47 protein-coding genes and 1 pseudogene (1 of these 48 cut by a window edge) are annotated in these 57,671 nt (G+C 65.2%); 31 read left to right on the forward strand and 17 right to left on the reverse strand.

The features are described from left to right. Positions 1–133: 133 nt before the first annotated feature. Positions 134–1,390, reverse strand: a complete 1,257-nt coding sequence (locus tag H582_RS0121480) for an MFS transporter (protein ID WP_028600185.1) — start codon at positions 1,388–1,390, stop codon at positions 134–136. A 478-nt stretch (positions 1,391–1,868) separates the two neighbouring features. Here H582_RS0121480 and H582_RS0121485 point away from each other — a divergent pair, with 478 nt between their 5' ends. Next, complete coding sequence (locus H582_RS0121485) at positions 1,869–5,777, forward strand: S-layer homology domain-containing protein (RefSeq protein WP_127464531.1); 3,909 nt, start codon at positions 1,869–1,871, stop codon at positions 5,775–5,777. Between the two features lie 69 nt (positions 5,778–5,846). On the opposite strand, the gene H582_RS0121490 is transcribed toward H582_RS0121485, so the two are convergent. Then, positions 5,847–7,133, reverse strand: coding sequence for a sensor histidine kinase (locus H582_RS0121490; protein ID WP_307719989.1), 1,287 nt, complete (start codon positions 7,131–7,133; stop codon positions 5,847–5,849). Continuing rightward, positions 7,130–7,807, reverse strand: coding sequence for a response regulator transcription factor (locus H582_RS0121495; RefSeq protein ID WP_028600188.1), 678 nt, complete (start codon positions 7,805–7,807; stop codon positions 7,130–7,132). Before H582_RS0121495 ends, H582_RS0121490 begins: the two co-directional genes overlap by 4 nt. A 235-nt stretch (positions 7,808–8,042) precedes the next feature. Here H582_RS0121495 and H582_RS0121500 point away from each other — a divergent pair, with 235 nt between their 5' ends. The 5 genes from H582_RS0121500 (at position 8,043) to H582_RS0121520 (ending at position 12,803) form a co-directional block, all read left to right on the forward strand. Continuing rightward, positions 8,043–8,792, forward strand: a complete 750-nt coding sequence (locus H582_RS0121500) for a polyphosphate polymerase domain-containing protein (protein WP_028600189.1) — start codon at positions 8,043–8,045, stop codon at positions 8,790–8,792. Then, complete coding sequence (locus tag H582_RS0121505; protein ID WP_028600190.1) at positions 8,789–9,472, forward strand: DUF4956 domain-containing protein; 684 nt, start codon at positions 8,789–8,791, stop codon at positions 9,470–9,472. The genes H582_RS0121500 and H582_RS0121505 overlap by 4 nt, the downstream gene beginning before the upstream one ends. Positions 9,473–9,494: 22 nt before the next feature. Next, on the forward strand, positions 9,495–11,843 hold the full coding sequence (locus tag H582_RS28890; RefSeq protein WP_084137519.1) for a carbohydrate-binding domain-containing protein: 2,349 nt from the start codon (positions 9,495–9,497) through the stop codon (positions 11,841–11,843). Between the two features lie 285 nt (positions 11,844–12,128). Next, on the forward strand, positions 12,129–12,509 hold the full coding sequence (locus H582_RS28895; RefSeq protein ID WP_043111725.1) for an AbrB/MazE/SpoVT family DNA-binding domain-containing protein: 381 nt from the start codon (positions 12,129–12,131) through the stop codon (positions 12,507–12,509). Then, positions 12,510–12,803, forward strand: coding sequence for a type II toxin-antitoxin system RelE/ParE family toxin (locus H582_RS0121520; protein ID WP_028600191.1), 294 nt, complete (start codon positions 12,510–12,512; stop codon positions 12,801–12,803). 565 nt (positions 12,804–13,368) lie between these two features. On the opposite strand, the gene H582_RS0121525 is transcribed toward H582_RS0121520, so the two are convergent. From H582_RS0121525 to H582_RS0121550, 6 genes are read right to left on the reverse strand one after another with little or no spacing between them, the layout of a single operon-like run. After that, positions 13,369–13,611: an HPr family phosphocarrier protein gene (locus H582_RS0121525; protein WP_028600192.1), complete on the reverse strand. Its 243-nt coding sequence runs from the start codon at positions 13,609–13,611 to the stop codon at positions 13,369–13,371. Positions 13,612–13,671: 60 nt separating this feature from the next. Next, positions 13,672–14,598, reverse strand: coding sequence for an AEC family transporter (locus H582_RS0121530; RefSeq protein WP_028600193.1), 927 nt, complete (start codon positions 14,596–14,598; stop codon positions 13,672–13,674). A 9-nt stretch (positions 14,599–14,607) separates the two neighbouring features. Then, complete coding sequence (locus tag H582_RS0121535) at positions 14,608–16,014, reverse strand: NAD-dependent malic enzyme (protein WP_028600194.1); 1,407 nt, start codon at positions 16,012–16,014, stop codon at positions 14,608–14,610. A gap of 60 nt (positions 16,015–16,074) precedes the next feature. Beyond that, positions 16,075–17,601 carry a tripartite tricarboxylate transporter permease gene (locus H582_RS0121540; protein ID WP_028600195.1) on the reverse strand — a complete coding sequence of 509 codons (1,527 nt, stop codon included), beginning with the start codon at positions 17,599–17,601 and terminating at the stop codon, positions 16,075–16,077. 15 nt (positions 17,602–17,616) lie between these two features. Then, on the reverse strand, positions 17,617–18,087 hold the full coding sequence (locus H582_RS0121545) for a tripartite tricarboxylate transporter TctB family protein (RefSeq protein ID WP_028600196.1): 471 nt from the start codon (positions 18,085–18,087) through the stop codon (positions 17,617–17,619). A 51-nt stretch (positions 18,088–18,138) separates the two neighbouring features. Beyond that, positions 18,139–19,164, reverse strand: a complete 1,026-nt coding sequence (locus H582_RS0121550; protein WP_028600197.1) for a tripartite tricarboxylate transporter substrate binding protein — start codon at positions 19,162–19,164, stop codon at positions 18,139–18,141. Positions 19,165–19,345: 181 nt separating this feature from the next. On the opposite strand from H582_RS0121550, the gene H582_RS0121555 reads away from it, so the two are divergent. Then, positions 19,346–20,932 (forward strand): ATP-binding protein, encoded by a 1,587-nt coding sequence (locus tag H582_RS0121555; RefSeq protein WP_028600198.1) that lies wholly within the window; start codon positions 19,346–19,348, stop codon positions 20,930–20,932. Beyond that, positions 20,929–21,627: a response regulator gene (locus H582_RS0121560; RefSeq protein WP_028600199.1), complete on the forward strand. Its 699-nt coding sequence runs from the start codon at positions 20,929–20,931 to the stop codon at positions 21,625–21,627. Before H582_RS0121555 ends, H582_RS0121560 begins: the two co-directional genes overlap by 4 nt. A gap of 171 nt (positions 21,628–21,798) precedes the next feature. Here H582_RS0121560 and H582_RS0121565 read toward each other — a convergent pair whose 3' ends face one another. Both H582_RS0121565 and H582_RS0121570 read right to left on the reverse strand, forming a co-directional pair. Beyond that, positions 21,799–22,716 (reverse strand): aldo/keto reductase, encoded by a 918-nt coding sequence (locus H582_RS0121565; RefSeq protein WP_028600200.1) that lies wholly within the window; start codon positions 22,714–22,716, stop codon positions 21,799–21,801. A gap of 206 nt (positions 22,717–22,922) precedes the next feature. Continuing rightward, positions 22,923–23,861 (reverse strand): diacylglycerol/lipid kinase family protein, encoded by a 939-nt coding sequence (locus tag H582_RS0121570; RefSeq protein ID WP_052333531.1) that lies wholly within the window; start codon positions 23,859–23,861, stop codon positions 22,923–22,925. Positions 23,862–24,079: 218 nt separating this feature from the next. On the opposite strand from H582_RS0121570, the gene H582_RS0121575 reads away from it, so the two are divergent. The 4 genes from H582_RS0121575 to H582_RS28900 all read left to right on the forward strand — a co-directional run bounded on the left by H582_RS0121575 (position 24,080) and on the right by H582_RS28900 (position 28,595). Continuing rightward, complete coding sequence (locus H582_RS0121575; protein ID WP_028600202.1) at positions 24,080–25,006, forward strand: iron-hydroxamate ABC transporter substrate-binding protein; 927 nt, start codon at positions 24,080–24,082, stop codon at positions 25,004–25,006. Positions 25,007–25,187: 181 nt separating this feature from the next. Beyond that, a complete protein-coding gene (locus H582_RS0121580; protein ID WP_043111726.1) occupies positions 25,188–25,610 on the forward strand; it encodes a MerR family transcriptional regulator in 423 nt (140 codons plus the stop codon). A 7-nt stretch (positions 25,611–25,617) separates the two neighbouring features. Then, positions 25,618–26,859, forward strand: a complete 1,242-nt coding sequence (locus H582_RS0121585) for an MFS transporter (RefSeq protein WP_127464529.1) — start codon at positions 25,618–25,620, stop codon at positions 26,857–26,859. A 221-nt stretch (positions 26,860–27,080) separates the two neighbouring features. Further along, the gene (locus H582_RS28900; RefSeq protein ID WP_043111727.1) at positions 27,081–28,595 is read left to right on the forward strand and encodes a DEAD/DEAH box helicase; all 1,515 of its coding nucleotides are present in this window, start codon (positions 27,081–27,083) and stop codon (positions 28,593–28,595) included. A 227-nt stretch (positions 28,596–28,822) separates the two neighbouring features. On the opposite strand, the gene H582_RS31380 is transcribed toward H582_RS28900, so the two are convergent. Then, positions 28,823–28,975 (reverse strand): DUF1540 domain-containing protein, encoded by a 153-nt coding sequence (locus tag H582_RS31380; RefSeq protein WP_084137510.1) that lies wholly within the window; start codon positions 28,973–28,975, stop codon positions 28,823–28,825. 261 nt (positions 28,976–29,236) lie between these two features. Here H582_RS31380 and H582_RS0121600 point away from each other — a divergent pair, with 261 nt between their 5' ends. The 3 genes from H582_RS0121600 to ypfJ all read left to right on the forward strand — a co-directional run bounded on the left by H582_RS0121600 (position 29,237) and on the right by ypfJ (position 33,491). Then, a complete protein-coding gene (locus H582_RS0121600; protein WP_028600205.1) occupies positions 29,237–30,928 on the forward strand; it encodes a methyl-accepting chemotaxis protein in 1,692 nt (563 codons plus the stop codon). Between the two features lie 166 nt (positions 30,929–31,094). Then, the gene (locus tag H582_RS28905; protein WP_052333521.1) at positions 31,095–32,504 is read left to right on the forward strand and encodes a DUF3500 domain-containing protein; all 1,410 of its coding nucleotides are present in this window, start codon (positions 31,095–31,097) and stop codon (positions 32,502–32,504) included. A gap of 135 nt (positions 32,505–32,639) precedes the next feature. Continuing rightward, positions 32,640–33,491, forward strand: a complete 852-nt coding sequence (gene ypfJ / locus H582_RS0121610; protein ID WP_028600206.1) for a KPN_02809 family neutral zinc metallopeptidase — start codon at positions 32,640–32,642, stop codon at positions 33,489–33,491. Between the two features lie 182 nt (positions 33,492–33,673). On the opposite strand, the gene H582_RS0121615 is transcribed toward ypfJ, so the two are convergent. Then, on the reverse strand, positions 33,674–34,399 hold the full coding sequence (locus H582_RS0121615; protein ID WP_127464528.1) for an HD domain-containing protein: 726 nt from the start codon (positions 34,397–34,399) through the stop codon (positions 33,674–33,676). 305 nt (positions 34,400–34,704) lie between these two features. Here H582_RS0121615 and H582_RS28910 point away from each other — a divergent pair, with 305 nt between their 5' ends. The 10 genes and pseudogenes from H582_RS28910 to H582_RS33270 all read left to right on the forward strand — a co-directional run bounded on the left by H582_RS28910 (position 34,705) and on the right by H582_RS33270 (position 47,236). Next, positions 34,705–35,895, forward strand: a complete 1,191-nt coding sequence (locus H582_RS28910; protein ID WP_084137513.1) for an AAA family ATPase — start codon at positions 34,705–34,707, stop codon at positions 35,893–35,895. Beyond that, positions 35,895–37,022, forward strand: a complete 1,128-nt coding sequence (locus H582_RS0121625; protein ID WP_028600208.1) for a DUF58 domain-containing protein — start codon at positions 35,895–35,897, stop codon at positions 37,020–37,022. Before H582_RS28910 ends, H582_RS0121625 begins: the two co-directional genes overlap by 1 nt. Continuing rightward, positions 37,019–39,118, forward strand: coding sequence for a hypothetical protein (locus tag H582_RS33190; protein ID WP_028600209.1), 2,100 nt, complete (start codon positions 37,019–37,021; stop codon positions 39,116–39,118). Before H582_RS0121625 ends, H582_RS33190 begins: the two co-directional genes overlap by 4 nt. 590 nt (positions 39,119–39,708) lie before the next feature. Next, entirely contained in the window at positions 39,709–41,475 is a 1,767-nt protein-coding gene (locus tag H582_RS28925; RefSeq protein ID WP_127464587.1) for a phospholipase D-like domain-containing protein, read from the forward strand. A gap of 321 nt (positions 41,476–41,796) precedes the next feature. Further along, positions 41,797–42,567: an HAD family hydrolase gene (locus H582_RS0121640; protein ID WP_028600210.1), complete on the forward strand. Its 771-nt coding sequence runs from the start codon at positions 41,797–41,799 to the stop codon at positions 42,565–42,567. A 190-nt stretch (positions 42,568–42,757) separates the two neighbouring features. Beyond that, positions 42,758–44,116: an MFS transporter gene (locus tag H582_RS28930; protein WP_052333523.1), complete on the forward strand. Its 1,359-nt coding sequence runs from the start codon at positions 42,758–42,760 to the stop codon at positions 44,114–44,116. 94 nt (positions 44,117–44,210) lie between these two features. After that, positions 44,211–45,353 carry a DUF3221 domain-containing protein gene (locus H582_RS30460; protein ID WP_127464586.1) on the forward strand — a complete coding sequence of 381 codons (1,143 nt, stop codon included), beginning with the start codon at positions 44,211–44,213 and terminating at the stop codon, positions 45,351–45,353. Between the two features lie 110 nt (positions 45,354–45,463). Continuing rightward, positions 45,464–46,264 (forward strand): tyrosine-protein phosphatase, encoded by an 801-nt coding sequence (locus H582_RS28940; protein ID WP_052333525.1) that lies wholly within the window; start codon positions 45,464–45,466, stop codon positions 46,262–46,264. Between the two features lie 57 nt (positions 46,265–46,321). Further along, positions 46,322–46,687 (forward strand): annotated as a pseudogene (locus tag H582_RS28945) (VOC family protein); the annotation flags it as partial. Next, positions 46,682–47,236 (forward strand): SMI1/KNR4 family protein, encoded by a 555-nt coding sequence (locus H582_RS33270; RefSeq protein WP_338047408.1) that lies wholly within the window; start codon positions 46,682–46,684, stop codon positions 47,234–47,236. The pseudogene H582_RS28945 and the gene H582_RS33270, both read left to right, overlap by 6 nt. A gap of 612 nt (positions 47,237–47,848) precedes the next feature. Here H582_RS33270 and H582_RS0121670 read toward each other — a convergent pair. Next, positions 47,849–48,799 (reverse strand): aldo/keto reductase family protein, encoded by a 951-nt coding sequence (locus H582_RS0121670; RefSeq protein ID WP_028600211.1) that lies wholly within the window; start codon positions 48,797–48,799, stop codon positions 47,849–47,851. Positions 48,800–48,959: 160 nt separating this feature from the next. Here H582_RS0121670 and H582_RS0121675 point away from each other — a divergent pair, with 160 nt between their 5' ends. Continuing rightward, complete coding sequence (locus H582_RS0121675; RefSeq protein ID WP_028600212.1) at positions 48,960–49,292, forward strand: winged helix-turn-helix transcriptional regulator; 333 nt, start codon at positions 48,960–48,962, stop codon at positions 49,290–49,292. Positions 49,293–49,329: 37 nt separating this feature from the next. Here the strand turns inward: H582_RS0121675 and H582_RS0121680 are convergent, their stop codons facing one another. Next, entirely contained in the window at positions 49,330–50,289 is a 960-nt protein-coding gene (locus H582_RS0121680) for a cation diffusion facilitator family transporter (protein WP_028600213.1), read from the reverse strand. 165 nt (positions 50,290–50,454) lie between these two features. On the opposite strand from H582_RS0121680, the gene rlmN reads away from it, so the two are divergent. The 3 genes from rlmN to greA all read left to right on the forward strand — a co-directional run bounded on the left by rlmN (position 50,455) and on the right by greA (position 53,362). Beyond that, the gene (gene rlmN / locus H582_RS28950; protein ID WP_043111729.1) at positions 50,455–51,552 is read left to right on the forward strand and encodes a dual-specificity RNA methyltransferase RlmN; all 1,098 of its coding nucleotides are present in this window, start codon (positions 50,455–50,457) and stop codon (positions 51,550–51,552) included. Between the two features lie 176 nt (positions 51,553–51,728). Then, complete coding sequence (locus H582_RS28955) at positions 51,729–52,784, forward strand: GNAT family N-acetyltransferase (protein WP_052333527.1); 1,056 nt, start codon at positions 51,729–51,731, stop codon at positions 52,782–52,784. Between the two features lie 104 nt (positions 52,785–52,888). After that, the gene (gene greA / locus H582_RS0121695) at positions 52,889–53,362 is read left to right on the forward strand and encodes a transcription elongation factor GreA (RefSeq protein WP_028600214.1); all 474 of its coding nucleotides are present in this window, start codon (positions 52,889–52,891) and stop codon (positions 53,360–53,362) included. Positions 53,363–53,988: 626 nt separating this feature from the next. Here greA and H582_RS0121700 read toward each other — a convergent pair. Together H582_RS0121700 and thrC are read right to left on the reverse strand one after the other, a co-directional pair. After that, positions 53,989–54,567 (reverse strand): DUF421 domain-containing protein, encoded by a 579-nt coding sequence (locus H582_RS0121700; RefSeq protein WP_028600215.1) that lies wholly within the window; start codon positions 54,565–54,567, stop codon positions 53,989–53,991. A 135-nt stretch (positions 54,568–54,702) separates the two neighbouring features. Beyond that, positions 54,703–56,091 (reverse strand): threonine synthase, encoded by a 1,389-nt coding sequence (gene thrC / locus H582_RS0121705; RefSeq protein WP_028600216.1) that lies wholly within the window; start codon positions 56,089–56,091, stop codon positions 54,703–54,705. A 119-nt stretch (positions 56,092–56,210) separates the two neighbouring features. On the opposite strand from thrC, the gene H582_RS0121710 reads away from it, so the two are divergent. Together H582_RS0121710 and H582_RS32490 are read left to right on the forward strand one after the other, a co-directional pair. Beyond that, positions 56,211–56,804, forward strand: a complete 594-nt coding sequence (locus H582_RS0121710; protein ID WP_028600217.1) for a DNA-3-methyladenine glycosylase — start codon at positions 56,211–56,213, stop codon at positions 56,802–56,804. A 145-nt stretch (positions 56,805–56,949) separates the two neighbouring features. Further along, positions 56,950–57,671: the 5' portion of a tail fiber protein gene (locus tag H582_RS32490; RefSeq protein WP_127464585.1), read on the forward strand. The gene runs 127 nt beyond the window's last position; 722 of the gene's 849 nt are visible here — the first part of the coding sequence; it begins with the start codon at positions 56,950–56,952; its stop codon lies off the right edge, out of view.

Here is a 57,671-nt window from a genome sequence, read left to right on the forward strand (position 1 = left end):
GCCCTACGCGCGGAAAAACCGCGTGTAGCGCACGCCGCCCGCGATGCCAATACAAAAAGCTGCCCGAACGATCCGGGCAGCATGGCCGTCCCCGGCGAGGGGGCGGCTTTTTTCTTTTGCCTGCGTCAAAAATCTACGCCTGCGCCGGCACCTGCGCCGGCTGCTCCGGAGCCTTGTGCCTGGCGATCGGCAGCATCGCCAGCGCGCCGAGCAGGAACAGCAGGCCCGAGCCGCTGTAGATGGCGACGAGCGGGAACGCGCTCTTCAGCACGCCGGCCAGCGACATCGACACGACCATCATGCCGATGAACAGCGGGTTGAGCACGCCGTTCACCCGCCCGACGATCGACGGCTGCGACCAGGTCAGGATCATCGTGCTGATGCCGATGTGGATGCACGGGAAGGCGAGGCCGTTGATGAACTGGGTGACGAGCGTCACCGGCACGCTCGTCGAGAAGCCGACGATGACCGTGCACACCGCGCTGAACAGCATGCCGGTGGCCAGCAGCAGCTGCGGAGGGATGCGCTTCGCGAACGCGGCGACGACGCCTCCGCCGATCAGCATCGCGACGCCGCTGACGACGAGCAGGTACTGGAGGAACTCTTTGTCCTGGCCGAGCCGCTCCGTCACGATGAACAGGTTGAGCGCCTGCGCCAGGCCGACGGCCAGGCCGGCGAGCAGGAAGGCGATGCCGAGCGTCCGCAGCACCGTGCTGCGCCAGACGTAGCGGAAGCCCTCGGCGAGCTCGCTCCAGAACTGTCCGCTCGCTCCGGCCTCGCGCGGCTGCACGAGATCCTTGGGCAGGCGGACGAGCACGAGCGCCGACAGCAGGAACGCCGTGCCCATGACGGCGATCGACGTCTCCAGGCCGAAGCGGCTGTAGACGAACGTGCCGAGCATCGGGCCGAGCACCATGAACGTCGCTTGCAGCGACTGGAACAGCGCCATGCCTTGCTGCATCTGGCTTTCCGGGACATGCTGCTTGAACAGACGCATGCCGGACGGCTGGGAAAACTGGGACAGGATGGCGGAGATGAAGGCGACCAGATAGATCGATTCCCAGCTGCCGTAATGGACGGCCAGCAGCACGACGAAGACGGATACGGCCGAGAGCAGGTCGCACCAGACCATCGTCCGCTTGGGCCGCCAGCGGTCGGCGAACGTGCCTCCGATGAACGAGAAGATGAAGATCGGGGCGAACTCGGCTACGCTGATGAGCGAGATGGCGATCGGATCGTCGTTGGTCTTTTCGGCGACGTAGAGCAGGATGGCGAAGTTGCGCACCCAGATGCCGATTTGCAGCGTCATGCTCGAGAGCAGGATCGTCTGCAGGAACCGGTTGCGGAAAAGGCTCGGCGAAGATGGTAGGTTCGTGGATGGAGCATCCATGGAATCAGCCCCTTTATGGATAGGAATGGGAAGAGGACGGCATGCGCCGGAGTCGATGCGAACCTCCGTTTCCCAGTATAACCTTATCGGGACTTCGCCTTTCAGGGGTAAAACATTTTTACCCAAACTATACCAGAAATGAAAAAAGGCGAGCTCATGGCGGGCTCGCCCGGCTGCATGCCGGAGCGCATCCTTGCGTCTGGTTCAGGTGCTCATCTCCCTGCTTGCGGAAGCTTGATCCATCATGCCTCCAGAGCGGCATTCTTTTAAAAACATTTATATGGAATATTTTTAAAAAAAACCGTAGATTAGGATAGGTTGGTGATTCGTAGAGGAGAGGCAGGACAGGGCGATGAAAAGAATAGTCACGAAGGGGTTAAGCGCATTCCTAGCGGCGGCAGTCCTATTGTCGGGAGGGGTTTCAGGACTCGGGGCAGCCGGCACGGCGCATGCCGAGAAAGCTCCGCAGGCAGAGGCATTGAAGCAGATCGGAACGATCCCGCTGGCAAACGAGCTGACGGACTGGGACTTGGACGAAGCGAGCGGAAAGCTGTATGCGGTCTCCAAGTCGACCAACACCTTGACCATTGTGGATACGGCCACGCAGAAGGTGGAAAAGGAGCTGACGGTCGGCTCCATGCCGTCGGATCTGGAGCGGTACGGCAACGAGCTGTATATCGCCTCCTCCGGAGCGACATCGATTCGGGTCGTAGACATGACGACGCAAACGCTCGCTTCGGTCATTGAAACGACGTACAGCCCTCTGCAGCTGGCTGTAACGTCGCAATATATATTCTATACAAGCGGCGGCTCGTGGAATACGGTCTATAAGCAGGACCGTTCCACGGGGGTTACGACCCGATTTGCAGAGTCGGTCTCCGACGCGGTCCTGAAGGCGGATGAGAGCCGTCGTCTGCTGTACATCGGCGAGACGGGGAGTACAGGCTCCAACCTGTCGTCCTATGAGTACGACACCGGAAGGAAGAGGAGCGAATCCACCTACAGAGGAGGGTATGGATTCGAGTTTCCAGCTCCGTACATCGGTCTTGACGGGGATGACGTCTTCTATGCAGGCTCGCGTCTGGATGCGCTCGACTTGACGTGGATCAAAGGCATGTACCCGAGATCAGGCAGCTACTCGTATCTGATGTCCAAGCTGTTGGACCAGAAAGGAGAGCTGATCCTGACCCAGCAAGGCCTGTACAGCCGGGATCGCTATCTGCAGCTGGCCGGATTCCCTGGAGACGTTTTCGCCGAGGCGGAGCGCGGACAGATCGGGGACGGCAGGATCTACGTGCAGAAAGGCCGGTGGGATGCCAAGAAAATTGAAGTCTACGAGCTGCCGGAGAAGCTGATGCAGCCTGAATTCAAGCTGCAGGCGGCATCCGGCTTCCACGCCGTGCCGAACGCCCCGCTGTCAAGCATCGTCTCGGACGAGACTTATCTCTATGGCGTGTCGAAGGACACAAACGAAGTCGTCAAGCTTTTGAAAAGCGACCTGTCGCTCGTGGAGAAGGCTTACGTCGGCTCCCAGCCCGCTCATCTGGAGCTGCAGGCCGGAAAGCTTTATGTGGCCTTCCATGGGGAAACCGCGATCGGCATCCTCGATGCATCTGCTCTTGGGAGCGGAGTGCAGCGGATCCGGACGTCGTCCAATCCGCAGCGGCTGCTTCCCGCAGGCTCCAAGCTTTTCTACTGGGGCGAGGAAATGAATGGAGAATTGCGCCTTGCAGGCAGCGGAACGAATCAGCCCGTCTTCGCCTATCCGAGCAATCCGTCCCAAGGCCAAGCGGTCTACGATGCGGCAAGCGGCAGCCTGTACGTCGCTACTTACAGCAAGATCAGCCGCTATGATGCAGCCACCCTGCAGGAGGTCTCCTCGACCTCCGTTGCTTTCTCCTCGGGCGACGGTCCCGTCCTGCAGGATGGGACGAGCCTCTATCTGGGCAACGTCAGGCGGAGCAAGAGCTCTCCTGCCCAGATTCTCGGAACCTATCCCGAACGGCCGCTTGCCGTGGGCAAGGAATTCGTCATCGGAAGAAAAGCGGTCTACGGCCGTGATTCGTACGCCAAGATCGCCGACCTGCCGTTCGAAGCCAAGGAAGCGCATGTCACTGCGGACGGAACGATCGTGCTGGCCACGGACAGCCGGACGTATCGGTTCGCGAATCTGGACGGGCTGGAAGAGTACGTCCAGACGATGCTCATGCCGAGCGATGTGCAGCTGGAGTACGGCTATTCCGACCCGACCGCATTCCAAGGCAAGCTGTATTTGACTCCTGGAAGAGATTCCGAGCTGGTGAGGGGCTATGCGGCGGAGCTGAGGGATGCATCCGGCAACACGCTGTCCTCCAACCTGTCGCTCTACTCGGAGGTCAAGCTGGAGGACGGCACGGTCGTCCTCAAGGCCAGCGTCCATGATGCTCCTGCTCAAGCGGTCTCCCTGGCCGTGTGGCCCCGCACGGACAACTATGACTGGAAGCCGCGCAAGCCGGTCGTGCTGCCTTTCTGGAATTTCCCTGGGGCATTCGCCAAGGAGTTCTCGCTGGCGGAGCTGCCGGCAAAGGACGGGGAGCTGGAAGGCACGTTGACTTGGAAGCCTGGCGTGGAAAGAACCGCCATGACTTACAAGCTGTACTGGATGGGAGAGGACGATCTGCTCGGCGAGGCGATCGCTTCCGTTCCGGGAGGCAAAGCCTCCTATAGCCTGAAAGTCGGCCCTGTGCGGATTCCGGACAAGGCGGTCGGCCTGGCTCTGGTCCAGAGCGGCGCGGATGGCGAGGCGCCTTTATATCAGTACCTCGTCCTGAGTCGTTTTGAAAGCTCGCCGCCAGACGCGCGCGATATCTCTTTGTACAAGTATCTGTACGCGAGCGACCGGGTAGAGGTCAGGAATCTGGCGGCCGGCGACATGATCCGCGTCTATCATTCGAATTACGCGCTCCTTGCCTCCGGCAAGCCCTCCTCGGGAAGCAGCTCCGTTTCTTTGGATACAGGCGACATGGGATCGCCAGGAGGCACGGTCTTCATTACGCGGACGAGCCAAGGCAAGCTGGAAAGCGAGCCTGTCGCCATGACCATTCCGGCGATGATCATAGATACCCCTGGCGGCGGCGTCAAGCCGACTGCGCCCCCGGCCGGCGGAGGCGGGGGCGGAGGCGGAGGCGGAGGCGGCATGATCGGCGGCGGCGGAGCGCCGGCGCCGAGTCCTACGCCAGCGCCGGCGAAGCTCGATGTCAAGGAAGAGACCGACGCGAATGGAGTCGTGACGGCGGTCATCGGCTTGAATGCGGCCTATGCGGCCGGCCAGCTCGCAGGGTCATCGGACGTCCGGGCCAAGAGCGAAAGCAAAGCCGGACAAATTGTTTTCCAAATCGAATCGGGAGCGGTCCAATCGGCCGCGCAGAAAAACGGCCGTCTGATTCTGGAAACATCGGTCGGAACCTGGACCGTTCCTGCCTCAGCCCTAGCCTCGCGCATGCCGGAAGCGAGCTCGCTGCGGCTGTCCATTTTCGTCCAGGATGCCTCGCTTGGCGCGGAGCTGCGCACATCCAATAAAGGCGCAATGCTAGGCTCTGTCGTCAAATTCGATCTGGCGGCAGTTCAGAAAGACGGGTCCGTCCAGGACTTGAACGACTATGGGCAGTACGTGGGGCATACCATCCTCGTTTCCGGCAGCACGCCTGCTTCTCAGATCGGAGGCTACCGGCTCAACCCGGAAACGAACCGGTTTGAACCGGTTCCCGTACGAGTCGACTCCGCTTCAGGCGGTGCGAACGTCACGATGTACAGCCTGAAGGACGGATTGTTCGCGGTCGTCAAGAAAGCATCGTCCTTCAAGGATGCGACGGGAAATGCGGCGTACGACTCCAGCATCCTGACGTTGACTGCGCGCGGCGTCTTGAACGGCTATTCGGACGGGACGTTCCGGCCGGACGGCAAGGTGACGCGGGCCGAATTCGCCGTCATGCTGAGCAAGGCGCTGGGCTTGTCGCCGTCCGCGAGCGGCGAAGCGGCGGCGGCCTTCAAGGATGTCGCTGCAGGAAGCTGGTACAGCGATGCCGTCAAGCTGGTCGCAAAGGCAGGCATCATCAACGGATACAGCGACGGCGCGTTCAAGCCGAACCAGACTATCACGCATCAGGAAATGATGGTCATGCTTGTCAAAGCGATGCAGTTCAGCGGCTACAAGCCCATGTCCGTAGACATGATCGCCACGCCGAGCCTCTCGCCATGGGCTGTAGAGTCCTATCGCCAGGCGATCGGCTCGAAATTGATTGGAACGGCGAACGACCCGTTCCATTTCGAAAGGAACGCATCAAGCAGCCGCAAAGAGAGCGCCTTGCTGCTTCAGCGTCTGCTGGGAGAAATCCGCTTCCAGTCCTGATCCTCTCCAGAAGCTGCAGCACGAAGGGCCTTCTTCCACCGTTCATGGTGGGAGAAGGCCCTTTTTTCGTCATCCGCCCAACTGCATATAAAAGCTCGTCTCCGCGCCCGGGACGCTTTTCGCGTAGAGGCGCCCTTTGTGCTGCTCAACGATCGAGCGCGCGATGGCGAGGCCGAGGCCGTACCCGCCCTGCTTGCGGGAGCGCGAGGCGTCGACGCGGTAGAAACGGTCGAAGATGCGCTCAAGATGCTCCTCGGGGATGCCCTCGCCGGTGTTCGTCACCTGCACCAGGCAATGGTGATGCTGCTTCTTGAGCGAGATCGCGATCCGTCCTTGCGGGCCGGCGTACTTGATCGCGTTGTCGAGCAGGATGAGCACGACCTGGCGGATCTGCTCGGCGCTGCCGACGGCGGTCAGCCCAGGCTCGATGTCATAGTCCAGCTCCAGCCGCCGCTCGTAGACGACCGCTTCCATCGTCAGGATGACGCTCTCCACCGTATCGCTCAGGTCGAACGGCACCTGCAGCGGCTGCTCGCGCGCGTCCTCCATTTCCGTCAGGTAAAGGAGGTCGTTCGTGAGCGTCTTCATGCGCTCGGTCTCCGACTTGATGCGCTGCAGCCACTTGGCCTGGCTGTCGATCGTCTCGGAGCCGCTCGCCAGCAGCACGTCCGCGTTCGTGTTGATGACCGCAAGCGGCGTCTTGAGCTCATGCGAGGCGTCGGCGATGAAGCGCCGCTGCTTCTCGAACGCCTCCCGCACCGGCTCGATCGAGCGCCCGGCGAAATAGCGGCTGGCGAGGAAGATGGCGGCGAACATGACGAGCGCGACGGCGGTGAACGTGTAGATCAGATTCGTCAGGATCGTCTGCTGCGCGCTCACGTCGAGATAGACGATGGAGTAGCCTGTGCCGTCCGGGCGCTGCTGCACGCTGTACGCCCAGCGGGTCCCGTCGAGGGTGAAGCGGCCGTTTTCGACCGGATTCGCGACCGCTTCGTCCTTGGCCTGCTCGTAAAAGTCGTCCTCCATATCGAAGCGGGTCGACTTGGAGAGCAGGTTCCACTCGCTGTCGGTCTGCAGCGCGAACGAGACGGAGCGCTCCGGCGGCGGCTCCATGCGTCCGCCGGGCTGGAACGGCCGGAAGCCGCCGCCTTTTCCCCCGTCCTGATGCGGTCCGGCGCCTGGCCCGCCCAGATCGTTGCGGTAATAGTCCGCCACGCGCAGCAGCTCCAGGCGGATGTCCTGGTTGATGTTCTGCACGGTGATGCCGTAGATCGCGCCGAAGGCGGCGAGCATGAGGATCGAGAACAGGCCCAGGTTCAGCAGCAGGAACCGGTTGCGCAGCCGCCGGAACATCATGTCCCCTCCTCCAGCACGTAGCCGACGCCGCGGATCGTGGCGATGCGCGCCTTCGCCTTGAGGAAGGCCAGCTTCTTGCGCAGGAAGCTGACGTATACCTCGACGTTGTTCGGCTCTGCGTCGGAGTCGAAGCCCCACAGCTTCTCGATGATCTGCTCCTTGCTCGTGACCGCCGCGCGGCGCGTCATGAGCAGCTCCAGCAGCTCGCTTTCCTTCAAGATCAGCTTGAGCTCCTTGCCCCCGCAGCTCAGCTTGAGCGTCTGCGGGCTCAGCTCGATGTCGCCGAAGCGCAGCCCCTCCTCCGGCAAAACCTCGCCCTTGCGCCTCAGCGCCGCGCGGATGCGCGCGAGCAGCTCGCCGGTATCGAACGGCTTGGCGATATAGTCGTCGGCTCCCGTATCGAGGCCGGCGATCTTGTCGGCCGTCTCGCCCTTGGCCGTCAGCAGGATGACCGGCGTCGCGACGCCTTCGGCGCGGAGCGCCCGCAGCGCCGAGATTCCGTCGCGCTCCGGCAGCATGATGTCCAGCAGCACGAGATCGTAGATGCCGCTGAGCGCGTGGTCGAGACCTTCCTCGCCGTCATGCGCCAGATCGACCGAATAATGATGCTTGCGCAGCACCTGGGCGAGCGCTTCGGCGAGATTCGTCTCGTCCTCCACGATCAGAATCCTCATCGCAATCCCTCCTATCGCCTGCGGACCCGGACGCTCCCGGTCCCGCTTCGTTTCTCTTGTTCCCTTGCGCTTATTTTAAGAAGCGAACCTTTAGCCAACCTTAACCGGCGGCCTGCACGCCCTAAGTGTAGCATGTCCGGCGGGGTTTAAGCTTCGCTAAAGGTTGACCCTCTAAGCTGAAGCCAGCACGACGGGGACGCCCGCCGATACGACAGCCGAAAGGGGCGATGGGATCATGGCGATCGAGGTGTTCAACCGGTACGAGAACAAGTACCTGATGGATGCGAAAGCCTTCTATGACCTGTACAACCGCCTGATGGAGCATATGCAGCTGGACGAGTTCAACCGGAACGACAAGTTCTATGCCATCAGCAACCTGTATTACGACACGGAGCAGCACACGCTCATCCGCACGAGCCTGGCCAAGCCGAAGTACCGCGAGAAGCTGCGCATCCGCGCTTACGGCGTGCCGGGGCCGGACGCCAAGGTGTATCTGGAGCTGAAGAAAAAGGTGAGCGGACTCGTCAACAAGCGCCGGACTGCGATGCGGCTCGGCGAGGCGTACGGCTTCGCCCGGAGCGGCGTGCCGCCCGAGTGGCGCGAAGGCATGAACCGGCAGGTGATGAGCGAGATCGAATACTTTCTCAGCCGCTACGAGCTGCGGCCGATGGCCTATCTCGCCTACGACCGCATCGCGCTGTTCAGCAAGGAAAGCCGCGACCTGCGCATCACGTTCGACACGAACATCCGCTCCCGGCGGCATGACCTGCGGCTGGAGGCCGGCGATTACGGCGAGCCGCTGCTGGAGCGGGGACAATGGCTCATGGAAGTGAAGGCGGAGAAGACCGTTCCGGTCTGGCTGTCGCGGCTGCTCTCGGAGCTCGGCCTGTACCGGACCGGCTTCAGCAAGTACGGCAACGAATACAAGAAGAACATCCGCGGCGCAGGGGCGCCCGTCATCGAAAGGGAGAGAATCGTCCTATGATCGAATCCATCTTCGGCACCGCCGCTGCCGGCGAGTCCGCGCTCACGCTCGGCCATGCGCTGCTGACGCTCGGCGTCGCGATCGGGCTCGGCCTGCTCATCAGCCTGACCTATATGAGGACGCAGCCGGCGTACAGCCCGAGCTTCACGCTGACGATGATCGTGCTGCCGACGATCGTCGCCATCATCATCCTGCTCATCGGCAGCAACATCGCCCGGGCGTTCAGCCTGGCCGGAGCGTTCTCGATCATCCGCTTCCGCAGCGCCCCCGGCGACGCCAAGGACATTTCCTATGTGCTGTTCTCGATGGCGGCCGGCCTCGCCTGCGGCGTCGGGGCTTTCGGCTATGCGGTCCTGTTCACGATCGTGCTCTGCGTGCTGATGCTCGTGCTGAAGGCGGTCAAGTTCGGCGCGAGCCGCCCGGCGATGAAGACGCTCAAGGTGACGATACCCGAGAGCCTCGGCTATGAGGAGGCGTTCGCCGAGGTGTTCCGCCTGCATCAGGTCGGGTACGAGCTGAAGCGGGTGCGCACGACCGAGCTCGGCAGCTTGTATGAAGTGATGTACTCGGTCCAGATGGGGCCGCAGACGAACCAGAAGGAGTTTCTCGACGCGCTCCGCGTCCGCAACGGCAATCTCGACATTACGCTGACGATGAGTCCCGTCGTGCAGGAGTATTGAATTCAGAGAGAGGATGATGATGATGAAGACCAACCTATCGGCTAAAATGGCCGGCCTCGTCCTGCTGTCCGCCATCCTGGCGGCCGGCTGCAGCGACGGAGCGGCGGACACGGCTGCGGAGGCCGCAGCCACAGGGAGCGAGTCCGCGGCTGACGCCTCGGCGGAAAGCGCGGCGGCTGCCGCCAAGCTGGCGAGCGTCAAGCTGAGCGATATCGCGTCCTATGACGAGGATGACCTGGCGGTCGAGTGGGACGCTTCGGCCGCGACGACGATCACGCTGAGCGGCGCGGGCGCCAGCGTCGACGGTGCCGGGGCAAGCGTGGACGGCGGCATCGTCACGATCTCGGCCGCCGGCACCTATGCAGTCAGCGGCTCGCTGACGGACGGCCGCATCGTCGTGGACAGCGCGGACGAGGGCGCCGTGCGTCTCGTGCTGGGCGGAGCGGAGGTGTCGAGCTCCAGCGGTCCGGCGATCTGGGTCAAGCAGGCCGGCAAAACCGTGCTGACGCTGCAGGAGGGCACGTCGAACCGGCTGGCCGACGGCGCGGCCTATGCCGAGCAGGACGAGGACGGCGAGCCGTCGGGGGCGGTGTTCAGCAAGGACGACCTGACGATCAACGGCGCGGGCAAGCTGTCCGTGACGGCCCGTTTCAACGACGGCATCGTCGGCAAGGACGAGCTCAAGATCGTCAGCGGCACGATCGACGTGACCGCCAAGGACGACGGCATCGTCGGCCGCGACCTGCTGGCGGTGAAGGATGCCGTCCTGACGGTGAAAGCGGGCGGCGACGGCTTCAAGTCGACGAACGACGGCGAGGAAGGCAAAGGCTATGTGGCGCTGGAGGGCGGCACGTATGACGTGGCCTCGGGCAGCGACGGCTTCCAGGCGGCGAGCTCGCTGCTCGTCGGCGGCGGCACATACCGCATCGTCAGCGGAGGCGGCAGCGCCGAGGCGGAGCCGCATCAGGAGGAGGGCTTCGGCTTCGGCGGCATGGGGCAGCGCCAGCAAGGCGGAGCCGGAGAGGGTACGGGGAACGGGGCAGTCACAGGTACGGACACAGGCGTGCAAAATGGAACGGGCGACGCGGGCTCGGAGGGCGGCGGCTCGGCCGGCTCGGCCGTCGGCACGGAGACCGATGCGGAATCCGGCAGCGCCAAGGCGTTCAAGGCGACCGTCGGCATCTCCATCGCGGACGGCGACTTCGACATCGACGCCAAGGACGATGCGGTCCATAGCAATGGCGCGGTCGCAATTAGCGGCGGCCAGCTGGCGATCCGCACCGGCGACGACGCGGTCCATGCCGACGCCTCGCTCGCGATCAGCGGCGGCATGATCAACATCGCCGCCAGCTACGAAGGCTTGGAGAGCGCCGACATCGCCATCAGCGGCGGCGAGATCCATGTCGTCGCCAGCGACGACGGGGTCAATGCCTCGGAAGGCAGCGCGGAGGAGACGGCCGCATCACCGACAGGCACGGCGGGACAAGGTCAAGCGCCGGCTGAGGAGCAGGGCGCCGCCGATGGCGCATCCGGACAGGGCCAAGGCGGTCCGGGCGGCGAGCCAGGAGGCCAAGGTGGCGGCCCGGGCGGCGGCTTCGGCGCGGCGGGCAAGGCGCGGCTCGCGATCAGCGGCGGCTATCTCGTCGTCGACGCGGAAGGCGACGGACTCGATTCCAACGGCTCGATCGCGATGTCCGGCGGCACCGTCATCGTGAACGGCCCGACGAACGGCGGCAACGGCAGCTTGGATTACGACGGAACGTTCGAGCAATCGGGCGGACTGCTCATCGCCGCCGGCAGCTCCGGCATGGCGCAAGCTCCGTCGGACACCTCTTCCCAGCGCTCCGTATCGATGACGTTCCCGTCGGCTCTCGCGGCCGGCACGCTCGTGACGCTGGCGGATGAATCGGGCACGCCGCTGGTGAGCTTCGAGACGTCCAAGACGATCCAGAACATCGTCATCGCCTCGCCGAAGCTGGAGTCCGGCAGAACCTACAGCTTCTATACGGGCGGGACGTCCGGCGCCGCAGCGAAGGACGGCCTGTACGAGGGCGGCTCGCTCAGCGGCGGCATGGAGGTCGTAAGCTTCGAGCTCGGCGATTCGGCTGTCACCTATGTCGATGAATCGGGCGTCACGACCGGCGGCGGAGGCATGGGCGGAGGCCGCGGCGGCTTCGGCGGCCAAGGCGGAGGGCGCGGTCAAGGCGGCATGACGCCTCCCGATGGCCAAGGCTTCGCCCCGCCGGACGGTGCTCCAGGCGAGCCTCCTGCGCAGGGGGACGGTCCCGGCAGCACGACGCCGGGCGACAGCTCCGCTCCGGGCGCGGCCGGCTCGGCTTCCGGCGCGGCCGGCGCCGAGAGCGGCGCGTAGCCTCTTTCGCATCCGGAGCGTGCGAGCCTCCCTTGGAATTGGCGCGTGCGGCATGGAAGCCCCAGGCAGGCGATAGCCTGCCCGATCCAGCCAACTAAAAGGCCGGCGAAGCTCGATGCCAGGCATGCGGGAAGCCGCCCTCCACTACGTCGCAGGACGGGGTGGAGGGCGGCTCTGCTTTTGCTTAAACGTGCAAGAATCCCTCTTTTCCAATCGCAACGAAAGGTGTAAAGTAAAGAAGAATGGAAACAAAGAAAATGAGAAAAAAGGAAAATGGGGTATACTATGGCAATTGCAAATGAGGTGATGAACGGTATGGAATGGAAGCGTGCGCGAGTCTCGCCGAAGCGCCAAGTAACGATACCTCAAAAGTTGTTCGAACAGGCGGGCATCCAGGATGAAGTCGAATTCAGCATCAAAGGCAGCCACATCATCATTCGGCCCGTGCGTGAACAGGCTGGGAACGACTATTATGCCGATTTGATTCTTGCCGATCTCATTCAGGAAGGTTATGTCGGTTCCGAATTGCTCTCTAAATTCCGCGAGAAGCAGCAGGCTTTGAAAGCCGCCGTCAAAACCATGATTTCCGAATCCCAGGATGCCGCTCGCCACTTCGAAGGCTCCGACCGAACGGAAGCCATCTTCGGCGATGTGATGGAGGATTAGATGCTTCCCGTCATCTATCTTGGTCCTGCGGAACGCTACTTCAAAAAGCTCGTCGAGAAGCCGCTGAAGCGTGCGTACTTCGATGCGATTCTCGCCATTCGTCATGATCCATCAATCGGGGAACGAAAGACCGGGGATCTTTCGGGCTTATTCGGCTACGATGTCTCTTATAAGGAAACAAATTATGAGATCGCGTACCGTGTCGAAGAGAACGAGGAAGGAGAACTGGTCGTCATTATCCTGGCTGGTTCTAGGGAAAACTTTTACTATCAGCTGAAAAGATGCTTGAAGTAGGACAAACGAAAGGAGCCGTCTCTGAGACGGCTCCTTTTTTGATATCTTTTCAGGCTGCTGAGACTGTGGGAAAAATAGGATCATGGAAACGAACCTCTTAAAGCGGGTATTGCATGCGGCCGTAATGAATTCAAGCTGGCGGTGTGCGAGCGTTCGTCGGCATCAGCGCGTCCTAACGTCATTTTTGCCTTTAGGGAGCGCGGTTCGTCGGTATGAGCGCGTCCTAACGTCATTTTTGCCTTTAGGGAGCGCGGTTCGTCGGCATGAGCGCGTCCTAACGTCATTTTTGCCTTTAAGGAGCGCGGTTCGGGGGCCTTCGCTCTCTGCAGAAGCCAGAAGCGAAACGGAGTCCGTGTGGAAGAAGAAAGCGGCAGCGCTTTTTTCCTTGATGGACTTCGAATTCGCCTAGGAACAATATCCCCCCTAGGGCGTGTTTGCAAACCCGCTCAGGGGCATCTATCACCGCCTTTTTGCCCCCTGCTTCGTCACGCAGGGATCAAAAATTCGGCCCCATCTGCTTCCTTCGGGGTATGCAAACACGCCCTGGCGAATCCGCCTCCGGCCGCTACTTCATCCGCACGCGGAGCCCCGCGGCGGCGAAGGCGTCGAGCAGCGCGACCGCCGCGTCGACCTCGTCCGGGCCGTGGATCTCGAGCGTGTAGCATTCGTCCCGCACCAGCGTGACGGTGAGGCCGAGGATGCTTTTGACGTCGATGCAGCGGCCGCCCGCATGCAGCACGATGCTGGACTCGAAGCCCGACGCCGTACGGTTGATGTCGATAATTTCCTTCGTTCCGATTCCGCTCATGCTTCATTCCTCCTGATGGCCTCTCGGGCCGAGTAACGAGAACGTTTTATGCCGCCCGCCTCATCCAAACAGCTGCTGAGCGGCGAACACGGTCGCCGCCACGGTCAGCGAGCTGAGCAGCGTCGTCAGCAGCACCGCCTCGGCGGCGTAGTCGGGATCGTTGCCGTGCTCCATGGCGAACTGCGCCATATTGCGCGAGCATGGGAACGAGCCGGCGATGAGCAGCGCCTGCGCGGTCACGCCGTCCAGGCCGAGCGCGAGGATGAGCGCCAGCGCCAGCGCCGGAGAGATCAGCAGCCGGCCGGCCGCCGTCAGCAGCAGCGGCAGCGACGGGCGCCGCAGCCGCAGCCCGGCGATCTGGGCGCCGAGCGTGAACAGCGCCACCGCCAGAAAGGCGGACGCGACCGTGTCGATCGGCCGCCAGATGAAATCCGGCAGCCGCAGCCCCGTCGCCTGCAGCGCGATGCCGGCGAGCATCGCAAGCACGATCGGGTTCAGCGCCAGTCCGCGCAGCGCGCGCCAGCCCGGCGTTTCCACCCGCATCGCGTTGAACAGGCCGTACGTGTTCGTGACGAGCGTCTGGAACAGCGTGACGATGACCTGGATGGACATCCCGACCGGCTGCGTAGCGAAGACGAGCTGGCTGACCGGCAGGCCGAAGTTGCCCGAGTTGAACAGGACGATGCTGTTGCGGAACGTCGAGGCGGTGCGCGCCTCCAGCCGCAGCCAGCGCGCGGCCGCTTCCGCGGCGAGCATCAGCAGGCCGTTCTGCAGCAGCAGGAACAGCGCGACCTGCAGCACGAGCGCGGCCTCGAACCGCGCCTCGTACAGATTCGCGAACACGAGCGCCGGCAGCAGCACGCTGCCCGTCAGCCGCGACAGCGTGCGCGGATCGAAGCGCAGCCGGCGATGGAGCAGCGCGCCGAGACCGAGCAGCGCGAACACGGGGAAGATGACCTGCAGCAGGATGAGCAGAAAGACGCCCATGACGGCGGATCAGCGGAAGTCGCGCGGAATGCGGCGGGCGACGCCGGTGTCGATCGCCGCCTGGATGACGGCCGTCCGCACGCGCTGCACGACTTCCTCGTTGAACACGCTCGGGATGATGTAGGACTCGCTGAGCTCCTCCTCGCTGACGGAGCTTGCGATCGCCTCGGCCGCGGCCAGCTTCATCGGCTCGTTGATGGAGCGCGCCCGGCACTCCAGCGCCCCGCGGAAGATGCCGGGGAAGCAGAGCACGTTGTTGATCTGGTTCGGATAATCGCTCCGCCCGGTCGCCATGACGCGCACGTACGGCTCCGCCAGCTCCGGCTCGATCTCCGGCTCGGGGTTCGCCATCGCGAACACGATCGGATCGCGGGCCATCCGCTGCAGATGCTCCACCTTCAGCACGCCCGGTCCCGATACGCCGAGGAAGATGTCGGCGCCGGCGATGGCCTCGTCCAGCCCGCCGCTCTCGCCATGCGGATTGCTGTGCTCGGCGAGCCAGCTCCACATCGGATTGTCGTAGGCCTCGCCCGCGCGGATCGCCCCGTGCCGGTCGACGCAGACGACGTTGCGGAAGCCTGCGGCGAGCAGCATCTTGGCGCAGGCGACGCCCGCCGCGCCGATGCCGACGATGACCAGCTTGACGTCCTCGCGCCGCTTGCCGACGATCTTGAGCGCGTTGAGCATGCCCGCCAGCATGACGACGGCGGTGCCGTGCTGGTCGTCGTGGAACACGGGGATGTCGAGCTCCTCCTTGAGCCGCTCCTCGATCTCGAAGCAGCGCGGTGAGCTGATGTCCTCGAGGTTGATGCCGCCGAAGCCCGGCGCGATGTTCTTGATCGTGCGGATGATGTCCTCTGTGTCGGTCGTGTCCAGGCAGATCGGGAATCCGTCCACGCCGGCGAACTGCTTGAACAGCATCGCCTTGCCCTCCATGACCGGCATCGCGCCGTACGGCCCGATGTCGCCGAGGCCGAGCACCGCGGTGCCGTCGCTGACGATGGCGACCGTATTGCGCTTGATCGTCAGCGAGAACGCCTTGGACTCGTCCTCATGGATCGCCCGGCACACCTTGGCGACGCCCGGCGTGTACACATGGGACAGCTCCTCCCGGTTTTTGACCGCGATGCGGGGCGTCACCTCGATCTTGCCGCCGAGATGGACGAGGAACGTGCGGTCGGAGACGTTGACGACCTTGAGGCCCTGCAGCGAGGACAGATGGGAGACGAGCGCTTCGCGGCGCTCGTCCGGCACGTGGACGGTGATGTCGCGGATCGCCGTCTCCGGCGACGAGCGGATGACGTCGGTGGCGACGATGTCGCCGCCGCAGGCGCCGATCGTCACCGCCACCTCGCCGAACGAGATGGCGGACTTGCGGATTTCCAATCGGATGATGATGGTCGAGCTGGATGCCATGGCGGATCTTCCTTTCCGGTCGGACGGGGATGAGGAAAGGGAGCGTCGCCGCTCCCCTCCTTACGCTTCTTCGTTGATGATCACTTTTTTGCCGCGCAGCTTGAGCAGCAGCGGCACGAGCAGCCACAGGACGGCGACGAGGAGGAAGGCGAGCGAGATCGGCTTCGTCAGGAAGATGCTGAAGTCGCCGTTCGACGCCGTGAGCGCGCGCCGCATGTTGTTCTCGATCATCGGCCCGAGCACGAGGCCGAGCACGAGCGGAGCGAGCGGATAGTCGTTCTGCGCCAGGAAGTAGCCGGCGATGCCGCAGCCGATGAGCAGCAGCAGGTCGAACGTCGTGTACTGCACCGCGTAGACGCCGAACACGGAGATGGCGATGATGATCGGCAGCAGGTACTTCGGCGGCGTCTCGATGATCTTGGCGAACACCTTGACGAGCGGCATGTTGAGCACGAGCAGCATCAGGTTGCCGATGAACATGCTTGCGATCAGCCCCCAGGCGACGCCCGGATGGTCCTCGAACAGGAGCGGGCCCGGCTGCACGTTGTACATGATGAGCGCGCCCATGAGGATCGCGGTCGTGCCGGAGCCGGGGATGCCGAGCGTGAGCAGCGGGATCATCGCCCCGCCGGAGGCCGCGTTGTTGGCCGACTCGGGCGCGGCGACGCCGGCGATGGCGCCCTTGCCGAACTTCTCGGGATTGCGGCTGAGCTTCTTTTCCATGATGTAGCTGAAAAAGGAGGCGAGCGTCGCGCCGGCGCCCGGCAGCACGCCGATGAAAAAGCCGAGCAGCGAGCCGCGCGCGATCGGGCCTGCGCTTTCCTTGAGATCCTGGCGGGTCGGCAGCACGCGGCCGACCTTGATGATCTCGCCTCCGCCATAGTCGCGGTGCAGCACCGTCTTGAACACCTCGCCGAGAGCGAACAGGCCGACGGCTACGGTGAGGAATTCCAGCCCGGAGTACAGCACCGGCACGTTGTAGGTGAAGCGGGCGACGCCGGAGACGTTGTCCATGCCGATCGTCGCGAGCAGCAGGCCGAGCACGGTCATGATCAGCGCCTTGGTCATCGACTTGCCGGCGAGGCCGCTGACGGCGGCGAGGCCGAGCAGCATGAGCGAGAAATATTCCGCCGGACCGAACTTGATCGCCACCTCGGACAGCGGCTTCGCCAGCAGCACGAGCGCGACGAGCGCCACGATGCCGGCGACGAACGAGCCGATCGCCGCGATCGAGAGCGCCGCTCCCGCCCGGCCCTGGCGGGCCATCTGGTAGCCGTCGAGCGTCGTCACGACGGACGAGGACTCGCCCGGCGTGTTGAGCAGGATCGACGTCGTCGAGCCGCCGTACATCGCGCCGTAGTAGACGCCGGCGAGCAGGATGATCGCGCTCGTGGCGGCGGACGCCGGATCCTGCCCGCTCGTCAGCGTCGCCGTGACCGGGATGAGCAGCGCCACGCCGCTCATCGGGCCGATGCCGGGCAGGACGCCGACCGCCGTGCCGATGAGCACGCCGACGAAGGCGAACAGCAGGTTTTGCCATTGCAGGGCCGAAGCGAAGCCGTCGGCAAGGAATTGCAGCGTTTCCATGGGGACAGCCTCCTTCTACCCGAGATTCATCCAGGAGGGAAAGCCGGGCAGAGTGCCCTCCAGGACTTGGACGAACAAATAATAGACGCCGAACGAAAACAGCGCGGACACGAGCAGCGAGACGAGCCATCGGCCCCGCTCGATGACCTGGAAGCCGAGCAGGAGGAAGAGGAACGTGCCAAGCACGTATCCGATGTCCTCCAGGAAGTACGCGTACAGGAGCGCGGCGCCGACGAGGATGCCGAAGCGCTTGTAGTCGAGTCTCGGCTTCTCGCCGCTTGCCGCGTCCGTCATCCGGCCGCGGAGCGTCTCATAGAGCAGCCGCGCGCTCAGCAGGATGAGCAGGATGCCGAGCCCCATCGGAAAGATATCCGGACCGACGTTGCTGCCGTAGGAGCTCTCGCCGATCTTGCGGCTTTCCCAGACGAAGGCTGCGCCGACCAGCAGGAACGCGACGCCGGCGTACCGGTCGAAGATGCGGTTCATGATGCCTCACCTCGCAAGAATGGAATCGAAATCAATCGGAAATACTCGGTGTTACTTAGCCATGCCGAGCGCGGTCAGCAGCTCTTGAATCATCTTTTCCTGCTCGCCGAGGAACGCGGCGAAGTCGTCGGAGCCTTTGAATTCCGGCTCCCAGGCATTGGCCGCAAGCTCTTTCTTCCACGCGTCCGAGTCGTTCAGCGCCTGCAGCTTCTCGGCCCAGTACGCCTTCTGGTCGTCGGTCATTTCCTTCGGTCCGAACACGCCGCGCCAGATCGTGAACTCGGCGTCGATGCCGGACTCCTTGAGCGTCGGCACGTCCTTGAAGTCGCCGCCGAGGCGTTCCGGGGACGTGATGCCGAGCACGCGCACCTTGCCGGCCTTGAGGTACTCCGACGCGCTGGAGATGTCGGTGCCGATGGCGTCGGCGTTGCCGCCGAGCAGCGCCGCGATCGCTTCGCCGCCGCCGTCGTAGGAGACGTACTTGACCGCCTTCGGGTCGATGCCGGCCTTATAGGCGGGCAGCACCGTGATGAGATGGTCCATCGAGCCCGGAGCCGAGCCGCCGGCGACCGTCACCTTCGTTGGATCCGCTTTCAGATCGGCCATCAGCGACTGGATGTCGGCATGCTTGGAGTCGGCCCGCACGACGATCGCGCCGTAATCCTTGGTCAGCTGGGCGAGCGGCGTCGCGTCCTTGTAGCCGTAAGGGCTGTTGCCTTCCTTCTTGAGGTTGTTGATGAGGATCGGCGGCGAGCTGACGAACAGCCGATACGGGTTCTTCTTGTCCTGCGTGGCGTATTCGGCCATGAATACGGCGCCGCCGCCTCCGGGCTTGTTCTCGACGGTCATCGTCTTGTCGACGAGCTTGGTCTCGCCGAGCACCTTCGTCAGCGAGCGGGCGGTCTTGTCCCAGCCGCCTCCGGCTCCGGACGGAGCGACGACGACGATCGGCTTGGACGGATACGAGCCCGAGCCTCCGGAGCCGCCTCCCTCTCCGCATGCCGTCAGCGCGGACATTGCCGCTGCGGCCGCCAGCGCGGCGACGACCGGTTTCCATTTCCACGAATTGAATTTCATGACGCTTCCCCCTTGTGGTATAGTACGGATACTTCGATCTAGCGCCAATCTTTTATGGTAGCGTTTACAATTGTGACTGTATCATGAACACCGCCAGACGGGATACATTGCGTGCATACCTTGCATTTGCCGCATTTCAGCCATTTTGTTCATAAAAATCATGGAAAGGACGAGCCGACCGATGCGCCTGCAAACGAAGCTGACGCTGCTCCTCTGCGCGCTTACCTCCATCATCCTGCTGCTGCTGTCGCTCGCCTTTCGGGAGATGCTCCTCGACACGTACAAGAAACAGGAGGGCTCCAAGGCGCTCAATCTGGCGCAGATGGTCGCGGCCATTCCCGACGTCCGGGAAGCCTTTGCCGAGCCGGACCCGTCGCTCATCCTGCAGCCGATGGTCGAAGAGATCCGCCGCCGGACGGATGCCGAATTCATCGTCGTCGGCAATGCCGAGGGCATCCGCTACGCGCATCCCAATGCGAAGCTGATCGGCCAGCCGATGGTCGGCGGCGACAACGGTCCGGTGTTCGCCGGCCAGTCGATCGTGTCGGAGGCGACGGGCACGCTCGGCCCGTCGCTGCGCGGCAAGACGCCGGTATACGGCGCGGACGGAAGCATCATCGGCGTCGTGTCGGTCGGCATTCTGACCGAGGACATCGAGCGCAAGTCCCGCCGCTTCCTGCTGCCGATCGCCGCGCTCGCCTTGGCCGCGCTCGCTCTGAGCGCGCTTGGCGCGGCGCTCATCGCGCGCCATGTGAAGCGCGCCATCCACGGCCTCGAGCCGGAGGACATCGGACGGCTGTATCGCGAGCAGGAGGCGGTGCTCGAGTCGGTGCGCGAGGGCATCGTCGCCGTCAACAACCGGGGCGAGGCGACGCTGCTCAACCAGCAGGCGATGCGGATGCTTGGCCTCGAGGATCGCGCGCAGCTGCTCGGACGCCCGGCGCGCGGGATTTTGCCCGACGCGGCCTTTCCGCGGCCGGGTGAGTCCGAGGCCGCGGCCTACGGCGAGGAGGCGATCGTCGGCACGCGCGCGGTCATCGTCAGCCGCGTGCCCGTCAAGGATGCCGGCGGCCGCGTCGTCGGCGCCGTGTCGAGCTTCCGCGACCAGTCGGAGCTGTACCTGCTGACGCAGCAGCTGTCGCAGATGCAGCAGTACGCCGACGGCCTGCGCGCGCAGACGCATGAGTTTTCCAATAAGCTGCATACGATCTCGGGGCTGCTCCAGCTGGACCAGTACCGCGAGGCGGTCGCGTTCATCGCGCGGGAGTCCGACAGCCACAGCAGCCGTATCGGCACGATCCTCAAGGAGATTCCCGATCCCGTCATCGGCGGGCTGCTGCTCGGCAAGATCAACCGCGCGCAGGAGCTGCGGGTGGAGCTGGAGGTCGACGAGGACAGCACGTTCCGCGACGTGCCGCCGGAGCTTGACCGCTCGCAGCTCGTGACGATCCTCGGCAATCTGATCGACAACGCGCTGGAGGCGGTCAGCCACGACGGAGAGGGGCGCGTCGCCGTGCTGCTGACCGATCTCGGGCCGGATCTCGTGCTGGAGGTGGAGGACAACGGCTGCGGCATTCCGGAGGAGGCGGCCGAGCGCATCTTTGAGGTCGGCTATTCCACGAAAAGCAAGGAGAGAAGAGGCTACGGCCTGGCGCTCGTCCAGCGCTCGGTCCGCCAGCTCGGCGGCTGGCTCGAGTTCCAGCCGGGCGAACGCGGAGGCACGCGCTTCACGGTCGCCATCCCCAAGCAAAGGAGCGATTCGCCATGATTCAAGTGCTCATCGTCGAGGACGACGTGCGCAACGCCGAGATCCACCGCCGCTTCGTCGGCAAGGTGGACGGCTTCGAGGCGGCCGGCGTCGCCACAGACGGCCGCCAGGCGCTGGAGCTGCTGGACATCCTGCAGCCGGACCTCGTGCTGCTGGACCTGTTCCTGCCGCATGTCGACGGCTTGGAGCTGCTGCGCCGCATCCGCGCCGGCCATCCGCGCACCGGCGTCATCATGGTGACGGCGGCCAAGGAGCTGCATCGGGTGCGCGAGGCGATCGAGGGCGGCGTTTACGACTACCTGCTCAAGCCGGTCATCTTCGACCGGCTGCAGGAGACGCTGCTCGGGTACCGCTCCTATCGCGAGCGGATGGCGGCGCTCGAAGCCGAGGCGGCCGGCGCGCTCGGCCAGTCCGAGATCGACGCGCTGCTGCGGCTGCGCGAGCCGGGCGCGGAGCGGGGCCGCCCGAGCGGCTACCCCAAGGGCATCGACCAGCTCACCCTCGACAAAGTAAGCGGGCTGCTCGGCGAGGAAGAGGGGCCGCTCACCGCGCCGCTGCTGAGCGCGCGGCTCGGCATCAGCCGCTCGACCGCCCGCCGCTACCTCGAATATCTCGTCAGCGCGGGCCGCTTGCAGGCCGACCTGGCCTACGGCAGCGTCGGTCGGCCGGAGCGGGTGTATCGGCGCAAGGCCTAGCCGCTGCGCGCTCCTTAGCGGCAAGAACGGCCGGAACAACAAAGAGGGCTGTCCCATCGATCGGTTTCTCGACCGATCTTGGGACAGCCCTCTTGTCGTTGCGCCAGCACCAGCCGCCGCCCGGCTCAAATTCAATGCCGCGCCGTCAGCGCAGGCGCATCCGTGCGCGCATCAAGGCAGCACGTTGCCCGCAGCGCGGAAGATCGCGTACCATTCCTCGCGCGTCAGGCGGATGTCGGCCGCACGCACGCAGTCCGTGAGCCGCTCGATGTTCATCGTGCCGGTCACCGGCTGCATGTTCGCCGGATGGCGCAGCAGCCAGGCCATCGCGATCGTCGTCGCGCTGACGCCGTAGCTTTCCGCGACCTCGTCGATCTTGGCGTTCAGCTCGGGGAATTTGGCGCTGCCGAGGAACACGCCCTCGAAGAAGCCGTATTGGAAAGGAGACCAAGGCTGGATCGTGATGTCGTGCAGGCGGCAGAAGTCGAGCACGCTGCCGTCGCGGTTCACCGCCGATTCGTTTTCCAAGTTGACGTTGAAGCCCTGCGAGATCATCGTGCTGTTCGTAATGCTCAGCTGCAGCTGGTTCGCGACGAGCGGCTGCTTGACGAATTTTTGCAGCAGCTGGATCTGCATCGGGTTCTGGTTGGAGACGCCGAAGTGGCGCACCTTGCCGGAGCGCTCCAGCTGGTCGAACGCCTCGGCGACCTCTTCCGGCTCGACGAGCGTATCCGGGCGATGCAGCAGCAGCACGTCCAGATAGTCGGTGCGCAGCCGCTGCAGGATCTTGTCGACCGACCCGAGGATATGCTCCTTGGAAAAGTCGAACTGTCCCGAACGGATGCCGCATTTGGACTGAAGGATCAAGCTCTCGCGCACGCTCGGGCTCATGCCGACCGCCTCCGCGAAAATCTCCTCGCACTCGCCGGCGCCGTAGATGTCGGCATGGTCGAAGAAGTTGGCGCCGAGATCCAGCGCGCTGCGGACGAAGCGCTCCGCCCCCGGCTTGTCCAGCGAGTTGATGCGCATGCAGCCGACCGCGACCGCCGGCACCTCCAGGGCGCTTGCGCCTAGCTTGAATGTTCTCATGGATCGATAGCCTCCTTAGGCTGTTAAGGTAGGATGAATCCAGCGGATTCGAATCCGCGTCCTCCTTATTGTGGCACAGCGCAAGCAAGCGCTTCAACCTTTTTTAGAAACCGATTTCACAGTCAGCGCGGACCGGCTCGCGTACCAGGCCTGAACGACGACCGAGGCCGTCCCGTAACGGGACGGCCTCTTTGCTGTCCGGCGCTTCACCGATCGTCCTCCGGCACGACAACCTCGACATGGCCCGGCAGCAGCTGCAGCTCCAGCGGCAGGTCGGGGCCTTCTTCTCCGTCCACGTTCGTCCGCACGCGCTCGGACGAGCGCACGCTTACCTGGCGTGCCGTGAAGGCGACGACATCCTTGTGCTCCCGCAGGCTGCCTGCCCAGAGCGACCAGCCCGCCGTGAGCGTGCCGAGCCAGCCGATGTCCTTGAAAATGAAGCCGTGGATCAGGCCGTCGTCGACAGCCGCGTCCGGCACCATCTTTTCGAAGCCGGCGACCGAATTCGTCAGCGCGGCGACGAACAGCGGCGATTCGCCTTCCCAGACCTCTCCATCATATTCAATCCGCATCGGATAGGCTTTCTGCGAGACCAGCTCCTTGAGCCCTTCCTTGAGGTAGGCGAGCGAGCCCAGGCGGGACTTCTCCTCCGAGCTGACCGCCGCCACCGCTTCGGCGATGTTGCCGGCGGCGACGACGTTCGTGAACAGCCGGTCGTTGATCCGGCCCAGATCGACCGCCCGGACGCGGCTTGAAGCGAGCGCCGCGATCGCGGCTTGCGGATCGAGCGGGAGGCCGAGAGCCCGCGCGAAGTCGTTCACCGTGCCGAGCGGCACGATACCGAGCTGCGGCCGATGCTCCTGGCTCAGCAGGCCGTTGATCGTCTCGTTCAGCGTGCCGTCGCCGCCCGCCGAGACGACGAGGTCGCAGCGCATCCCGCAGGCGGAGCGGCAGAAGCGCGTCGCGTCCTGCTCGCCGGCGGTCTCGCGCAGCTCGACGTCGTAGCCTTTGGCGCGCAGCACGTCTTCGATGTCGCGCGCGTATTCGGCCGCCCTTTCCTTCCCGGAGGAAGGATTGAGGATGACCATCGCTTTGCGGGCCGGCTTTGCCTTTCCGATCTCGTTATCTACCGTGAATCCACTCATGACGACGCCTCCGTCCGCTGGTCCGGCCGCCTCCCGGCGCTGCCGTCGACCGCAAGTCATTACTACGGAATTACCACGAATGCTCCTTTTGCAAACCGCCCGGGAGGAGTCTGTTTTTTCCTATTGACAGGCAGGGGCGGCCCCCTTATAGTAATGAAGTCGCCACTGATAATCATTATCAATTACTTCATGAAACATATAAAAAGGGGTTCTTCATCATGAGAAAATGGCTTGCTCCGATCGCGCTGACGCTGGCGCTCGTCCTCAGCGCCTGCGGATCGAAAAACGACTCCAGCGGCGGCTCCGAGCCGACGGCTTCTCCGGCCGCGACCGGCACGATCACCTACCAGGCGGAATCCGGCCCGGTCGAGGTGCCGGCGAACCCGCAGCGCATCGTCGCGCTGGCCAGCGCGCCGAACGTGCTGTCCCTCGGCCTGCCGCTCGTCGGGGTCGACGAATGGACCGGCAAGAACCCGCTGTTCACGGATAAGCTGGCCGGCGTCGAGATCGTCTCCGAGGACAACCTCGAGAAGATCGTCGAGCTTGACCCGGATCTCATCATCGCCGGCACGCACAACAAGAACCTCGACAAGATGGCGGAGATCGCGCCGACCGTCGCCTACACCTGGGGCAAGCTCGACTACCTGCAGCAGCAGGTCGAGATCGGCAAGCTGCTGAACAAGGAAGCCGAAGCCCAGGCCTGGGTCGACGACTTCAAGACGCGCGCCGCCGAGGCGGGCGAGCAGATCAAGGCGAAGATCGGCGAGGACTCGACCGTATCCGTGTACGAGTATGACGCCAAGAACATCTATGTCTTCGGCAACAACTGGGCGCGCGGCACCGAGGTGCTGTACCAGGCGATGGGGCTCAAGATGCCGGAGAACGTCACCAAGGACGTGCTCGGACCGGGCTATTACGCGCTCTCGAGCGAAAAGCTCGGCGATTACGCCGGCGACTACATCGTCCTCAGCCAGACCAAGGGCATGTCCAACCCGGTCTTCGAAACGGAGACGTGGAAGGGCATCCCGGCCGTCAAAGCGGGCCGCGTCATCACGATCGACACGGAAGCGTCGACCTACAGCGATCCGACGACGCTCGACCACCTGCTGAAGCTGTTCACCGAGCAGTTCCTGGCGCTGCCTTGATCGCGCCCTGACGCGGCGCTCTTAGCGCCGCACCGACATCGTTTCCTCCACCCGCAAGCAGCCTTCGGGCTGCCTGCGGGTTTTTTTTGTTGCTTTAACGTTGACGTGAAGGTGAAGCGGTGGTACGATTGTCGCATAATATTTCAGTAATAAGATATATAGAAAAGAGAGAGTGGGCGCCATGTACAAGATCGAGGACATCGCGCAGATGACCGGGCTCACGAAGCGCACGATCCGCTATTACGAAGAGATCGGCCTGCTCGCCCCGGAGCGGAGCGACGGGGGGTACCGGCTGTACGGAGAGGAGCATGTCGCGCGGCTGCGCAAGCTGATCGATGCTCGGGACGCGCTCGGATTCTCCTTGCAGGAGCTGCAGCAGTATGTGGCGATCCATGAGGAGCTGACGCGGCTGCGGCAGGCGGTGCGGGAGGAGACGGGCGCGGAGAAGCGCGCCGCCGTGCTGCGGCTCGAGGACACGGTGCGGCAGCAGCTGGACGTGATCGACGCCAAGCTGGCCCAGATCGGACGCGTCCGCGACGAGTATCGGGAGCTGCAGGCGCGCATCGACGAGGCGAAGCAAGCATGGCGACAGGAACAGGAGTGACAACAGCGTGGCGAAATCGACTTTGACGGCAAAGGCCGTCCAGGAGGCGGCGCAGCCGTCGTCCAGCATCTTCAACCAGCCCCGGGCCGTATGGGCGGTCTTTTTTGCGGGCGTCATCTCGTTCATGGGCATCGGGCTCGTGGACCCTATCCTTCCGGCCATATCGGAAAAAATGAACGCGACCCCAAGCCAGACGACGCTGCTCTTCACGAGCTACAACGCCGTCATGGCGGTCGCGATGCTCGTGACCGGCCTGATCTCGAGCCGTCTCGGCATGAAGCGGACGCTGCTCGTCGGCGTCGTCATCGTAGCGCTGTTCTCCGGGCTCGGCGGCATCTCCAGCGGCATCTGGGAGCTCGTCGCCTATCGGGGCGGCTGGGGCTTCGGCAACGCGCTGTTCGTCGCGACCGCGCTGACCGCCATCGTGTCGATGTCGCGCGGCGGGGTCACCAAGGCGATCATCCTCTATGAAGCGGCCATCGGCATCGGCATCGCGGTCGGGCCGCTGCTCGGCGGCGAGCTCGGCACGCTGTCCTGGAGGGGACCCTTCCTCGGCGTCGCAGGCTGCATGCTCGCGGCCTTCGTCGCGCTGATCGCGTTCATGCCCAAGGAGCGCAAGGCCGCGGCCGGAACGGCTCCCGCGCGCCGCGCCTCCTTGCTGGATCCGATCCGGGCGCTCGTCCGCCACCGCTCGCTGCTCGTATTCGGCCTCACCGCCTGCCTGTACAACATCGGCTTCTTCACGCTGATGGCCTACGCCCCGTTCGTCATGGGGCTGGAAATCCGCGGCATCGGCTACGTGTTCCTCGGCTGGGGCGTCCTGCTTGCCCTGACGTCGGTGTTCATGGCGCCGCGCCTGCAGCGGGCGTACGGCACGGTCAAGACGATGGGCGCGATGCTGGCGCTGTTCGGGCTGACGCTGCTCGCGATGGCGGTCTGGACCGACGTCCAGTGGGTCGTCATCGCCAGCGTCGTGTTCGCCGGCGCGCTGCTCGGCAACAACAACACGCTCATCACGACCGGCGTCATGAACGCCGCTCCGGTCGAGCGCTCGACGGCTTCGGCCGCGTACAGCTTCCTGCGCTTCATCGGCGGCGCGATCGCGCCTTACATGGCCGGCAAGCTCGGCGAGCATTACGGCCATAGCGTGCCCTTTTATGTCGGCGCCGGCTTCGTGCTGCTGTCGGTGGCCTTCTTGGCCGCGAACCATAAGCATATCCGCCATGTGGACCAGGCCGAGGGCCACTAGCGCGCGGCCTCCGGGCGAATGGCGGGCCGCTTCTCCCGCAGGCTCCGATGCGGGCGGGAGCGGCTTTTTTTGCCTGACGGCCTGCGATCGGGCGCTGAGGCAGTATATTTCATTCGAAGCTTGCGTTATGATAGAAGGGAATATTCGCGGATTGCAGCTTACGGAGCCTACAAGTTCGACCATACCGTGAAAATAGATCATTCAAAACGATAGGAGACCCAATGAAATTCACTGAGTTGAAGCTGATTTCCCCCATTCTCAAAGCGCTTGAGAAAGAAAGCTACACCGAGCCGACGCCGATCCAGGCGCAGGCCATCCCGGCGGCCCTCGAAGGCCGCGACGTGCTCGGCTGCGCGCAGACCGGCACCGGCAAGACGGCCGCCTTTTCCATCCCGATCATCCAGCGGCTGACGAGCCAAGGCGGCAAAGCCCAAGGCAAGCGCCGCATCCGCTCGCTCATCCTGACGCCGACGCGCGAGCTGGCGATCCAGATCGAGGACAACATCCGGGCGTACAGCCAGTTCACCGACATCCGCTGCTTCTCGATCGTCGGCGGCGTGTCCCAGCGGGCGCAGGAGATCCAGCTGGCGCGCGGCATGGACATCCTGATCGCGACGCCGGGCCGCCTCATCGACCTCATCAACCAGAAGCACGCCGACCTGCAGCATGTCGAGATCCTCGTGCTCGACGAGGCCGACCGCATGCTCGACATGGGCTTCATCAACGACGTCAAGAAGATCATGGCGCGCATCCCGGCCAAAAAGCAGACGCTGTTCTTCTCCGCCACGATGCCGCCGGAGATCAGCCGGCTCGTCGAGTCGCTGCTGCATGACCCGGTCAAGGTCGAGATTACGCCGGTCTCCTCTACGGTCGACCGGATCGACCAGTCGGTCTACTTCGTCGACAAGGACAGCAAGCCGCAGCTGCTCATCCATCTGCTGCGCGACCGCTCGATCGAGTCGGTGCTCGTCTTCACCCGCACCAAGCATGGCGCGGACCGCGTCGTGCGCGTGCTGACCAAGGCCGGCATAACCGCGCAGGCGATCCACGGCAACAAGTCGCAGAACGCCCGCCAGGCGGCGCTCGGCAACTTCAAGAGCGGCGCGACGCGCGTGCTCGTGGCGACCGACATCGCGGCCCGCGGCATCGACATCGACGAGCTGGCGCATGTGATCCAGTTCAACCTGCCGAACATCCCGGAGACGTACGTGCACCGGATCGGCCGCACGGGCCGGGCCGGCAAGAGCGGCACGGCGATCGCGTTCTGCGAGGACGAGGAGGTTCCTTACCTCAAGGACATCGAGAAGCTGACGAAAAAGAAAGTGCCCGTCGTAAGCGACCATCCGTACCCGATGGCCGGCGGCGAGCCGGTGCTTCCGTCGCTGTCGCAAAGCCAGGGCGGCGGGAACGCGCGCCAGGGCGGCGGCTCCCAGCAGCGTGACGGTGGGAACGCGCGCCAAGGCGGCGGCTCCCAGCAGCAAGGAGGCGGGAACGCGCGCCAAGGCGGCGGCTCCCAGCAGCAAGGCGGCGGCAACGCGCGTCAAGGCGGGCGTCCGCAGCCGAGCGGCCAGCCGCAGCAGCGTCCCGCAGCCGGCGGCTCCGAAGCGCAGCAGCCGGGCGCAGCCGGCGCCGGCCGCAAGCGCAAGCGTCGCCGCGGCGGCTCCGGCCGCGGTCCAGTCTCCGCCGGAACGGCTCCGTCCGCGCAAGGCGCTCGTAGCGGCCAGCCTCGCGGCTAAGGCGGCTGGCAGCCGGCCTCCGTCATATCGGCGGCCTGGCGCCGCTGATATGACGGAGGAGGACCATTTCTCGTACGGTACGCAAAGAACCTTATCTCCGCAGATGCGGGCGAGATAAGGTTCTTTTTTTATCCCGTTTTTTTCATCTCGACTGATAATAAGAATCATTATTGGTTAATATAACAAAAGAGAAAGACGACCGCTGGCACGGCCGCCTTTCGGATGGATCACACTTTCGGTTCAAAGGTTTTGCAGTCGGTTTCGTCGGAATGGCTCGGCTTGCTGCTGCGGCTCACGACATAGATCGAAGAAGCGTTGCAGTGATTGCCGGCAGCCCAGTGCTTGCACGAGTTTACTTCACAGCGCACGTCTTTTGCCATGGATCTCACCTCCTTGGCATTAGGATGGTCGATCAGGATAGCTTTTTATACCTCCATTCGCTCGCCTTGAATCGTTGCAAGATTCGAGCGGGCTTTTTTTCGTTGCTTCGGTGAAGAAGCAATGTGTAAAAAGGCTAGACAGGAAAAGAATTTTTATTAATCCCATCATTCGTTTCGCGGAATACTGTGATTAATCGCTAACAACTTGGCCTTATCATGTCGAAATACATTCTATTCTGTTTTAGAAAGGATTATTTTCGCATGAAGATCAAGCTGAGGCACAAATTAATCGCCATTTTTGTTCTCGTCTCTCTTCTGTTCGGGCTGGCATCCGTCCTTTCCTATTTCAATGAGAAGTCGACACGGGCTTCGTACGCGTACATCACCGATGTGGCCGGGGAGCTCCGCTCCGACGCGCAGACGATCCAGATGCTGTCGGAACGGCAGGTAAGCCGGCTGAGGGCATTCCTGCTGTACGACGACCCGTCCTACAAGGAAGGGCTGTACGAGTCCAATGACGGGATCGACCAGACGATCGCGTCCGCGATGAAGCGGAGCGATGCCAAGGAGGTCCGGGAGCAGCTGGAGCGCATTCAAAAGGCGAACCATCAGTTCCGCCAGATGACCGTGCGCATCATGAACGCTTATCTCGTCAACAAACGGCAAGCCGCGCTGGAGGGGCAGAAGGACATCAAGCCGATCAGCGACGAGATCCGGGCCGAGAGCGACGCGCTGGCCACCTGGGTCGAGAAGGAAGTCATCGAGGTCGTCAAGCTGGAGGCGCAGCGTAAAGCCGAGAAGGGGCAGCTGTTCATCATGGTCATCTGCGGCCTGGCTTCGGCCGCGGCGATCGCCGCCGGCTGGTTCGCCGCGCGCATGATCAGCCGTCCGCTCGCCGGCCTGAACGGCGCCGCGCAGCGGATGGCCGACGGCGACCTGACGGGGGAGCAGCCGCAAGTGCGCGGCCGCGACGAGCTGCGGGAGCTGAGCGACTCGTTCCGCCGCATGTCGGACAACATACGCGGCATGGTCGGCGGCATCGCCGTTCACGCGGGCAGCCTCGGCTCTGCGGCGGAGCAGCTGAGCAGCGGCGCCGAGCAGTCGGCGCGGGCCGCGGAGTCCGTGGCGTCGGCGATCGAGGAGATGGCTGGCGGCGCGGAATGGACCGCCGCGCGGGTGGAGGAGAACCGGGAGACGCTGAAGGAATTCGCCCAAGGCGCGGAGCTGGTCGGATCGACGTCCGCCGAGGTGCTGGAGCTGTCTCGCCGGACGAGCCAGGAGGCGGAGCAGGGCGGACGCATCGTCGCCGAGAACCTGGAGCAGATGCAGACGATCCATGCTTCGATCGAACGCGCGAGCGGCGTCGTGCACTCGCTGTCGGAGCGCTCGCGGGAGATTCGCGGCATCCTGCAGGTGCTGGGCGAGCTGTCTCGCCAGACGAACCTGCTGGCGCTCAACGCCTCGATCGAGGCGGCCCGCGCCGGCGAGCATGGACGGGGCTTCGCCGTCGTGGCCGACGAGGTGCGCTCGCTCGCCGAGCAGTCGCATCGGTCGGCGGGCTCGATCGGCGCGCTGATCGGCGCGATCCTGCAGGAGACGGAGGAATCCGCCCGGCTCATGGAGGAAGCGATGCGCAGCGCGGAGGACGGCGTCGAGGTGTCGCGCCAGGCTTCCGACAAATTCGGCGTCATTCTCGGCGGCACCCGAGGCATTACTCCGCATATGGAGGAAATGGCGGCCGTGGCGCAGCAGATCCGCGTCCGCGCCGGGGAGATGACGGAGTCCGGCCGCCGCATGGCCGAGGTCGCGCAGTCGCATTCGGCGAGCGCCCAGGAGGTTGCGGCTTCGACGGAGGAGCAGCTCGCTTCGATGGAGCAGATGCGCGCCTCCGCCCGATCGCTCGCGGAGATGGCTGACGAGCTGCAGGGGCTGGTCAGCCGGTTCCGTACGTAGGCGGATGGAGCCTTGCCTAGCGGCGGCCAGGATGCCGCTTGCTCCATGCAGCGTCCCATGGGACGGGCTTTTGCCCTCCATGAGGCGTTTTTGCTTTGCCAAAAAACGTATAAAAGGGAGGCGGGAGGAAGAAGCTAGCAGGTGGAAAAAGGAGGAGAACAGAGCCTTGAAGCAGAGCAGGTGGAGAAAAACGGCTGCGATGGCCGTATTGGCGACGGGAATCGGCGCGACGCTGGGAGGCGGCTATCCCGGACCGGAAGCGGAGGCGGCCCCGGCCCCGGCGCTTGCGCCGAGCTTGATGGACATGGCGGCCCGAGCGCCGCATGCGCGGAACGAAATGGACGGAGCCGCGCCGTCGCCGCAAGCGTCGAATGCGACGGCGGGAAAGGCGGCGCGGCTGGATGCGCCGCATCAGGCAGCTGGAGCTGCGCCTGCGCCGAATGCGGCGCGCCGGGCGCCGGGCGCCGCCGCGCCAGGACAGGCAGGAAAGCCTGCGCCTCCTGGCGGCAAGAGCGGCCTCGCCGTCGCGGACGCGGCCGTCGGCCAGGCGATGGCGCGGCCGATCGCGTCGTCCGCCGAGGCGAGATGCCCGGCGCAGCCAACCAAGCCGGAGCGGCCGGGCGAAGCGTCCCAGACGGATGCGCCGTCGCGGCTCGTTTGCCTGGCGGTGGCGTTCGAGGCGACGCTGACGCCGCCGCAGCGGGAAGCGCTGCGGCTTCCTTTTACGGCCAAGCATGCCGTCAGCTGGAGCAACCGCCCCGTCGACGAGTTCCCGCGCAACGGCATCGCGCTCGGCACGCTCGGCGAGGACAGCCTGGAGGCGCTCAAGGCGCTGCTGCGGGAGGCGCTCAGCGAGGGCGGCTACGACACGGCCCGAGGCATCATCCTCGCTGACGACAAGATGTCGTCGGCCGCAGGCGGCAATCCGCGCTGGGGCTCGGCGCTGTACCATGTCGCGTTCCTCGGCGACCCGAGCAGCCGCGAGCCGTGGATGCTGCAGCTGAGCGGGCGCCATCTGGCGCTCAACCTCGCCAGCAACACGCGCGAGACCGGCGTGACGCCGATGTTCCTCGGCATCGAGCCGCGGCTGTTCTCCGCCGGCGGACGCGACTGGGCGGTCATGGAGCCGCGGCTGGAGAGCATGTACGCGATGCTGCGCTCGCTGCCGCCCGACCAGATGGCGGCGGCCCGGCTCGGCGACAGCCACGCCGACGTGCTGCTCGGCCCGGGCAAGGACGGGCACTTCCCCGAGGCGGAGGGCATCCCTTACTCCCATCTCGGGGAGCAGCAGAAGCAGCGGGTGCGCGCGTCGATCGCCGCCTGGGTGCGCACGGCGGCTCCGGCATCGGCGCAGGCGCTGCTCGCGGCCTACCTTTCGCCCGAAGCGCTGGAGCGCACGTACATCGGCTGGTCGGGCTCGACGGACGACCGCGTGCCTGGCTCGTACGTCCGGATCGACGGGCCTCGCCTATGGCTGGAGACGGTCACGCTGGCGGAGGAGGCGCTGCCCGGCCGCGGCCATGTGCATACGGTGTGGCGCGACCGCAAGGCCGATTACGGCGGCTGCTTCTTTTAGGACGTGCAAGGCATGTTTGCAGCCTAAGTCCGGCTCGGCGGCATTCCGGTCGGTGACGTCCTTTTCGCCCCCTTCGCGTCAATGGCCCGGAAGCGGGTATATCTTCAATAAAACGAAGGCGCGGAGGAGAAAGGGATGCGGACGCAAGGGAGAAGAGGCAGCGCGAACGTGGAGGACCGCCGGGGCAGAGGCATCGGCGGCAAGACGGTGGTTGGGGGCGGCATCGGCGGCATCATCCTGCTGATTCTCGTCACGCTGATGGGCGGCAATCCGGGCGACCTGCTCGGCGGCGTCATCGGCGGAGCGGGCACGGAGCAGTCGCAGCCGTACGAGGAGACGGCCGAGGAGGCGGAGCTGTCGCAGTTCGTGTCGGTCGTGCTGGCCGATACGGAGGAGATCTGGGGCGGCCTTTTCCAGCAGCAGGGACTGACGTATGAAAAGCCGACGCTCGTCCTGTACGACGATGCGGTCGAGTCGGCCTGCGGCACGCAGCAGTCGGCGGTGGGGCCGTTCTACTGTCCGGGCGACCGCAAGCTGTACATCGACCTCAGCTTTTATGACGAGCTGCGCCGGCAGTTCCAGGCTCCGGGCGACTTCGCCATGGCGTATGTGATCGCCCACGAGGTCGGGCATCATGTGCAGACGCTGCTCGGCACGTCGGACAAGATCATGCCGCTGCGCGAGCAGCTGAGCGAGGAGGAGTTCAACCGGTACCTCGTGCGCTTCGAGCTGCAGGCGGACTATTACGCCGGCGTCTGGTCGCATCATGCGCAGGGCAAGAGCCTGCTGGAGGAAGGCGACCTGGAGGAGGCGCTCACGGCCGCGAGCGCGGTCGGCGACGACCGCATCCAGGAGAAGGCGCGCGGCTACGCGGTGCCGGAGAGCTTCACGCACGGCACGTCGGAGCAGCGCAAGCGCTGGTTCTACAAGGGCTTCGAGTCCGGCACGCTCGAAGGCGGCGACACGTTCGGCGCGAAGAGCTTGTAGGCGCGGAGCAGCAGAGCATGCAAAAAGGTCCTCGGGGCATGAGCCCTGAGGACCTTTTTTTGGCTGGCGGCAGGAGCCGGCAATCGAATATTCGCAGCTTCCTTCCTCGGCGGTCAGCAAGCGGATCTCGCGGTCCATGGCATCCTTCCTCATCCCCTGATGGTGTCGTCGTTCCGGCGCGGCTACCGCTCGCCGTCCCACTCCAGCCGGAACTGCTCCAGGTAGCCGAGCATGAAGTCATGGCGCTGCTCGGCGATGCGCTTGGCCGCCGGCGTGTTGAGGCGGTCCTTGAGCTTCAGCAGCTTCTCGTGAAAATGGTTGATTGCCGTGCTTTTGTCCTTGCGGTATTCTTCGGACGTCAGCACGAGGCGGTCGCGCGGAGGCAGGCCGGGATCGTGGATCGGATGGCCGACGTGGCCGGCATAGGCGAACGTGCGCGCGACGGCGATCGCGCCGATCGCGTCCAGCCGGTCGGCGTCCTGGACGACGCGGCCCTCGGGCGTGCGCATCGGGGGATTCGCCCCGCCATTGTAAGACATCGTGCCGATGATCTCCAGCACATGCTCCCGGTCGCCGGGGGCCAGCTCTCGCGCCTCCAGCCAGGAGGCGACCTTGGCCATGCCCGCTTCCTTGGACGGGTTCAGCTTCTCGTCGGCGACGTCGTGCAGCAGCGCGGCGAGCACGCAAAGGAAGGCGTCGGCGCCTTCCTCCGCGGCCAGACGGCGGGCCATGTCGGCGACGCGCTGCACATGCCACCAGTCGTGGCCGCTCGTATCGCCGCCAAGCTCGGCGCGGGCGTAGGCTTCGGCATCGGCGAGCAGGGCGGCTGCGGACGGGCATGGCGGCGTCGGAGCCGCAGTCGGATCAGGATCAGGAGCCTGGGTCGGTTGCTCGTGGAGATTGGACACGGGGATCACAGCCTTTCGGGCAGGCGCTGGGCCTGGCGGGAATGGTTCATTCAGGAGGCGAAGCTCCTTCGGCAGCAAAGGATCGGGAGGGCGCGGACGAGCGGGCCTCCCTTGCGGCGGCTTCTGGCTCCAGTGCAGCAGGAGCTGTTCAGGCCGCCTCCCTTGCGGCGGGCTTCTGGCTCCAGTGTAGCACAGGAGCCGGGCGGCTCGTCTGCCCTTTTCGGGCGGCTTTCCGTGCCAGGACGGCCGGCTTTTGGTAGAATCAGGAGACAGAGGGCGGCCGAGGGCCGGGGAGGAGCGAGGACATGGAACAGGTGAAAGCGCTTGCCGATGCCGTTCGGACAAGCTTGGCGCAGACGATCGTAGGCAAGGGGGAGGAGGTGGAGCTGCTGCTGACGGCGCTGCTCGCCTCCGGGCATGTGCTGCTGGAGGACGTGCCGGGGACGGGCAAGACGCTGCTCGCGCAGTCGCTGGCGGCGGCGCTCGGGCTGGAGTTCCGCCGGGTGCAGTTCACGCCGGACCTGCTGCCGTCGGACCTGACGGGCATCCACTACTACAACCAGAAGGAAGGCGAGTTCCGCTTTCGCCCGGGCCCGCTGTTCACGCAGATTGTCCTCGCCGACGAGATCAACCGGGCGACGCCGCGCACGCAGTCGAGCCTGCTCGAGTGCATGGAGGAGCGCCAGATCAGCATCGAGGGCGAGACGATGGCGCTGCGGGAGCCTTTCCTCGTGCTCGCGACGCAGAATCCAATCGACAGCCAGGGCACGTTCCCGCTGCCGGAGGCGCAGATGGACCGGTTCATGATCCGCATGAAGCTCGGCTACCCGGATCGGGAGGAGGGCGTCGAGATTTTGCGGAGGACGGCGCTCGGGCAGCTGCAGCGGGGCGGGACTCCGGGTGGGGAAGGCTCCGCGGCGGCAGGCGGCCGCGCGGACGAAGGGAACCGGTCCCGAGAGGCGCAGCTGCTGGAGGCGCAGCGCCGCTGCCGCGAGGTCGCGGTCCACGCCGACCTGCTCGCCTATCTCGTCGAGCTGGCGGAGGCGACGCGCGAGCATCCGGACGCGCTGCTCGGCGTCAGCCCGCGCGGCACCCAGGCGTGGCTGCGCGCGGCGCAGGCGTACGCGGCGATGCAGGGGCGAGCGTATGTGCTGCCCGACGACATCAAGCGGCTGGCGGTGCCGGTATGCGCCCACCGCATCGTGCCGCGCCGCCGCCAGGAGCCGCAGGCGGCGGCCGCCGGGCGCATCGTGCAGGACGCGTTGGCGCGCGTGCCCGTGCCGAGCGAGGAGGCGCTGGCCGCGCTCGCCGCGAGCGCCGCGGGCGGGGCGGGCCTGGCTGGGTCGGCAGGCGGGACAGGCGGGAATAGCCGGGCTGTCGGGGCAGCCGGATCAGCTGGCGGGGTCGGGCCGGCCGGGACAAGCGGGGCAGGCCGATTTGCCGGGACAGCGGGCGAGCCGGGCGCTTCTTCGGGCGCCGGCGCGGGAGGCCGCTGATGGGGATGCTCGCGCTGCTGGCCGCGCTGGCGGCGGCGCTCGGCCTGCAGGGGCTGCTGCTCGGGCGCTGGGCGCTGCGCGGCGTGCGGGTGGAGCGCTCGTTCAGCGCGTCGGCTTGCCATGCGGGAGATGCCATCGAGATGGTCGAGACCATCGAGAACGGCAAGCGGCTGCCGGTGCCGTGGCTGCGGCTGGAGGCGATGCTGCCGGCGGGGCTTTTGTTTCGCGGGACGGGCCAGATGTCGATCAGCTCCGGCTCGATCTACCAGAACCACGCCAGCTTGTTCACGCTGCCGCCGCGGGTGCGGATCATTCGCCGCCATGCGGCCGTCTGCGCGAGCCGGGGCGTCTGGCATATGGGCACCGCGACGATGACGGGCGGCGATCTGTTCGGCCTGTTCGCGGCGTCGATCAAGGTCGAGCTGCCGTGGCGGCTCGTCGTCTATCCGGAGCTGGCCGGCCTCGAGCGGCTGCCGGAGTCGTGGCTGCGCTGGCAAGGCGAGCTGGAGGTGCGGCGCTGGGTGGCCGAGGATCCGTTCGTGACGAGCGGGGTGCGGGACTACGCGCCGGGCGACGCGATGAACCGCATCCACTGGAAAGCCTCGGCGCGCTCCGCCGGCCTGCAGGTGCATCGCTACGGCCACACGGCGAATCCGCGGGCGATGCTGCTGCTGAACGTCGAGGAGTCGGAGACGATGTGGGGCCGGGTGAACGACGCGGAGGGGCTGGAGGAAGCGCTGCGCTGCGCCGCCGCGAGCGCGGCCGAGCTGCTGCGCCGCGGCCTTGGCGCGGGCTTCGCGCATAACGCGATGCTGGCCGAGGAAGCGGCCGGCTTGCCGAACCGCGTGGAGCCCGGCTATGGCGGCCTCGCGCTGGAGCCGCTGCTGGAGGCGATGGCGGCGGTGGCGCCGCAGGCGCGGGTGCCGTTTCACGAGCTGCTGCGCCAGGAGGCGGATCGGCAGGAGCAGGGAGCCGGCGGCGAGCGGCTCGATTATCTGCTCATCACGGCGCATGAATCGGCCCGCGTGCGGGAGGCGGCGGAGCGGCTGTCCGCGCTCGGGCATGGCGTGACGATCGTGCGGCCGCCGTCCGCAGACGGGCGCAAGCGAAGGAGGGAGCCGGCATGAGCGGTCGGAAGCGGTTGGACGACGGCCCCAAAGGATGGCGGCAGGAGCCGGGAGAAGCGGATTCAGCCGCAGCGGGCGATCCGAAGAAGAGGGGCGCGGGCCGGCTGGAGGTCGGCGGCTCGGGCGGGTCGGGGCACGGGGGAGCGAGCGGTCCGGAGCATGTCGGAGCGAGCAGGTCGGGGCACGGGGAATCGAGCGGTCCGGAGCATGTCGGATCGAGCGGGTCGGGGCACGGGGGAGCGAGCGGTCCGGAGCAAGGCGGAGCGAGCGGGTCGGGGCACGGGGGAGCGAGCAGATCGGGGCACGGGGAATCGAGCGGCCCGGAGCGGGATGAGTCGGCGCTGGCGGCGGCGCAGCTGGCCGAGGATCGGCGAGGCCTGCTGCTGTGGGGCACGCTGCCGGAAACGGCGGCGCTCTACCCGGCGGCCGTGCTGGCCGCCGAATATGCCGCGCCGGCGCTGGCGGCGCCGCTGCTGTGGGCGCTCGGCGCGCTGCTGCACGGCCTCGGCGGCTGGAGCGGCCTGCGCGAGGCGCAGCGCGGCCGCTTGGGCGCCGGGCGCTGGCTGTCGGCGCTGGCCGCCGCGCTCGGCGCGGCGCTCGGCTGGGCGGCCGTGCCGGCCGGCGGTTCGGCCGCCGGCATCGCGGCCGCGGCGCTCGGCGCGCTCAGCGCTGCCGCCGCGATGCGCGGCCGGCAGCACGGCCGCCGCCGGTTATGGCTCGGCGGCGACGCGCGCCTGGCTCTGGCCGGGCTCGCGCTGGCGGCAGGGGTTTATTTCGCCGGCGCGGGGATCGAGCGGCTGCTGCCGTACCGGCAAAGCCTGCTGCTGTTCGCCTTCGCCGCCATCAGCTTGCTGCTGCTGCGCTGGAACGGCTGGCAGCTGCGCCGCGCGGCGCATGCGGAGGATAGCCGCCATGCGGTAACACCAAGCATTGCCATGCTCAATCGGCGTCTCACGCTCGGCGTCGTCGCCCTGCTCGGGCTCGGCGTCCTTTGGCTCGGCCCGCTGCAGGCGCTTCTGGACGGCTTGCGCTCGCTGCTGCGCCGCCTGCTGTCGGGCTCGACAGAGCCGCCTCCTCCCGCGACGGAGCCGCCGGCCGGCGCAACGGGGATGCCGCCGATGCCTCCATCCGAGCCGCCGCCGGCTTGGCTGGCGCTGCTCAGCGATTGGTTCGGCTACCTCACCGCTGCCGCCGCTGCCGTGCTCGCGCTGGTGCTGCTTTACCGGCTCGTGCGGCGCTGGCTGCCGGAGCGGCTGCGCCGGCTGCTCGGCCAGCTGCTGCGCTGGCTGCGGCTGTCGCGCGAGCTGCGCCGTCCGGGCGTCGAGACCGGCTACGTCGACGAGGTCGTCCGCCTGGAGCGGGTCGGCGACGCCCAGCGGCGCGGCCGCCGCAGCGCCGGCGGCGGCGATCCGGCCGCCGGGCCGGGCGGCGAAGCGCGCCGCCGATACCGGGCGCTGATCGCGCGCGAGATCGGCCGCGGCTACGCGTACCGCGCCGACCGCACGCCGGCGGAGCATGCGCGCGAGCTGGAACGGCGGCTCGGCGGCGACGCGTCCGGCGGTGGAGGAGGCGTTGGCAACGGCGTGGGATCCGCGTCCGGAGTTAGAGGAGACGCGGTCGGCAGCGCGAGATCCGCGTCCGGCGGTGGAGGAAGCGCTGGCAACGGCGGTGTGAAATCCGCGTCCGGGGTTAGAGGGGGCGCGGTCGGCAGGGTGGGATCCGCGTCCGGAGTTAGAGGAGGCGCGGGAGACGCCGAGCAGGCTGCTGCTCCAGGGCGTCCTGCTGCCGGACCGGCCGCGGCCTCTATACAGCGGGGCGCAGCTTCACGCTTGGCCCGCTGGTTCGGCGGCCGAGGCTCCGTGGACAGCGGTGCGGCTGCGCCCGCTGCGGACTCGGGCGCCGAGCTGCGCTCCGCGAACGAGCTGGCGGAGCTGCTCCGCCAGTACGAGGCGGAGCGGTACGGGGCGCCCGCTGAGGCGAATCGGCATCGGCCAGCGGCTATGGACGGGCCTGGCTCCGTTTCAATTGGGGGAGGAGCGTCAAGTTCCGGCGCTCTGGCCAGCGGTGACGACGATTCTAGCGATCTCCGCGACTAAGCTGGCGACCGCTTGAGCCCGGCAGGCACCCCAATTTGGGCCGCCGACTAAAATCCAAGGCACAAAAGTGCCTTGGATGCACCGAAACGGGCTGCCGACTAAAATCCAGGGCACAAAAGTGCCTTGGATGCACCGAAACGGGCCGCCGACAAAAATCCAGGGCACAAAAGTGCCTTGGATGCACCGAAACGGGCTGCCGACTAAAATCCAGGGCACAAAAGTGCCTTGGATCCTCCCAAACGGGCCGCCGACTAAAATCCAGGGCACAAAAGTGCCTTGGATGCACCGAAACGGGCCGCCGACAAAAATCCAGGGCACAAAAGTGCCTTGGATGCACCGAAACGGGCCGCCGAATGAAATCCAAGGCACAAAAGTGCCTTGGACCCGCCGATGGGATCCATAAATTTGGACCGGTGGCTGCCGCTTCAGAGGCTTGGCCTGCGTGCCGCGTCCGGAGCCGTTCAATTGAAGCGCAGGCGGTCATTCCTGCCGCCCGTGCCTCTTCTTTCCTCTGCTGTTTCAAAGGGACGGGCGCGGCGGTACTCATGAAGAAAACCCTCGCGAAACGCGGGACTAGAAAGAGGCCTTCCATGAGCGCATCCCGCCCCAATGAACCGATTCCTCCATCCGACCTCGCGGACGCCGATCCATCCGATCCGCGTCGCCGCCAGCGGCCATCCGACCGCCGCCATGCAGCGAACCCGCTTCCGGCAAAAGCGGCACGCAGCGCGCCGGCCGCTGTACAGGGCGGGGATGAGCCCGCGCCCGCTCGGCCTGATTCGGGCGGAGCTTCAAGCCGTCCGCGCCGTTCTCGGCGCCCCCGCCGCCCCGGCCTGCGGCTCGTCCTGCTCCTGCTTTTCTTGCTCTTGTACGCCGGCGTCGTCCTCTATCAGGCGAACAAGCCGCTGCCGCCCGGCGTGTCGTTCGAGGGCGCGGTCCATCCTGTGCCGGCAAGCCGCATCGAGCTGCTGACCGACCTGACGTTCGAGGACGAGGACGGGGGCAAGACGACGGAGCAGGCCATTTTCTCGCGCATGCTCCGGGCGATCGGGGACGCCGAGCGGTTCGTCGTGCTTGACCTGTTTCTTTTCAACGGGTATTACAACGAGGACCAGTCGTTCCCGCCTCTGAGCCGGCCGGTCGCAGACGCCCTCATCGCCCGCAAAAAAGAGCTTCCGAATCTGAGCGTCACGGTCATCACGGATGACGTGAACACCTCCTACGGCTCGCATCCCGCTCCTGACCTGGAGCGGCTGCGGCAGGCCGGCATCGCCGTCGTCGTCACCGACGTCGATCCGCTGCGGGACTCGAATCCGCTTTATACGGCGGGCTGGCGGTTGACGGCGGGCTGGCTCGGCACCGAGGGCCGGGGCTGGCTGCCCAACAAGATGGCCAGCGGAGCCCCCGACATGACCGTCCGCTCCTACCTCAAGCTCGTCAACGCCAAAGCCAACCACCGCAAGACGCTCATCACCGAGGATACGCTCGTCGTCGCCAGCGCGAACGCGCATGACGCGAGCTTTTTCAACTCCAACAGCGGCTATGCCGTCACCGGCGTGCCGGAGCTGCTGGCCGAGGCGCTGCGAACCGAGCAAGCGGCGATCGACCTGTCCGGCTCGGACGTGCGGCTGCCGGGACCGGATCAGCTCGCTCCGACGCCAGCAACTGAAGCGCCGTCCTCCGCCGCATCCGATCCAGCCCTGGCATCCTCCGCGCCGTCCTCCGCCGCATCCGATCCAGCCTCGGCATCCTCGGGTCCGCCCTCCGCCGAGCAAGCTTCCGTGCAGCTGCTGACCGAAGGCCGCATCCGCGCGCATGTGCTGCGCGATCTGGACGCGGCGGACCGGATCTGGCTGGGCATGTTCTACCTGGCGGACCGCGACGTCGTGCAGGCGCTGGTCCGCGCTTCCGACCGCGGCGCGCAGGTGCGGCTCATCCTCGATCCGAACGAGGTCGCTTTCGGCAACTCCAAAATCGGCGTGCCCAACCGCCCCGTCGCCGCCGAGCTGCGGGACCGGACGGAGGGCCGCATCGAGGTGCGCTGGTACAACACGGACGAGGAGCAGTACCACGCCAAGCTCATGCTCGTCTCCGGCCCGGACGGCGCGGTTATCCATAACGGCTCGGCCAACTTCACGACGCGCAACCTGGACGACCTCAACCTGGAGACGAACCTGCGGGTGCAGGCCGCTCCGGACAGCCGTCCCGCCGCCGAGCTGGAGGCGTATTTCCGCAAGCTGTGGACGAACGACGGCGCCCGCTACACGCTCGACTACAGCGAGTACGAGGAGAAGACCGTCTGGCTCAAGCGGCTGATGTACCGCGTGCAGGACCGGCTCGGGTTCACGACGTTCTAGTCGGGACAGTCGAGCGCTTGGACTCGAATAAAGCCGCGCGTTCCGCAAGGAGCGGGCGGTTTTTCTGCTTCGGCACTCGCTTCGGGAGCTGCATCCGCACCGCACTCGCTTCGGCACCTGCTTCGGCAGCTGCACCCGCACCGCGCTCGCTTCGGCACTCGCTCCAACACCTGCATCCGTCTCCGCACTTGCTTCGGCACCTGCCTCCACACCCGCATCCGTCTCGCCCCCGCTCTCGCTCTACTCCCGCCTCGGCTTGACTATTCCGGCCGAACCTTCTTCAATGAGATTAGGAATCGAACTTGGGAACGGAGGAGACAGATGGCGCTGCTGCTGGCAGGAGAGAAGGGCTTCGAGGTGGAGGCGATCCTGTTCGACAAGGACGGGACGTTGATCGAATTCAGCTACACATGGGGAGTATGGACGCGGCATATGCAGGAGGCGTTCGCGGAGCGGCTGCGGGGAAAAGGGTTCCCGGACCTGCCGCGCGAGGAGCTCGGCCGGGAATGGGGCATCTCATTCGCGGAGAGCGGCATCGCCTCCGGCTATGACCGGAACGGTCCGCTCGCGGCCGGCACGCTGGCCGAGCTGCTCGCGCTGCTCGCGGCCAGCGGCTACCGGCGCGGCCTCGGCTGGAGCGAGGCGCGCGTCTTCGCCCAGGAAAGCCTGCATCTCGCCGAGAGCCGGATGCAGCAGGAGCGGCCCGCGCTGGCGCTGCCCGGCGTGCCGGAGCTGCTCGCGTCCTGCCGCGAGCTCGGGCTGCCGGCTGCGGTCGTGACCGCAGACGAGACGACATCGGCCGTGCAGCATCTGAGCTGGCTCGGGCTGGACGGCTATTTCGCCGAGATCATCGGCACCGACCAGGTCGACCGCGGCAAGCCATACGGCGACATGGTCGAGCTCGCCTGCCGCCGGCTCGGCGTCGATCCGGCGCGCGTCGCCGTCGTCGGCGATACGAACGGCGACATGCTCATGGCGCGCGCCGCCGGAGCGGGAGCCGCCATCGGCCTGGACGACGCGGACAAGGCGCAAGAGCTGCCGGACGCGGATGTCGTCGTGCCGTCCTGCGCGCAGCTGGAGCTGCAGCGCTAGGGCGTGTTTGCAGCCCCGCTCAAGCGGGCAGGGGAGAAGGGCGACGGTTCTCGGACCGTCGCCCTTCGATTTGACGCGCCCCTCCGATGACTGGATCGACGCCCGCCACGGGAACGCCATATCTGCCTCCGGGACGCCACGCATTCCTGTGATATTCTGGAAGAAAACGCAAAATTGGAGGCGCTTCCGAATGACCTCATGGAGGCAAGCGGTCCTGCTCGTCAGCGGACTGGGACTGTCCTATCTCGGCAACTGGGTCTACTTCGTCGCCATCAACCTGACGGTGCTGGACCTTAGCGGCGGCTCGGCGGCCGCCGTGGCGGTGTTGTTCGCGCTGCGCCCTGCGGCGCTGCTGCTGACGAACTTCTGGTCGGGCAGCATCGTCGACCGCGCCGACCCGCGGCGGCTGATGATCGCCTCCGATCTCGTGCGCGGCGCGCTGATGGCGGCCATTCCTTTCGTCTCCACGCTGTGGGGCATCTACGCGCTCGTGTTCCTGATCGGGCTTGCCGGCTCGTTTTTCGGTCCCAGCCAGCAGGTGTACATCGTCAAGCTCATCCCCGGACAGGAGCGAGCGCGCTTCAACTCCATCCTCGGCATGAGCAGCTCCGGCGCGTTCCTGCTCGGACCCGCCGTCTCGGGCCTGCTCATTCCGCTATGGGGCGCAGACTTCAGCATCTTCTTCAACGCCGCGACGTTCTTCGCTTGCGCCGGCATGATCGCGCGGCTGCCGTCCGTAGGCAAAGGCGCAGCGGGCGCGCCTGCGGCTCCCAAGGAGGCCGAGGCGGATCGGGGCGAGCCGGCCGCCGGTGCAGCCGAACGCTTGCCTCATCGCTTGAATTCCGCCAACGAACCGAGCCTCCCTTCCGGCTCCGCCCTGGCCGCGCCAGGGAAAGTCCGGATGCCGCGGCTGCGGGCATGGGCCGCAGACTGGCGGGAGGTCGGGCGCTTCGCCCGCTCGGCCAAGCCGTTCCTGCTCGTGTACGGCCTTTTCCAAGGCGCGATGCTGCTCGGAGCGGCGATCGACTCGCAGGAGGCGACGTTCATCCGCGAGCAGCTGGCGCTGTCCCCGGAGGCGTACGGCCTGCTCGTCAGCATGACCGGCATCGGGTCGCTGGCCGGCGCGTCGACGGCGGCGCTGCTCGCCCGGCGCGTGCCTTTCCTCTGGTACCTCGGCGGAGGCACGTTCATGACCTGCGTCTTCTACTTGCTCTTCTATCTGTCGGACGGGTTCTGGATGCCGTCGGCGGCGTTCATCGGGCTCGGGTTCGGCATGGCGTATGCGGGAGCGGGCTATGCGACGTACTTCCAGCAGCAGGTGCCGGCGCAGCTGATGGGCCGCGTCGCGAGCGCGTCGGACATGGCGCAGGGCGGGCTGCAGATCGCGCTCACGCTGCTCGTCGGCCTGCTGGCGGACCGGCTCGGCCTGCAGCCGGTATGCGTGGCCGTTGCCGCGCTCGCGGCCGGACTGGGGCTGGCGCTCTTTCTCCGCACGTCGCTGTTCAGGCGGTCGATGGGGGCAGGCGGGCCTTCTACGCTCGGAATGTGAGGCGCATGGCAACCTTTGGCAGGCGGCGGGCGTCAGGAAGGGCATAAGAGGCGTTCGGTCGAGCCGAAGCCGACCCGAGAAAGGGGAGCGTGCCATGCGAAAACCAGCCGTTCGGCAGCAGGAGGGAAATGTCCTCCGCGCGTCGTCGTACCCTTCCGCCGTCCCGCTTGTCCGTGCCGAAACCGCCGCAGTAAACCGCCGCCGTCCGGATCTAGAGAGGCTGGACAGCTCCAGGCTGAACCATCGCCGCCCGGTTCGGCAGGGGCCGGCAGCCACCGGCCTGCGCCATCGCCGCTTGCTTGGTCTGCTTGCCGCGCTCGCCCTGCTGGCCAGCGTGCTGGCGGGCTGCGGCTCAAGCGGCGACGCGGAGTCGCCGGCCGTCTCCACCGCTCTCCCGTGGATCGGACATGCCGTGCGCGTCGAGGAGGGGCGGTTCCTGTTCACTTCCTCCGCGCCCGGTTTGCCGAGCAACGAAGCGGTCTGGGTCGCGATCGGAGGCGAGCTGGAGCTGCCGCCGGTCGGACAGAAGGTATCCGTCGATTTTCAAGGCGGAGCGATCGCGACCAGCTATCCCGGACAGGGAACCGCCCGCGTCATCAAGCATCTGCAGGAGGAGGGAGAGCCGTTCGCAGGCGCGTCGCTGACGACGGCCGAGGCGATTCGCCGGGCGCTGGAGCAGCTGCCGGAGCTTGCCGTTCCGGTCGTGCAGGGAGTCGTCTATGCGGCGGACGATGCGAGCTGGACGGTGCGGCTGGAGGATGACCAGGCGAAGGACGAACGAGTTCAGGAGGTCCGGATTCCGGATGCAAAGACGCCCGCCGAACAAGGAGCGTCCATGACCGGACATGTCGTCCGCATCGACAAGGGCGGGTTCCTTCTCACCGGAGAGGGCGGCCCGTCGGGCAACGCCCTGTCCGTCACGAGCCCTGTTTCCGTCGAGCTCGGTCAGCAGGTGAGGGTCCGCATCGACGGAGGAATCAACGAGTCCTATCCGGCTCAGGCGAAGGCGGCGTCTGTCGAGCGGATCGACAGCGGCGACCCGCAGAAGCTGGTCCTGTCGCGGTCGGAGGCGATCCGCCGTGCTCTCAAGCAGACGCATGCGGCCGTGCCGGTCATCGTCGAAAGCTCGTACCAGGAAAACGGCGCGAGCTGGACCGTCGTCATCCAGGACGGCATGGATGCCGAGGCGGAGCCGGAAAGCATCGGCATCCGAGTCGATGCGTCGACCGCGCCGTGAACCCGGCGCTGGACACCATCGATTCGTCGATAGCGGCAGGAGCCGGCTCGTCTCGGGACGAATAACCTTTGCGATGAGCCTGGAGCTGTCTATCCGAGGAGGAGAAAGAGATGAGCCTAGAAGAGGCTGTAGGACAAAGCGGGGACGTCCGCGCCGAGCTGAAGCGCCGGCTGAACCTGAGGGAGCTTGGCGGCTTGCCGGCCGAGGGCGGCAGGCGGGTCAAGCCGGGACATCTGTACCGGTCGGGGGAGCTGACCGATCTGAGCGAAGGGGAGTTCCGCCTGCTGGAATCGCTCGGGCTGGCGTTCGTCTGCGACCTGCGCACGGCGGACAAAGGGGCCGAGGTGCCGACGCCGCGCATCGGCGAGGCGCCGTATCTGCAGCTGCCGGTGTTCGGCGGCAACTTCAGCTCCGGAGAGATTCCGAAGCTGCTCGGCCAGCTCGCGGCGGGCGGCCAGCTCGACAATCCGCTGCCCGGCATCTACCGGCAGTTCGTGACCGACGAGCATACCCGCGGCGCCTATGCCCGCCTAATGCGCGCGCTGGTGGAGGCGGAAGGCCGCCCGGTGCTGTGGCATTGCACGGTCGGCAAGGACCGCACGGGCTTCGCGGCCGCCGTCGTGCTGCTGGCGCTCGGCGCCTCGGAGGAGACGATCGCGGCCGACTACATGGCGACCGAGGGCACGCGGCCGGAAGCGACGGAGCGCATCCTCGCCCAGGTCGGCGCCGTGCTGCCGGACGAGCGGGTGCTCGGCTTTGTCCGCTCCGTGTTGGGCGTGTCGCCGGAGTACATCCATAGCGCGCTGGACGAGATGCGGCGCGTGTACGGCTCCACCGACGGCTACCTCGAGCAGGCGCTCGGCGTGAGCGCGGAGGAACGCCGCTTGCTTCGGGAGCGGTATTTGGAGTAAGGGGGCGCGGCTTCTAGAAGGCCCGCTCGATTGCCTGCGTGGAAAGGGAGAAGCAGGATGGCTTTCGCCTACGAAGGAATCGACCATGTGCAGCTGGCCGCGCCGGCGGGCTGCGAGGAGGAGGCTCGCCGCTTTTACGGCGGCTGCCTCCAGTGGGAGGAGCTGCCGAAGCCGCCCGAGCTGGCGAAGCGGGGCGGCGTCTGGTTCCGCTGCGGCCGGCATGAGGTCCATATCGGCGTGCAGGACGGCTTCGTGCCGGCTCGCAAAGCGCATCCGGCCTTTCTCGTGACGGGGCTGGAGGAGCTGCGCCGGACGCTGGACGAGGCAGGGATCGCGACGGCCGACGACGACGCAAGGCAAGAAGAAGGCATCTTGCGCTTCTACGCGCAGGATCCGTTCGGCAACCGGCTGGAGTTCATGGAGCGGGTGGCGGCAGCGCCATCGCTTGTAAAGCGGACTTTCGAGGGATTGCAAAAGAGGATAGAGCTTGGGGGCGGCCGCCTGTTTCTCCAGGACGATTCTGGCGAGGCAGGTCGCTACGCCTGTTCGTTTCAGCCGCCGGCGACAGCGGAAGAAATCCAGAGTCTCCTCGACTCCACCGGATTGGATATGCCGGGCAGCTATCTGGAGCTGCTTCAGCTGACGAACGGATGCTCCCTATTTGATCACGAGCTCTACGGAGGGGCAAGCTGCTTGATCGCGGCCGATCAGGCGGAGCATCTCTACGAAACGTACCAAGAGCCGGGGTATTTGATGATCGCGGTCGTTTTCGACGACCGGATCGTCATGGATTGCGAAAAATACGCGAGAGGCGAAGAAGACTATATGCTCGTCGGCACCAGCACGACGCCGGCGAAAGAGCTGACAAGCCTGGGGAGTGATTTCGAAACCTGGTTCAGTCGATTCGTCGTCAGCAACGGAGCCAAGTTCTGGACTTGGCGGTCCGCCGGCGCGATGCTCGGATTGAAATGAATTGAAACGGATTGACTCAGCCTTTCAGCGTCAAAATCCTGTCGGGGGTTTGCAGCGCAAGGGAGTAGGGAATCTTTGCGACGCATAATAGAACCGACTCATTTGTGCGATGAATCACACAAACATCGAGCTCGTGAAGAACATTTGAAGCGTTTTGTGTGATTTCTCATGCAAATTTGACAGTCCGGGGAATTTCGATTTGGGCTTTATATGATATATCGTACAAATGGCTCGGAATTGGGTTTGTCACGGATAATTTGTATGACATTTCATACAAAAATAGCCATACATCATGAGCCTGGAGACGGCCCTTCGGCGGCGGGGAAAGTCGAGCCATGAAAATGGAGGTGAGCACTTTGTGAGAAAGGATATCTCTATTCATCAAGTCATTACCACTATTTTGTTGCTTATCATCGCGGGGACGCTTGTATATATATCTACTTTCATGGACGACATGGTGCATCTTCTTAAGCTTATTTCCGAAGCTGCTGCTAATGGCTGAATGCAGGAACGGCTGTCTTTGAGCAGCGCAGGCAAATGGTGGTATCTCAACAGAAAACGAAACCCAAACAAGCGAGAAATTTTTCTCGCTTGTTTGGGTTCAATAGGCGATTACTTCTTCTCGCCGGTCAGGATCGACTCGATGCGCTCGACGATCTCGGCGTCGAGCTTCACGCCGGAAGCCTTGGCGTTCTCGACGACCTGCTCGGGACGGCTCGCGCCGACGAGGGCGCTGGCGACGTTCGGCTGGCGCAGGATCCAGGCGAGCGCCAGCTGGCCGACCGTCAGATCGAGCTCTGCCGCCACGTCCGCGAGCTGCTTGACCTTGCCGATCTTCTCCTCGGTGATGCCGTTCTTGACCCAGTCGAGCTTGGCCGCGCGGCTGTCCGCCGGGATGTCGGTCGCCGACGTGTACTTGCCGGTCAGCAGCCCTTGGGCCAGCGGCGAGAAGACGACTTGTCCGACGCCGCTGCGCTCGCAGTACGGGATGATCTCCGGCTCGATGTAGCGGTTGAACATGTTGTACTGCGGCTGGTTGACGACGATGCGGTCGAGCAGGTAGCGGTCGGCGATCGCATGCGCTTCCGCGATCTGCGACGCCGTCCACTCGCTCACGCCGACGTACAGCACCTTGCCGGCGCGCACGAGGTCGTCCAGCGTGCGGAGCGTCTCGTAGAGCGGCGTCTCCGGATCATGCCGGTGGCAGTACATGATGTCGACGTAATCCACGTCCAGCCGCTTCAGGCTCGCGTGGAACTGGTCGGTCAGATGCTTGCGCGAGAGGCCGCGGTCGTTGGGCAGGTCGCCCATCGGCCAGAACGCCTTGGTCGCCAGCACATAGGAGTGGCGCGGGAACGCCTTGATCGTCTCGCCGAGCAGCGTCTCGGCCGCTCCGCGCTCGTACACGTTCGCCGTATCGAAAAAGTTGATGCCCAGAGCGTATGCCGTATGGATCGCCTTGACGGCGTTCTCGCGTTCCACGTACCCTCCGTACGTCAGCCAGCTGCCCAGACTGATGTCGCTCACCTTGACGCCGGCGCTTCCCAGCCTGCGGTAATTCATGCTCATCGGGATATCCCTCCATTGGAATCGGATTTCGGAACAGCCTCTATTCTACGCATGTTTCTACCGCGATGGAAGTAGTGAAATATTCGTCACTTTATTATACAAGGGTTATCTACTATACTTGAGGTTACTAGCTTACGAGAAGGAGACGTTCGACTTGGCTGCCAACAACTATGTACCGAAAAAGCCCGAAGTGATCGACTGCAACATCGAAAAGACGCTGGACGTCATCGGCGGCAAATGGGCCTTCCTCGTCCTGCGGGAGCTGTTCGTCGGCACGCGCCGCTTCGGCGAGCTGCAGCGGCTCATCCCGGCCGTCAGCCCGCGCGCGCTCACGAGCACGCTTCGCCATATGGAGCAGAAGGGCGTGCTTGAACGCAAGGTATACCCGACCGTGCCGGTCACAGTCGAGTATACGCTGACGCCCAAGGGCGAGGATCTGCATCAGATCATCCGGGAAATGAAGCTCTGGGCTTCCAAATGGACGTGAGGCCGGCTGCGGCGGCCGCCGCGCTTGCGGAGCCCCGCTAGACGCGCCGGCCGCTCGAGCGCAGGCCGAGCCGCTTGCGCTGCAGGAACGCGGCGCCGTATTCGCCATGCGGATGGATGCGGGCATGCTCGATCTGCACGGTGGAGTGGGAGATGCCGAAGTTCTTTTGAAGCGTGTCGTTGATGGCTAGAATGATGCAGTGGGGCTGGATGCGCTCGTCGGCGAACACATGCGCGGTCAGGGAGTAGTGCTCGGTCGACACGGCCCACAGATGCATCTCGTGCACGTCCTCGACGCCTTCGACGGCGCGGATCGCCCGGCGGATCTCCTCGAGATCGAAGCCTCCCGGCACGGACTCCATCAGCACGAGGTACGCCTCGCGCGTGATGCGCGCGCCGCCGGCGAAGATGATGCCCGCGATGACGAGGCTGACGAGCGGGTCGAACCAGACGCGTCCGGTCCAGAGGATGAGCAGCGCGGAGGCGATGACGCCGATCGAGCTGAGCAGGTCGCCGATGAAGTGCCAGAGCGCGCTGCGCACGTTCAGGTTGTCTTCCTCCTTCATGCTGCGGCTGAGCACGATCGTCAGCACGATGTTGACGACGAGCCCGATCGAGGCGATGCCGAGCATGAGGCCGAAGTCGATCGGCTCCGGCCGCAGGAAGCGGCGGACGCCCTCGATCAGGATGCCGACGGAGATCGCGGCCAGCGCCAGCCCGTTCAGGAACGAGGCGATGATCTCGAAGCGCAGGTAGCCGAACGTATAGCGCGAGTCCGGCTGGCGCGACGCCATGTAGATGGCGGTCATGCTGAGGCCGAGCGCGATGACGTCGGAGATCATATGAGCGGAGTCGGAGAGCAGCGCGAGCGAGTTCGACAGCAGGCCGCCGACGATTTCCACGATCGTGAAGAAAAAGGTCAGCAGCAGCGTGATCCAGAGCGTGCGCTTGGACCGGGATTGCGTTTTGACATGCTCCAGGTGATGATAGTCTGGCATGGGGGTCGCGACCTTTCCGGATCCGGGGTGCGGAGCACGGTAGCAGCCGCTGTCCGGCGCCCTCGGATCTAAATTAGATTAATTATTATATTAACTCAATTCTTATATGGTTACAATTATTATAATTGACAATGATTGTCAGTCTCAGAAAAGAGGAATGAAACGATGACTTCCCTGTATGGATTCACCCAGGAAGGGCTGGAGGCTTGGCTCGGCGAGCGGGGACACCGCAAGTTTCACGCGATGCAGGCGTGGGAAAGCCTGTACCGCAAGCGGGTGCGCGACTTCGCGGGCATGGAGGCGGCCGGCGTCAAGCCGGAGGTCGTGCGGCTGCTGGAGGCGTCGTTTGCGATCGGCACGCTGGAGGAGCATACGCGCCAGGAGTCGGTGGACGGGACGGTGAAGTTCCTGTTCCGCCTGCAGGACGGCAACCTGATCGAGACGGTGCTGATGAAGCATAAGTTCGGCCTCAGCGTCTGCGTGACGACGCAGGTCGGCTGCAACATCGGCTGCAGCTTCTGCGCGAGCGGGCTGCTCGCCAAGAGCCGCGATCTGACGGCCGGCGAGATCGCCGAGCAGATCATGCGCGTGCAGCTGTTCCTCGACGATGCGGGGCATGGCCAGCGGGTGAGCCACATTGTCGTCATGGGCATCGGCGAGCCCTTCGACAACTACGCGCATCTGATGGACTTCCTCGCGATCGTCCAGCATCCGAAGGGGCTGGCCATCGGGCCGCGCCACATCACCGTATCGACGAGCGGCCTGACGGCCAAAATCCGCGAGTTCGCGGACAGCGGCGTGCCGGCGAACCTCGCCGTATCGCTTCACGCCCCCAATGACGAGCTGCGCACGCGCATCATGAAGATCAACAAGGCGTACCCGATCGCGAAGCTGCTCGACAGCATCGACTATTACCTCGAGCGCACGCGCCGCCGCATCACGCTGGAGTACATCCTGCTGGCGGACGTGAACGACCGCCGCGAGGAAGCGCAGCAGCTCGCCGAGCTCGTCCGCTCCCGCCCGCAGCTGCTCCGGCTGGCCAACGTCAACCTCATCCCATACAATCCGGTCGACGAACATAGCCAGTACCGGCGCAGCACGCAGGAGGCGATCGACGGCTTCTACGACGTGCTCAAGAAAAACGGCGTCAGCGTCAGCGTGCGGCTGGAGCACGGCGCCGACATCGACGCCGCCTGCGGCCAGCTGCGCAGCAAGCAGCTGCGCGGCGGCGAGGGCAAGGAGCCGGCCGCTGCCGGCGTGTAGGCGCATCACGGCCTCCAGGGCTGCCCCGAACGTCCTTTGCGGACGGGACGGGGCAGCCCTTCTTTGGCTATATCCGTTTCCTCCCTTTACCGGGCCTGCGGCAGGCTTCCATAATGGAGTCATCAAGGACGCCGACAGGCGGACAGGGACAGGGACAGGGACAGGGAGGAACGCCATTGATCGGGACGAAGATTCGGGCGCCAAGGCTGCCGGACGATTACGACGGCATGGCCGCGCTGTGGAACGAGTGGCTGGCGGAGCCGACGACGGCGGAGGGGCTGGCCGAGGAAGACCGCAAGATGTACGAACAGGGACAGCTGCATCGAAACGAGGAAGGCAAGCTCGCGGGCTACGATCGGCTGCGCCAGGTGGCCGAGGCGGAGGACGGACGGCTCGTCGGCTACTCGACGATCTGGCGCGCGCCCTGGACGCCGCCGGGCATGGTGAACCACTTCGTGCTCGTCGCCGCCGACGCGCATGGACAGGGCATCGGCGCGGAGCTGACCCGGAGCTCCCGCGAGTGGGCGCGAGAAGCCGGCGCGGACACGCTGCTCAGCGAATGCTGGGACGATGACGAGCGGGCGATTGCCTTCGCGCGCCGCGGAGGGTTCGAGACGGAGCGGCGCTCGTGGCAGTCGGTGCTCGATCTGACGGACGGCCAGGACCCTTCGCAGCCGGAGGACAGGATGATCATCGAGCGGCTGGAGGAGGAGGGCATCGCTTTTGCCTCGCTGGCGGACCTGCCTCCGGGAGAGGAGACGCTGCGGCGGCTGCATGAGCTGTGCACGTCGACCTATACGGACATCCCCGGCTTCCTCGGCGAGACGATGCCCTACGGGGAATGGCTCAAGTGGGGCCTGCAGGTGGAGGGCTACGCGCCGGCGCGGGTGCTCGTGGCGATGGACGGAGAGCGTCTCGTCGGCATCTGCAACGTCATCTACAACGAGGATTCCGGCGGCATGTACCACGAGTATACCGGCGTCGCGCGGGAATATCGCGGCCGCGGCATCGCCCGCGCGCTCAAGCTGCTGTCGATCCGCCTCGCGCTGCGCGCCGGGGCCCGCTATTTGCGGACGGACAACGACTCGCTCAACGTCCCGATGCTGGCGATCAACCGCCGCCTCGGCTACCGGCCGCTGCGAGGCCGCCATCGCCTGATCGCGACGCTGGAGCAAGGAGCTTCGACCCGGGAGGGCTCCGGCGCCGGCCGGACCGGAGCGCCGACGGCTTGAGGAAATTCGCCCGTCCTCTGCCGCGTCGGGGCCGCCGCTCAGCATGGTCCGGCTCGATTGTGATACACTAGAGGGCATATGCGACCCGATAGGAGAGAACGATCATGGCGAATGAAGAAATAATCCTGACGGCCGAGGGACTGGCCAAGCTGGAGGCGGAGCTGGAAGACCTGAAGGGTCCGAAGCGCCGCGAGCTGGCGCAGCGGATCAAGACGGCGATCAGCTACGGCGACCTCAAGGAGAACAGCGAGTACCACTCCGCCAAGGAAGACCAGGCATTCATGGAGACGCGCATTCTGCAGATCCAGGCGATGCTCAAGAAGGCGCGTGTCGCCGACAGCTCCGATACGTCCAAGGTGACCGTCGGCTCCCTCGTCTCGCTGCTCGATCAGGAGTTCGACGAGAAGCTGCAGTACCGCATCGTGGCGCCGGCCGAGGCCGACGTCATCGACGGCAAGATCTCGTACGAGAGCCCGCTCGGCAAGACGCTGATCGGCAAGCGGGTCGGCGATACCGTCGAGGTCGACGCGCCGATGGGCAAGATCCAATACAAGGTGCTGGAGATCAAGAGCGCCTGATTTCGCAAAAAAAGCGCATCGTTCCCGGAAGGGGACGATGCGCTTTTTTCGATATTAAAGAAAGGATATCTTTTCAGGCAATGGAGTGAGATTTTTCGATGAGAACCATCATTGGGAGCGATTCGTAGAGAAGAATCGAGACCGCATGCGGCCGTAATGAATTAGGTGTACGAGCGTTCGTCGACATGAGCGCGTGCTAACGTCATTTTTGCCTTTAGAGAGCGCGGTTCGTCGGCATCAGCGCGTGCTAACGTCATTTTTGCCTTTAGGGAGCGCGGTTCGACGGCATCAGCGCGTCCTAACGCCGTTGGAACCTTCGCTCTCTGCAGAAGCCAGAAGCGAGACGGAGTTCGTGGAAGATAACAAGTTAAAAAGGTTCAACTTGAAAAAGTAATCATCATAATGCCCATCGTTAGGATATAACAAACAATATATATTGATTGGCTTACTCAAATTGTCAAGAACCCCACGCTTTTCTTAAAAGCGTCGGATTTCTTTTTGTTGTTTGCTCCTTTTCAGGCCGAGTGAAATAGCATTCTACGCCGGTAGCCAACAGGGGCGTTTTGGATGCATTTCCTCTCTTGCTCCTATCGCCGCCTGCTTAGACGGCAGGAGCTCTCGCCCGCCTATTGCAGCTTCGAATCGACGGCGCGGGTGCCGTGGCCCTGGCGGGACACTTCGTCGAACAGCTCGGCCGGTCCGGCCGCCGCAGGCAGATGCTTCAGCAGCAGGTCCTCCAGGTCGCCGACGGTCGCCGGGCGCGCCCGGCGCGTCAGCTGGTAGCCGAGCAGGCCGTTCGGCTCCAGCGTCGCCCGCTCGATCTCGCTCAGGCTGGAGATGCCGAGGTTGCGCAGCTGCATCTCGATCTGATCGACGGAGTGGCGCAGCTTGCGCAGGTTCGCCTCGTGGATCTGGCCGTTCTCGATGATGATCTTGGAGCCGCCCCGGACGAGCCGCTCGAACCGGTTCGACTTGAGCTCCAGCCAGTCGACGGCCAGCAGCGTAAGGATGAACATCACGGCGGAGCCGATGGCGATCCAGAGGTGGTGGTTGGCGATCGGCTGCACGATCGTCGTGCCGATCGAGATCATGATGACGGCTGGCGCGATGCTCATCTGCGACAGCGGCTTGCGGCCGGCGGCACGCAGCAGGACGATGCCTACGAGCACGAGAAAAGCGGATTTCCAAACCCAGTCGAACGACATGCAAAGCCTCCTTTATGGCAGAACGAGGATATCCATAGGGTAGGCAGCGCAGCCGGGGATTATGTGGCCGAAGGAAAAAGCTCGCCAAAAAGCCCCGGCATTCGCTGCCGGGGCTTGGGATCGGGCTACTCTCGTTTACTCGAAGAAAGTCTTCAGCCGGTCTGCGATCGCGTCCGCGTCCGCCGGCGACAGCTCGACATACGTCGGGCGCTCGAACAGCTCCGCGATCTGCGGCGGGTACGTCTGCTCGATGCCGACCAGCCGGATCGACTCGTCGAACTTGGCCGGATGCGCCGTCGCCAGCGCGACGACCGGGCTCGCCGGAGCGATGCGGTCGGCGGCTGCGACGCCGCAGGCCGTATGCGGATCGAGCAGATAGCCGGTGTCGCGATGGTAGCGGGCGATCGTGTCGAGGCATTCCTCGTTGCCGACCGCATGGGCGGAGAAATCCGCCTGCACGGCGGCGAGCTTGTCGGCCGGAATCGAAAGGGAGCCTTGCTGCTTGAACTGCTCCATCAGCCCGGCGACGCTCGCGGCGTCCTCGCCATAGAGATAGAACAGGTAGCGCTCGAAGTTGCTCGCGACCTGGATGTCCATCGACGGGCTGTGCGTGCCGCGGAACTCGCCCGGCTGATACACGCCCTCGGCGACGAAGCGGGCGAGGATGTTGTTCTCGTTGGTCGCGAGGATGAGGCGGTCGACCGGCAGGCCCATGCGCTTGGCGAGGTAGCCGGCGAAGATGTCGCCGAAGTTGCCCGTCGGCACGCTGAAGCTGACCGGGCCGGCATGTCCGCGCTTCGCCAGCTGCAGGTAGGCGTAGAAGTAGTAGACCGTCTGCGCGAGGATGCGGGCGATGTTGATGGAGTTGATCGCGCGCAGGTGGTAGCGGTGCTTGAAGTCCACGTCGGCGAACAGCTCCTTGATGATGCGCTGGCCGTCGTCGAACGTGCCGTCGATCGCCAGGTTGAGCACGTTGGCGTCGTCGATCGTCGTCATCTGCAGCTCCTGCACCCGGCTGACCTTGCCGTGCGGATGGAGGATGCAGATGGAGATGCCTTCCTTGCCGCGCACGCCCTCGATCGCCGAGGCGCCGGTGTCGCCGGACGTCGCGCCGAGGATATGGATCGTCGAGCCGGTCTTGGCCGCGACGTAGCGGTACAGGTTGCCGAGGAACTGCAGCGCCACGTCCTTGAACGCGAACGTCGGGCCGTGGAACAGCTCCAGCACGTCCAGGCCGTCCCGCAGCCCGCGCACCGGCGTCACGTCCTCGTCGCGGAACGTGGCGTAGCTGTCGTCCACGAGCTGCTTGAGCTCCGCGCGCGGAATTTCGTCCCCGATGAACAGGGAGAAGATCTCAAGGGCGAGCTCTTGGTAGCGAAGCTCCTGCCACTGCTTGAGCGCAGCCTCGGACAGCTGCGGCAGGCGGGCCGGCACCAGCAGGCCGCCGTCGTCGGCCAGTCCCATCAGGATGGCGTCGACGAAGCCGACCCCGGACACTTTCCCTCTCGTGCTGATGTACTCCATATCGATCCCCTACTCTGAGTGAATTTTTCGTTATTGTATCAGAAAAGCCCCCTCTTACCCACCCCTCGCGGGTAAAATAAAGGCAGATTCATGGCAGATCGGAGAAGGAGAGGACGCGCATGGAATGGATGCCGGTCGATCAGGACTTTTTCCGCCGGCCGACGCTTGCGCTGGCGCGGGCGCTCATCGGCATGGCGCTCGTCAAGGAGACGCCGGAGGGGAGGGCGGCCGGCTGGATCGTCGAGACGGAAGCCTATTGCGGCCCGGACGACCGGGCGGCGCACAGCTACGGCGGCCGCCGTACGAAGCGCACGGAGGTCATGTTCGGCGAGCCGGGACATGCTTATGCGCATGTGATGCACACGCATTGCCTGCTCAACATCGTCAGCGAGCAGGCGGGATGTCCGCAAGGCGTGCTCATCCGGGCGCTGGAGCCGTGCGAGGGGCTGGAGCTGATGGCGCGCAGGCGCGGCCTCGGCCTCCGGCCGCATGAGCTGGCCAGCGGACCGGGCAAGCTGTCGCGGGCGCTCGGCATTACGATGGCCGATTACGGCCATGCGATGTGGGTGCGGCCGCTGTTCGTCGCGGCCGGGCGCGAGCCGGGAGAGATCGTGGCCGGCCCGCGGGTCGGCATCGGCAATAGCGGCGAGGCGCGGGACTATCCGTGGCGCTTCCGCGAGGCGGGTAACCGGAATGTGTCGCGGCCGCGATAGCGCGTTTGGCAAAACTAGAAATTGCATTTTTTTGGAATGAATGCTGTAGTAGAGTAGAGAAAGCATTCATTATGATCCATGGGGGAATCTGATTGTGATATTGTTGCCGATGCCGGCGCTCCTGCGCCGAACGCTTGTCCTGGCGATGGCCGTATTGATCGCGCTGGGGGGCGGGCTGCTGCCTGCGCCGCCAAAGGCCAATGCCGCTTCTGGAATCGAGCCGATGCTCGGGCAGGTCGCGCTGTTCGCGACTGATTTCGCGCCGCGAGGCTGGACGTATTGCGATGGCCGGCTGTTGAGCATACAGTCGAATACCGCTTTGTTCAGCTTGCTGGGGACTAATTATGGAGGCGACGGGAAATCGACATTCGCGCTCCCGGATCTTCGGGACGAGGATCCGATGGGCGGAGTGGGTTATTATATCGCCGTGAGAGGCGCTTTCCCCAATCGCGATGAAACGGCGGATATGCCGGGTCAGATCGGAGTGAACATCGGCGAGGCCGTTCTATTCGCCGGCAGCTTCGCCCCGGGGGGCTTTCTCAGCGCCAATGGCGGCACGCTGGCCATACGCGAGCACTCCGCCCTGTACTCGCTTGTCGGCACGACCTACGGAGGGGACGGCAGCTCGACGTTCGCTCTTCCGAATGTGGCGGATGTCGATGGAGTGAAGGTGCTGGTCGCTCACAAGGGCGGCTTTCCCGACCCGCAAGTTTCTACGTATCCGCAGGAGTTAGCCTACATGGGCATGGTGTCGATGCATGCCGGCGCTGCCAGATGGCCGCAGGCCGTCGGGCAGACAATTCAGATATCGGAAAACGAGGCGCTCTTTTCCGTGCTGTACGCCCGCTTCGGAGGCGACGGCATCCG

The sequence above is a fragment of the Paenibacillus pasadenensis DSM 19293 genome, assembly GCF_000422485.1.
In the GTDB taxonomy this organism is placed as follows: domain Bacteria; phylum Bacillota; class Bacilli; order Paenibacillales; family Paenibacillaceae; genus Paenibacillus_O; species Paenibacillus_O pasadenensis.

Excerpts from the sequence above, each read along its gene's own strand:
- H582_RS0121480 (WP_028600185.1), bottom strand. The coding sequence starts at position 1,390 with ATGGATGCTCCATCCACGAACCTACCATCTTCGCCGAGCCTTTTCCGC.
- H582_RS0121490 (WP_307719989.1), bottom strand. The coding sequence starts at position 7,133 with ATGATGTTCCGGCGGCTGCGCAACCGGTTCCTGCTGCTGAACCTGGGC.
- H582_RS0121495 (WP_028600188.1), bottom strand. The coding sequence starts at position 7,807 with ATGAGGATTCTGATCGTGGAGGACGAGACGAATCTCGCCGAAGCGCTC.
- H582_RS0121500 (WP_028600189.1), top strand. The coding sequence starts at position 8,043 with ATGGCGATCGAGGTGTTCAACCGGTACGAGAACAAGTACCTGATGGAT.
- H582_RS0121505 (WP_028600190.1), top strand. The coding sequence starts at position 8,789 with ATGATCGAATCCATCTTCGGCACCGCCGCTGCCGGCGAGTCCGCGCTC.
- H582_RS28890 (WP_084137519.1), top strand. The coding sequence starts at position 9,495 with ATGAAGACCAACCTATCGGCTAAAATGGCCGGCCTCGTCCTGCTGTCC.
- H582_RS28895 (WP_043111725.1), top strand. The coding sequence starts at position 12,129 with ATGGCAATTGCAAATGAGGTGATGAACGGTATGGAATGGAAGCGTGCG.
- H582_RS0121520 (WP_028600191.1), top strand. The coding sequence starts at position 12,510 with ATGCTTCCCGTCATCTATCTTGGTCCTGCGGAACGCTACTTCAAAAAG.
- H582_RS0121525 (WP_028600192.1), bottom strand. The coding sequence starts at position 13,611 with ATGAGCGGAATCGGAACGAAGGAAATTATCGACATCAACCGTACGGCG.
- H582_RS0121530 (WP_028600193.1), bottom strand. The coding sequence starts at position 14,598 with ATGGGCGTCTTTCTGCTCATCCTGCTGCAGGTCATCTTCCCCGTGTTC.
- H582_RS0121535 (WP_028600194.1), bottom strand. The coding sequence starts at position 16,014 with ATGGCATCCAGCTCGACCATCATCATCCGATTGGAAATCCGCAAGTCC.
- H582_RS0121540 (WP_028600195.1), bottom strand. The coding sequence starts at position 17,601 with ATGGAAACGCTGCAATTCCTTGCCGACGGCTTCGCTTCGGCCCTGCAA.
- H582_RS0121545 (WP_028600196.1), bottom strand. The coding sequence starts at position 18,087 with ATGAACCGCATCTTCGACCGGTACGCCGGCGTCGCGTTCCTGCTGGTC.
- H582_RS0121550 (WP_028600197.1), bottom strand. The coding sequence starts at position 19,164 with ATGAAATTCAATTCGTGGAAATGGAAACCGGTCGTCGCCGCGCTGGCG.
- H582_RS0121555 (WP_028600198.1), top strand. The coding sequence starts at position 19,346 with ATGCGCCTGCAAACGAAGCTGACGCTGCTCCTCTGCGCGCTTACCTCC.
- H582_RS0121560 (WP_028600199.1), top strand. The coding sequence starts at position 20,929 with ATGATTCAAGTGCTCATCGTCGAGGACGACGTGCGCAACGCCGAGATC.
- H582_RS0121565 (WP_028600200.1), bottom strand. The coding sequence starts at position 22,716 with ATGAGAACATTCAAGCTAGGCGCAAGCGCCCTGGAGGTGCCGGCGGTC.
- H582_RS0121570 (WP_052333531.1), bottom strand. The coding sequence starts at position 23,861 with ATGAGTGGATTCACGGTAGATAACGAGATCGGAAAGGCAAAGCCGGCC.
- H582_RS0121575 (WP_028600202.1), top strand. The coding sequence starts at position 24,080 with ATGAGAAAATGGCTTGCTCCGATCGCGCTGACGCTGGCGCTCGTCCTC.
- H582_RS0121580 (WP_043111726.1), top strand. The coding sequence starts at position 25,188 with ATGTACAAGATCGAGGACATCGCGCAGATGACCGGGCTCACGAAGCGC.
- H582_RS28900 (WP_043111727.1), top strand. The coding sequence starts at position 27,081 with ATGAAATTCACTGAGTTGAAGCTGATTTCCCCCATTCTCAAAGCGCTT.
- H582_RS31380 (WP_084137510.1), bottom strand. The coding sequence starts at position 28,975 with ATGGCAAAAGACGTGCGCTGTGAAGTAAACTCGTGCAAGCACTGGGCT.
- H582_RS0121600 (WP_028600205.1), top strand. The coding sequence starts at position 29,237 with ATGAAGATCAAGCTGAGGCACAAATTAATCGCCATTTTTGTTCTCGTC.
- ypfJ (WP_028600206.1), top strand. The coding sequence starts at position 32,640 with ATGCGGACGCAAGGGAGAAGAGGCAGCGCGAACGTGGAGGACCGCCGG.
- H582_RS28910 (WP_084137513.1), top strand. The coding sequence starts at position 34,705 with ATGGAACAGGTGAAAGCGCTTGCCGATGCCGTTCGGACAAGCTTGGCG.
- H582_RS0121625 (WP_028600208.1), top strand. The coding sequence starts at position 35,895 with ATGGGGATGCTCGCGCTGCTGGCCGCGCTGGCGGCGGCGCTCGGCCTG.
- H582_RS33190 (WP_028600209.1), top strand. The coding sequence starts at position 37,019 with ATGAGCGGTCGGAAGCGGTTGGACGACGGCCCCAAAGGATGGCGGCAG.
- H582_RS28925 (WP_127464587.1), top strand. The coding sequence starts at position 39,709 with ATGAGCGCATCCCGCCCCAATGAACCGATTCCTCCATCCGACCTCGCG.
- H582_RS0121640 (WP_028600210.1), top strand. The coding sequence starts at position 41,797 with ATGGCGCTGCTGCTGGCAGGAGAGAAGGGCTTCGAGGTGGAGGCGATC.
- H582_RS28930 (WP_052333523.1), top strand. The coding sequence starts at position 42,758 with ATGACCTCATGGAGGCAAGCGGTCCTGCTCGTCAGCGGACTGGGACTG.
- H582_RS30460 (WP_127464586.1), top strand. The coding sequence starts at position 44,211 with ATGCGAAAACCAGCCGTTCGGCAGCAGGAGGGAAATGTCCTCCGCGCG.
- H582_RS28940 (WP_052333525.1), top strand. The coding sequence starts at position 45,464 with ATGAGCCTAGAAGAGGCTGTAGGACAAAGCGGGGACGTCCGCGCCGAG.
- H582_RS33270 (WP_338047408.1), top strand. The coding sequence starts at position 46,682 with ATGGAGCGGGTGGCGGCAGCGCCATCGCTTGTAAAGCGGACTTTCGAG.
- H582_RS0121670 (WP_028600211.1), bottom strand. The coding sequence starts at position 48,799 with ATGAATTACCGCAGGCTGGGAAGCGCCGGCGTCAAGGTGAGCGACATC.
- H582_RS0121680 (WP_028600213.1), bottom strand. The coding sequence starts at position 50,289 with ATGCCAGACTATCATCACCTGGAGCATGTCAAAACGCAATCCCGGTCC.
- rlmN (WP_043111729.1), top strand. The coding sequence starts at position 50,455 with ATGACTTCCCTGTATGGATTCACCCAGGAAGGGCTGGAGGCTTGGCTC.
- greA (WP_028600214.1), top strand. The coding sequence starts at position 52,889 with ATGGCGAATGAAGAAATAATCCTGACGGCCGAGGGACTGGCCAAGCTG.
- H582_RS0121700 (WP_028600215.1), bottom strand. The coding sequence starts at position 54,567 with ATGTCGTTCGACTGGGTTTGGAAATCCGCTTTTCTCGTGCTCGTAGGC.
- thrC (WP_028600216.1), bottom strand. The coding sequence starts at position 56,091 with ATGGAGTACATCAGCACGAGAGGGAAAGTGTCCGGGGTCGGCTTCGTC.
- H582_RS0121710 (WP_028600217.1), top strand. The coding sequence starts at position 56,211 with ATGGAATGGATGCCGGTCGATCAGGACTTTTTCCGCCGGCCGACGCTT.